General features: G+C 37.9%; 65 protein-coding genes (1 of these 65 cut by a window edge). 61 read left to right on the top strand and 4 right to left on the bottom strand.

The genetic code is table 11. The features are described from left to right. Positions 1-438, bottom strand: a 438-nt coding sequence (locus ACLBXA_RS09710) for a DUF2529 family protein (protein ID WP_447617189.1), incomplete at its 3' end; no start/stop codon positions are given. 201 nt (positions 439-639) lie between these two features. Between ACLBXA_RS09710 and spo0F the strand changes: the two genes are divergently transcribed. The 15 genes from spo0F (at position 640) to ACLBXA_RS09785 (ending at position 13,907) form a co-directional block, all read left to right on the top strand. Beyond that, entirely contained in the window at positions 640-1,008 is a 369-nt protein-coding gene (gene spo0F / locus ACLBXA_RS09715; protein ID WP_000398594.1) for a sporulation initiation phosphotransferase Spo0F, read from the top strand. 210 nt (positions 1,009-1,218) lie between these two features. Next, positions 1,219-2,076: a class II fructose-bisphosphate aldolase gene (locus tag ACLBXA_RS09720; RefSeq protein ID WP_001131856.1), complete on the top strand. Its 858-nt coding sequence runs from the start codon at positions 1,219-1,221 to the stop codon at positions 2,074-2,076. 481 nt (positions 2,077-2,557) lie between these two features. Continuing rightward, positions 2,558-3,847: a UDP-N-acetylglucosamine 1-carboxyvinyltransferase gene (gene murA, locus ACLBXA_RS09725; protein ID WP_000413248.1), complete on the top strand. Its 1,290-nt coding sequence runs from the start codon at positions 2,558-2,560 to the stop codon at positions 3,845-3,847. A 116-nt stretch (positions 3,848-3,963) separates the two neighbouring features. Next, entirely contained in the window at positions 3,964-4,929 is a 966-nt protein-coding gene (gene glpX, locus ACLBXA_RS09730; protein WP_000442340.1) for a class II fructose-bisphosphatase, read from the top strand. 532 nt (positions 4,930-5,461) lie between these two features. Further along, entirely contained in the window at positions 5,462-6,733 is a 1,272-nt protein-coding gene (rho, locus tag ACLBXA_RS09735) for a transcription termination factor Rho (RefSeq protein WP_001053903.1), read from the top strand. A 277-nt stretch (positions 6,734-7,010) separates the two neighbouring features. Continuing rightward, on the top strand, positions 7,011-7,256 hold the full coding sequence (locus ACLBXA_RS09740; protein ID WP_000643435.1) for a type B 50S ribosomal protein L31: 246 nt from the start codon (positions 7,011-7,013) through the stop codon (positions 7,254-7,256). A gap of 108 nt (positions 7,257-7,364) precedes the next feature. Continuing rightward, the gene (locus tag ACLBXA_RS09745) at positions 7,365-7,952 is read left to right on the top strand and encodes a thymidine kinase (protein WP_000280851.1); all 588 of its coding nucleotides are present in this window, start codon (positions 7,365-7,367) and stop codon (positions 7,950-7,952) included. A 266-nt stretch (positions 7,953-8,218) separates the two neighbouring features. After that, the gene (prfA, locus tag ACLBXA_RS09750) at positions 8,219-9,286 is read left to right on the top strand and encodes a peptide chain release factor 1 (protein WP_000887066.1); all 1,068 of its coding nucleotides are present in this window, start codon (positions 8,219-8,221) and stop codon (positions 9,284-9,286) included. Beyond that, on the top strand, positions 9,286-10,137 hold the full coding sequence (prmC, locus tag ACLBXA_RS09755) for a peptide chain release factor N(5)-glutamine methyltransferase (RefSeq protein WP_001267022.1): 852 nt from the start codon (positions 9,286-9,288) through the stop codon (positions 10,135-10,137). The genes prfA and prmC overlap by 1 nt, the downstream gene beginning before the upstream one ends. A 112-nt stretch (positions 10,138-10,249) precedes the next feature. Further along, complete coding sequence (gene spoIIR, locus ACLBXA_RS09760; RefSeq protein WP_447617190.1) at positions 10,250-11,113, top strand: stage II sporulation protein R; 864 nt, start codon at positions 10,250-10,252, stop codon at positions 11,111-11,113. A 49-nt stretch (positions 11,114-11,162) separates the two neighbouring features. After that, positions 11,163-11,621, top strand: a complete 459-nt coding sequence (locus ACLBXA_RS09765; RefSeq protein WP_000758437.1) for a mechanosensitive ion channel protein — start codon at positions 11,163-11,165, stop codon at positions 11,619-11,621. 108 nt (positions 11,622-11,729) lie between these two features. Continuing rightward, positions 11,730-12,770: an L-threonylcarbamoyladenylate synthase gene (locus ACLBXA_RS09770; RefSeq protein WP_000557357.1), complete on the top strand. Its 1,041-nt coding sequence runs from the start codon at positions 11,730-11,732 to the stop codon at positions 12,768-12,770. Positions 12,771-12,847: 77 nt separating this feature from the next. After that, positions 12,848-13,396 carry a manganese efflux pump MntP gene (locus ACLBXA_RS09775; protein WP_000142476.1) on the top strand — a complete coding sequence of 183 codons (549 nt, stop codon included), beginning with the start codon at positions 12,848-12,850 and terminating at the stop codon, positions 13,394-13,396. A gap of 19 nt (positions 13,397-13,415) precedes the next feature. After that, positions 13,416-13,544 (top strand): hypothetical protein, encoded by a 129-nt coding sequence (locus ACLBXA_RS09780; RefSeq protein WP_001037632.1) that lies wholly within the window; start codon positions 13,416-13,418, stop codon positions 13,542-13,544. 84 nt (positions 13,545-13,628) lie between these two features. Beyond that, positions 13,629-13,907, top strand: a complete 279-nt coding sequence (locus ACLBXA_RS09785; protein WP_000197471.1) for a DUF3935 domain-containing protein — start codon at positions 13,629-13,631, stop codon at positions 13,905-13,907. A 205-nt stretch (positions 13,908-14,112) separates the two neighbouring features. Here the strand turns inward: ACLBXA_RS09785 and ACLBXA_RS09790 are convergent, their stop codons facing one another. Together ACLBXA_RS09790 and ACLBXA_RS09795 are read right to left on the bottom strand one after the other, a co-directional pair. After that, a complete protein-coding gene (locus ACLBXA_RS09790) occupies positions 14,113-14,724 on the bottom strand; it encodes a flavin reductase family protein (protein WP_000949048.1) in 612 nt (203 codons plus the stop codon). Positions 14,725-14,882: 158 nt separating this feature from the next. Continuing rightward, positions 14,883-15,269 (bottom strand): DoxX family protein, encoded by a 387-nt coding sequence (locus ACLBXA_RS09795; protein WP_000968613.1) that lies wholly within the window; start codon positions 15,267-15,269, stop codon positions 14,883-14,885. Between the two features lie 387 nt (positions 15,270-15,656). On the opposite strand from ACLBXA_RS09795, the gene ACLBXA_RS09800 reads away from it, so the two are divergent. From ACLBXA_RS09800 to ACLBXA_RS09890, 19 genes are all read left to right on the top strand, one after another. Further along, positions 15,657-16,154, top strand: coding sequence for a PTS sugar transporter subunit IIA (locus ACLBXA_RS09800; RefSeq protein WP_000473666.1), 498 nt, complete (start codon positions 15,657-15,659; stop codon positions 16,152-16,154). 242 nt (positions 16,155-16,396) lie between these two features. Continuing rightward, on the top strand, positions 16,397-16,837 hold the full coding sequence (locus ACLBXA_RS09805; protein ID WP_000832377.1) for a low molecular weight protein arginine phosphatase: 441 nt from the start codon (positions 16,397-16,399) through the stop codon (positions 16,835-16,837). A gap of 86 nt (positions 16,838-16,923) precedes the next feature. Further along, positions 16,924-17,367, top strand: coding sequence for a ribose 5-phosphate isomerase B (gene rpiB, locus ACLBXA_RS09810; RefSeq protein WP_000869542.1), 444 nt, complete (start codon positions 16,924-16,926; stop codon positions 17,365-17,367). A 66-nt stretch (positions 17,368-17,433) separates the two neighbouring features. Continuing rightward, on the top strand, positions 17,434-18,006 hold the full coding sequence (locus tag ACLBXA_RS09815; protein ID WP_000136383.1) for a TIGR01440 family protein: 573 nt from the start codon (positions 17,434-17,436) through the stop codon (positions 18,004-18,006). 253 nt (positions 18,007-18,259) lie between these two features. Further along, the gene (gene glyA, locus ACLBXA_RS09820; protein WP_000349800.1) at positions 18,260-19,501 is read left to right on the top strand and encodes a serine hydroxymethyltransferase; all 1,242 of its coding nucleotides are present in this window, start codon (positions 18,260-18,262) and stop codon (positions 19,499-19,501) included. Positions 19,502-19,773: 272 nt separating this feature from the next. After that, the gene (upp, locus tag ACLBXA_RS09825; RefSeq protein WP_000517539.1) at positions 19,774-20,403 is read left to right on the top strand and encodes a uracil phosphoribosyltransferase; all 630 of its coding nucleotides are present in this window, start codon (positions 19,774-19,776) and stop codon (positions 20,401-20,403) included. Between the two features lie 379 nt (positions 20,404-20,782). Further along, on the top strand, positions 20,783-20,896 hold the full coding sequence (locus ACLBXA_RS09830; RefSeq protein ID WP_000232961.1) for a DUF4024 domain-containing protein: 114 nt from the start codon (positions 20,783-20,785) through the stop codon (positions 20,894-20,896). A gap of 26 nt (positions 20,897-20,922) precedes the next feature. Continuing rightward, positions 20,923-21,147, top strand: coding sequence for an AtpZ/AtpI family protein (locus ACLBXA_RS09835; RefSeq protein ID WP_001171223.1), 225 nt, complete (start codon positions 20,923-20,925; stop codon positions 21,145-21,147). Continuing rightward, complete coding sequence (locus tag ACLBXA_RS09840; protein ID WP_000567600.1) at positions 21,147-21,539, top strand: ATP synthase subunit I; 393 nt, start codon at positions 21,147-21,149, stop codon at positions 21,537-21,539. The genes ACLBXA_RS09835 and ACLBXA_RS09840 overlap by 1 nt, the downstream gene beginning before the upstream one ends. A gap of 7 nt (positions 21,540-21,546) precedes the next feature. After that, positions 21,547-22,266 (top strand): F0F1 ATP synthase subunit A, encoded by a 720-nt coding sequence (gene atpB, locus ACLBXA_RS09845; protein WP_000399870.1) that lies wholly within the window; start codon positions 21,547-21,549, stop codon positions 22,264-22,266. Positions 22,267-22,322: 56 nt separating this feature from the next. Continuing rightward, positions 22,323-22,541 carry a F0F1 ATP synthase subunit C gene (gene atpE / locus ACLBXA_RS09850; protein WP_000052064.1) on the top strand — a complete coding sequence of 73 codons (219 nt, stop codon included), beginning with the start codon at positions 22,323-22,325 and terminating at the stop codon, positions 22,539-22,541. Positions 22,542-22,670: 129 nt separating this feature from the next. Then, on the top strand, positions 22,671-23,177 hold the full coding sequence (gene atpF / locus ACLBXA_RS09855) for a F0F1 ATP synthase subunit B (RefSeq protein ID WP_001142615.1): 507 nt from the start codon (positions 22,671-22,673) through the stop codon (positions 23,175-23,177). Next, a complete protein-coding gene (gene atpH / locus ACLBXA_RS09860; RefSeq protein WP_000064682.1) occupies positions 23,174-23,716 on the top strand; it encodes a F0F1 ATP synthase subunit delta in 543 nt (180 codons plus the stop codon). Before atpF ends, atpH begins: the two co-directional genes overlap by 4 nt. Positions 23,717-23,727: 11 nt before the next feature. Further along, a complete protein-coding gene (atpA, locus tag ACLBXA_RS09865) occupies positions 23,728-25,236 on the top strand; it encodes a F0F1 ATP synthase subunit alpha (protein ID WP_000027521.1) in 1,509 nt (502 codons plus the stop codon). A 251-nt stretch (positions 25,237-25,487) separates the two neighbouring features. Then, a complete protein-coding gene (gene atpG / locus ACLBXA_RS09870) occupies positions 25,488-26,348 on the top strand; it encodes a F0F1 ATP synthase subunit gamma (RefSeq protein WP_000157703.1) in 861 nt (286 codons plus the stop codon). A gap of 361 nt (positions 26,349-26,709) precedes the next feature. Further along, positions 26,710-28,116 (top strand): F0F1 ATP synthase subunit beta, encoded by a 1,407-nt coding sequence (gene atpD / locus ACLBXA_RS09875; RefSeq protein WP_001032597.1) that lies wholly within the window; start codon positions 26,710-26,712, stop codon positions 28,114-28,116. Positions 28,117-28,136: 20 nt separating this feature from the next. Then, positions 28,137-28,538 (top strand): F0F1 ATP synthase subunit epsilon, encoded by a 402-nt coding sequence (gene atpC / locus ACLBXA_RS09880; protein WP_000847214.1) that lies wholly within the window; start codon positions 28,137-28,139, stop codon positions 28,536-28,538. A 137-nt stretch (positions 28,539-28,675) separates the two neighbouring features. Next, on the top strand, positions 28,676-29,461 hold the full coding sequence (locus ACLBXA_RS09885; protein WP_000578833.1) for a DUF975 family protein: 786 nt from the start codon (positions 28,676-28,678) through the stop codon (positions 29,459-29,461). A 44-nt stretch (positions 29,462-29,505) separates the two neighbouring features. Continuing rightward, positions 29,506-30,150 (top strand): DUF975 family protein, encoded by a 645-nt coding sequence (locus ACLBXA_RS09890; protein ID WP_447617191.1) that lies wholly within the window; start codon positions 29,506-29,508, stop codon positions 30,148-30,150. Positions 30,151-30,173: 23 nt separating this feature from the next. Here the strand turns inward: ACLBXA_RS09890 and ACLBXA_RS09895 are convergent, their stop codons facing one another. After that, positions 30,174-32,903, bottom strand: a complete 2,730-nt coding sequence (locus ACLBXA_RS09895; RefSeq protein WP_000744996.1) for a putative bifunctional diguanylate cyclase/phosphodiesterase — start codon at positions 32,901-32,903, stop codon at positions 30,174-30,176. 254 nt (positions 32,904-33,157) lie between these two features. Here ACLBXA_RS09895 and nuoA point away from each other — a divergent pair, with 254 nt between their 5' ends. The 27 genes from nuoA to ACLBXA_RS10030 all read left to right on the top strand — a co-directional run. After that, positions 33,158-33,526 carry an NADH-quinone oxidoreductase subunit NuoA gene (gene nuoA, locus ACLBXA_RS09900; RefSeq protein ID WP_000179273.1) on the top strand — a complete coding sequence of 123 codons (369 nt, stop codon included), beginning with the start codon at positions 33,158-33,160 and terminating at the stop codon, positions 33,524-33,526. Beyond that, positions 33,517-34,035, top strand: coding sequence for an NADH-quinone oxidoreductase subunit NuoB (gene nuoB, locus ACLBXA_RS09905; RefSeq protein ID WP_000236331.1), 519 nt, complete (start codon positions 33,517-33,519; stop codon positions 34,033-34,035). The genes nuoA and nuoB overlap by 10 nt, the downstream gene beginning before the upstream one ends. Further along, positions 34,032-35,288 carry an NADH-quinone oxidoreductase subunit C gene (locus ACLBXA_RS09910; RefSeq protein WP_447617192.1) on the top strand — a complete coding sequence of 419 codons (1,257 nt, stop codon included), beginning with the start codon at positions 34,032-34,034 and terminating at the stop codon, positions 35,286-35,288. The genes nuoB and ACLBXA_RS09910 overlap by 4 nt, the downstream gene beginning before the upstream one ends. A 2-nt stretch (positions 35,289-35,290) precedes the next feature. Next, positions 35,291-36,391: an NADH-quinone oxidoreductase subunit NuoD gene (gene nuoD / locus ACLBXA_RS09915; RefSeq protein ID WP_000621463.1), complete on the top strand. Its 1,101-nt coding sequence runs from the start codon at positions 35,291-35,293 to the stop codon at positions 36,389-36,391. Beyond that, positions 36,391-37,392: an NADH-quinone oxidoreductase subunit NuoH gene (nuoH, locus tag ACLBXA_RS09920; RefSeq protein WP_000573426.1), complete on the top strand. Its 1,002-nt coding sequence runs from the start codon at positions 36,391-36,393 to the stop codon at positions 37,390-37,392. Before nuoD ends, nuoH begins: the two co-directional genes overlap by 1 nt. A 25-nt stretch (positions 37,393-37,417) precedes the next feature. Further along, entirely contained in the window at positions 37,418-37,837 is a 420-nt protein-coding gene (nuoI, locus tag ACLBXA_RS09925) for an NADH-quinone oxidoreductase subunit NuoI (protein ID WP_000677191.1), read from the top strand. Continuing rightward, the gene (locus tag ACLBXA_RS09930; RefSeq protein ID WP_001012810.1) at positions 37,834-38,358 is read left to right on the top strand and encodes an NADH-quinone oxidoreductase subunit J; all 525 of its coding nucleotides are present in this window, start codon (positions 37,834-37,836) and stop codon (positions 38,356-38,358) included. Before nuoI ends, ACLBXA_RS09930 begins: the two co-directional genes overlap by 4 nt. Next, positions 38,351-38,665 carry an NADH-quinone oxidoreductase subunit NuoK gene (gene nuoK, locus ACLBXA_RS09935; RefSeq protein ID WP_000100079.1) on the top strand — a complete coding sequence of 105 codons (315 nt, stop codon included), beginning with the start codon at positions 38,351-38,353 and terminating at the stop codon, positions 38,663-38,665. Before ACLBXA_RS09930 ends, nuoK begins: the two co-directional genes overlap by 8 nt. 30 nt (positions 38,666-38,695) lie before the next feature. Continuing rightward, a complete protein-coding gene (nuoL, locus tag ACLBXA_RS09940) occupies positions 38,696-40,558 on the top strand; it encodes an NADH-quinone oxidoreductase subunit L (RefSeq protein WP_016078205.1) in 1,863 nt (620 codons plus the stop codon). Then, the gene (locus ACLBXA_RS09945; RefSeq protein WP_016078204.1) at positions 40,555-42,057 is read left to right on the top strand and encodes an NADH-quinone oxidoreductase subunit M; all 1,503 of its coding nucleotides are present in this window, start codon (positions 40,555-40,557) and stop codon (positions 42,055-42,057) included. Before nuoL ends, ACLBXA_RS09945 begins: the two co-directional genes overlap by 4 nt. A gap of 7 nt (positions 42,058-42,064) precedes the next feature. Further along, positions 42,065-43,579: an NADH-quinone oxidoreductase subunit NuoN gene (gene nuoN / locus ACLBXA_RS09950; protein ID WP_016078203.1), complete on the top strand. Its 1,515-nt coding sequence runs from the start codon at positions 42,065-42,067 to the stop codon at positions 43,577-43,579. Positions 43,580-43,781: 202 nt separating this feature from the next. Beyond that, positions 43,782-44,018 carry a DUF1146 family protein gene (locus tag ACLBXA_RS09955; RefSeq protein ID WP_000057889.1) on the top strand — a complete coding sequence of 79 codons (237 nt, stop codon included), beginning with the start codon at positions 43,782-43,784 and terminating at the stop codon, positions 44,016-44,018. Between the two features lie 51 nt (positions 44,019-44,069). Next, on the top strand, positions 44,070-44,774 hold the full coding sequence (locus ACLBXA_RS09960; RefSeq protein ID WP_000767913.1) for a YwmB family TATA-box binding protein: 705 nt from the start codon (positions 44,070-44,072) through the stop codon (positions 44,772-44,774). A 39-nt stretch (positions 44,775-44,813) separates the two neighbouring features. Then, positions 44,814-46,118: a UDP-N-acetylglucosamine 1-carboxyvinyltransferase gene (murA, locus tag ACLBXA_RS09965; RefSeq protein WP_000411275.1), complete on the top strand. Its 1,305-nt coding sequence runs from the start codon at positions 44,814-44,816 to the stop codon at positions 46,116-46,118. 210 nt (positions 46,119-46,328) lie between these two features. Further along, positions 46,329-47,348, top strand: a complete 1,020-nt coding sequence (spoIID, locus tag ACLBXA_RS09970; protein WP_000672656.1) for a stage II sporulation protein D — start codon at positions 46,329-46,331, stop codon at positions 47,346-47,348. Positions 47,349-47,446: 98 nt separating this feature from the next. After that, positions 47,447-48,454: a LytTR family transcriptional regulator DNA-binding domain-containing protein gene (locus ACLBXA_RS09975; RefSeq protein WP_081143265.1), complete on the top strand. Its 1,008-nt coding sequence runs from the start codon at positions 47,447-47,449 to the stop codon at positions 48,452-48,454. A gap of 181 nt (positions 48,455-48,635) precedes the next feature. Continuing rightward, a complete protein-coding gene (locus ACLBXA_RS09980; protein WP_447617193.1) occupies positions 48,636-49,478 on the top strand; it encodes an ATP-binding cassette domain-containing protein in 843 nt (280 codons plus the stop codon). Then, a complete protein-coding gene (locus ACLBXA_RS09985) occupies positions 49,478-50,182 on the top strand; it encodes an ABC transporter permease (RefSeq protein WP_016078200.1) in 705 nt (234 codons plus the stop codon). The genes ACLBXA_RS09980 and ACLBXA_RS09985 overlap by 1 nt, the downstream gene beginning before the upstream one ends. Positions 50,183-50,343: 161 nt before the next feature. Further along, complete coding sequence (locus tag ACLBXA_RS09990; RefSeq protein ID WP_001214922.1) at positions 50,344-51,249, top strand: M23 family metallopeptidase; 906 nt, start codon at positions 50,344-50,346, stop codon at positions 51,247-51,249. A gap of 141 nt (positions 51,250-51,390) precedes the next feature. Next, the gene (locus ACLBXA_RS09995) at positions 51,391-51,525 is read left to right on the top strand and encodes a hypothetical protein (protein ID WP_000008903.1); all 135 of its coding nucleotides are present in this window, start codon (positions 51,391-51,393) and stop codon (positions 51,523-51,525) included. A gap of 308 nt (positions 51,526-51,833) precedes the next feature. Continuing rightward, on the top strand, positions 51,834-52,106 hold the full coding sequence (gene spoIIID / locus ACLBXA_RS10000) for a sporulation transcriptional regulator SpoIIID (protein WP_000544012.1): 273 nt from the start codon (positions 51,834-51,836) through the stop codon (positions 52,104-52,106). Positions 52,107-52,266: 160 nt separating this feature from the next. After that, a complete protein-coding gene (gene mreB / locus ACLBXA_RS10005; protein WP_000457978.1) occupies positions 52,267-53,268 on the top strand; it encodes a rod shape-determining protein in 1,002 nt (333 codons plus the stop codon). A gap of 428 nt (positions 53,269-53,696) precedes the next feature. Beyond that, complete coding sequence (fabZ, locus tag ACLBXA_RS10010) at positions 53,697-54,131, top strand: 3-hydroxyacyl-ACP dehydratase FabZ (protein WP_000931959.1); 435 nt, start codon at positions 53,697-53,699, stop codon at positions 54,129-54,131. Between the two features lie 341 nt (positions 54,132-54,472). After that, the gene (locus ACLBXA_RS10015) at positions 54,473-55,150 is read left to right on the top strand and encodes a CpsD/CapB family tyrosine-protein kinase (protein ID WP_000467944.1); all 678 of its coding nucleotides are present in this window, start codon (positions 54,473-54,475) and stop codon (positions 55,148-55,150) included. 262 nt (positions 55,151-55,412) lie between these two features. Next, positions 55,413-56,156 (top strand): YveK family protein, encoded by a 744-nt coding sequence (locus tag ACLBXA_RS10020; protein ID WP_242298863.1) that lies wholly within the window; start codon positions 55,413-55,415, stop codon positions 56,154-56,156. After that, a complete protein-coding gene (locus tag ACLBXA_RS10025; protein ID WP_001207164.1) occupies positions 56,146-56,847 on the top strand; it encodes a CpsD/CapB family tyrosine-protein kinase in 702 nt (233 codons plus the stop codon). Before ACLBXA_RS10020 ends, ACLBXA_RS10025 begins: the two co-directional genes overlap by 11 nt. A gap of 111 nt (positions 56,848-56,958) precedes the next feature. Then, positions 56,959-57,297 carry the beginning of a tyrosine-protein phosphatase gene (locus tag ACLBXA_RS10030; RefSeq protein ID WP_199664160.1) on the top strand. 429 nt of this gene lie beyond the right edge of the window, so 339 of the gene's 768 nt are visible here — the first part of the coding sequence; its start codon is at positions 56,959-56,961; the stop codon falls past the right edge of the window.

Below are 57,297 nucleotides of genomic sequence, written 5' to 3' on the forward strand. Positions count from 1 at the left end.
ATTACCTTCATCGTCTGGAATAAGGCCTTTTAACAGTTTTGTATCAATATGTACGTCTGTATATTGTTCCAGTGATTTCGTACCTTCTTGAAGAGCAGAAATGCCGACAATAGAGTGTCCCTCTTCTTGTAGTTTTTTTGCAATTTCTACAACTGCTTCATCTGTTGAAAAACGGCTAATAAGAAGTACACGATCCGCAGAGGTTACTTCTGCTTCTTTACCATTTTCAAATAAGCGTTTTGCTTGCTTCATTGGTTCAGCACCGAATAGTGCTTCGGTAACAACACCATCCATTTCATTTGTACCATATAAATAAATGAAACCATCGCCAATTAGTGCTTGAGCAAGTAAACGAGCGCTATCTTCTATATTCATTTCTTCTTTTTGAGAAACTCTGGAGAAATAACCACTTAATTGAGTTGAAAAAATTTTTAACATAATGTTACTCCCTTCGTACGTGTTTGCCGGCTTTCATTATAGTTTATTTTTTTAGAAAGGTGAAATCGTAGGGTAGCATAACAAAATAGGAAACGGTAAAATAAGAAAGAATAGGAAGGAATTTGCCAAAGAATAGCGAAAATAAATCGTTAAGATATAAGAAGCTTTAAATCTTGTACTTACACAGAAAGGTTGGGAATTATGGAAGGTAAAATTTTAATCGTTGATGATCAATATGGGATTCGTGTGTTATTACATGAAGTGTTCCAAAAAGAAGGTTATCAGACATTCCAAGCAGCGAATGGATTTCAAGCTTTAGATATCGTGAAAAAAGATAATCCGGATTTAGTAGTATTAGATATGAAAATTCCAGGCATGGATGGTATAGAGATTTTAAAGCATGTAAAAGAAATTGATGAGAGTATTAAAGTCATTTTAATGACTGCTTATGGAGAGCTTGATATGATCCAAGAAGCAAAAGATTTAGGTGCTTTAATGCATTTTGCTAAACCATTTGATATTGATGAAATTCGTCAAGCTGTGAGAAATGAGCTCGCTGTAGAGGCGTAAAAATGAATTTTTTATAAAAAATATGGAAAAAAGCGTTTACATGGACTATTGTGCAGGTGAATACGGTTGAGTTTTTGAGTACAAGTTGTTATCCTATTGAGTGTAGAAAAAAGTCCGGTATGTAGATATACATATTTTACCTTATTCTGGTCATACTACCAGCGATAAGAACTTATCGGATACAAAAAACGTTTTTTAGGAGGATTCACCATGCCTTTAGTTTCTATGAAAGAAATGCTAAACAAAGCACTAGAAGGAAAATACGCAGTTGGTCAATTCAACATGAACAACTTAGAGTGGACTCAAGCTATCTTAGCTGCTGCGGAAGAAGAAAAATCTCCTGTAATCCTAGGTGTATCTGAGGGTGCAGCTCGTCATATGACTGGTTTCAAAACAGTTGTAGCTATGGTTAAAGCTTTAATCGAAGAAATGAACATCACTGTTCCTGTAGCGATTCACCTTGACCATGGTTCAAGCTTCGAAAAATGTAAAGAAGCAATTGATGCAGGTTTCACATCTGTAATGATCGACGCTTCTCACCACCCATTCGAAGAAAACGTTGAAACTACTAAACAAGTAGTAGAATACGCACACGCTCGTAACGTATCTGTTGAAGCTGAGCTTGGAACAGTTGGCGGACAAGAAGACGACGTAATCGCTGAAGGCGTAATTTACGCTGATCCAGCAGAGTGTAAGCACCTTGTTGAAGCAACAGGTATCGATTGCCTAGCTCCAGCTTTAGGTTCTGTACACGGTCCTTACAAAGGTGAGCCTAACTTAGGATTCGCTGAAATGGAACAAGTTCGTGACTTCACTGGCGTACCTTTAGTATTACACGGTGGTACTGGTATCCCAACTGCTGATATCGTAAAAGCTATCTCTTTAGGTACTTCAAAAATCAACGTAAACACTGAGAACCAAATCGAGTTTACAAAAGCTGTTCGTGAAGTATTAAACAAAGACCAAGAAGTTTACGATCCTCGTAAATTTATCGGACCTGGCCGCGACGCTATTAAAGCAACTGTTGCTGGTAAAATGCGTGAGTTCGGTTCTAACGGTAAAGCGTAAGAATAAAATTCCGTTTTGGAAACCGTCTAGTCTTTTAGACGGTTTCCTTTCGTTGTATAATGAAAGCGTGAACAAGTCGAAAGATTTTATCATTTTTGGTTTTTAAATAGAAAATAATGTGCATAGTCCTATTAATAAATGTGATAACGTATCTAAATTGATAAAGTGAATTCGATGAATAGTTGATCTTTATCTATTCGTGCTACAGGAGAAATGAAGATAATGGTTTCCTATTTATCCCGCATTAAAGGGCAGTAAGACCCCCACCTCAAAATTTAGTGGAAGCAAAAAAGTTAGGTGGGGGTCAACTGCCCGTAAAAGCCCGATTGGTTCAACTAATAACCAGTGGGGGATAAACACCCCCGACTAATTAAAGTTTCACTTTATTGAGTTTTGGGATGGAAAGAGTAATTGAGATTCTTAAGGGGAGCTTTCTATAAAAATATAGAAAGTAAATACATTCACAAGAAGGGAGCTCAATATGGAAAAATTGCTAATTGAAGGCGGAAGAGCTTTAAATGGAACAATTCGAGTAAGCGGTGCAAAGAACAGTGCCGTTGCATTAATTCCAGCGACAATTTTAGCAGATACTCCAGTAACTATTGGTGGTGTCCCTAATATTTCGGACGTGAAAATGTTAGGAGACTTACTAGAGGAAATTGGAGGGAAAGTAACTTATGGACAGGAGGAAGAGATGGTAGTCGATCCTTCTAACATGGTTGCAATGCCTTTGCCAAATGGAAAAGTGAAAAAGTTGCGCGCTTCTTATTATTTAATGGGTGCGATGCTTGGCCGTTTTAAAAAAGCTGTTATTGGGCTTCCGGGTGGATGTCATTTAGGACCGAGGCCAATTGATCAGCATATTAAAGGGTTTGAAGCGCTGGGTGCACATGTTACAAATGAACAAGGTGCCATCTATTTAAGGGCAGATGAACTACATGGAGCACGTATTTATTTAGATGTTGTTAGTGTGGGAGCTACGATTAATATTATGCTAGCAGCTGTACGAGCGAAAGGTAGAACTGTTATTGAAAATGCAGCGAAAGAGCCCGAGATTATTGATGTAGCTACATTGTTAACAAGCATGGGAGCACGTATTAAAGGTGCTGGTACAGATGTAATCCGAATAGATGGTGTGGACTCTTTACATGGTTGTCACCATACTATCATCCCAGATCGTATCGAAGCTGGTACGTATATGATTCTAGGAGCTGCATCAGGAGGAGAAGTAACGGTTGATAACGTTATTCCTCAGCACTTAGAATCAGTTACTGCAAAGCTAAGAGAAGCTGGTGTTCAAGTTGAAACGAACGATGATCAAATTACGGTGAACGGTAATAGAAAGTTAAAAGTAGTTGATATCAAAACGCTTGTATATCCAGGTTTTCCAACAGATTTACAACAGCCGTTTACGACGCTTTTAACAAAAGCGCACGGGACGGGAGTTGTAACAGATACAATTTACGGTGCCCGTTTCAAACACATTGATGAATTACGTCGTATGAATGCTCAAATTAAAGTAGAAGGTCGTTCGGCAATTGTAACTGGTCCTGTGTTACTGCAAGGTGCAAAAGTGAAGGCGAGTGATTTACGAGCGGGAGCGGCACTTGTTATTGCAGGGTTAATGGCAGATGGAATTACAGAAGTAACAGGACTTGAGCATATTGATCGAGGTTATGAGAATATAGTGGACAAGCTTAAAGGGCTTGGAGCAAACATTTGGCGAGAACAAATGACAAAACAAGAAATTGAAGAGATGAAGAACGCATAAGTGATACTTCCGCAAGGGGGAAGCGAAGCATCACTACTTGCGGAAGTACACTTTATAGAAAAACACGGTTCACAAAATACGGCAGAAATATAAAGACTTAAAGGAGAGGGATTATTGTGGAAAGAAGTTTATCTATGGAGTTAGTACGTGTAACAGAGGCTGCAGCATTATCATCAGCGCGTTGGATGGGGCGCGGGAAAAAAGATGAAGCAGACGGTGCAGCAACATCAGCTATGCGTGATGTATTTGATACAATTCCGATGAAAGGTACAGTTGTAATTGGTGAAGGTGAGATGGATGAAGCACCAATGCTATATATCGGAGAGAAATTAGGTACAGGATATGGACCACGTGTAGACGTTGCAGTTGATCCTTTAGAAGGGACAAACATCGTAGCAGCTGGTGGCTGGAATGCTCTTGCTGTTATTGCAATTGCAGACCATGGTAATTTGTTACATGCTCCTGACATGTACATGGATAAAATCGCGGTTGGCCCAGAAGCAGTTGGGGCGGTCGACATTGATGCGCCTATTATTGATAACTTACGTGCAGTTGCGAAAGCGAAAAATAAAGATATTGAAGATGTTGTAGCGACAGTTTTAAATCGCCCACGTCATCAAGAAATTATCGAAGAAATTCGTAAAGCTGGTGCTCGTATTAAATTAATTAATGATGGAGATGTAGCTGGAGCGATTAATACAGCGTTTGATCGTACAGGTGTAGATATTTTATTTGGATCTGGTGGAGCACCTGAAGGTGTATTAGCAGCAGTTGCTTTAAAATGTTTAGGTGGAGAAATTCACGGAAAACTATTGCCACAAAACGAAGCTGAATTAGCGCGTTGTAAAAAAATGGGCATAGAAGACATTAATCGTATCCTTCGTATGGAGGACTTAGTAAAAGGTGACGATGCAATCTTTGCAGCAACAGGTGTAACAGATGGAGAACTATTACGCGGTGTTCAATTTAAAGGTAGCGTAGGAACAACGCAATCTCTTGTTATGCGTGCGAAATCAGGCACAGTTCGCTTCGTAGATGGTCGTCATAGCTTAAATAAAAAACCGAACTTGGTTATTAAGTAAAAGGTGGAAGCGGCTCGCTCAGAATCGCAGGACATTGGAACTCTCGACCTTGAAGCGCTCTTTGCTTCGAGTGAGAGAGTGAAATGACCGGAGATTCTAGCCGCTGGAACTGGATTTAAGTAAAAAGCGTAAGCAGCTTGCTCAGAAGGGGAAGGCATTGGAACTCCTGACGAAGAGGCGTTTTGTGCCTCGCAGGAAGGGGTGAAATGACTGATCCTTCTAGCCACCGACCATTCTAGCTGCTGAAGCTGGATTAAATAAAAAGCGTAAGCGGCTCGTTCAGAAAGGTTAAAATGGTCGACCTTTTTAACTATCGGAGCTGGAACTAAACTAAATAAGAAGCGAAGACAAATTTTCTTGTCTTCGCTTCTTGTATTTGTGTTCCAACGTATTGATTAAAACTAGATAAAAGGGTTACAATAGTGAATATTACCCTACTTGAACTTATTGCCTTTCATTATTAATTATTTGCCTTCCGTATTTTTCCCTTTACCCATGAAAAAAGAGAATAACGTTAAAGTGTGGTGTCTGAATGAATTTGTCAATTGCAGCATTAGAAAACATGAAATTAAAAGAGTTATACGAGCTTGCGAAAGAATTTAAGATTTCGTATTATAGCAAGTTAACGAAAAAAGAGTTAATCTTTTCTATTTTGAAAGCTCGAGCAGAAAAAGAAGGTTTCTTTTTCATGGAAGGCGTATTAGAAATTATTCAATCAGAAGGATTTGGATTCCTACGTCCTATCAACTATTCTCCAAGCTCAGAAGATATTTATATCTCAGCTTCGCAAATTCGTCGTTTCGATTTACGTAATGGAGACAAAGTTTCTGGTAAAGTACGACCTCCGAAAGAAAATGAACGCTATTTTGGGTTATTACAAGTTGAAGCTGTAAACGGAGATGATCCAGATTCAGCAAAAGAGCGTGTGCATTTCCCTGCATTAACACCATTATACCCAGATCGCCAAATGAAATTGGAAACGGAACCGAAAAAGTTACCGACACGTATCATGGATTTAATCGCACCAGTTGGATTTGGACAACGTGGTTTAATTGTTGCGCCTCCAAAGGCTGGTAAAACAAGTCTATTAAAAGAAATTGCACACAGTGTTACAACAAATCATCCAGAAGCAGAATTAATTGTGCTTTTAATTGATGAGCGTCCAGAGGAAGTAACAGACATTGAACGTTCTGTTAAGGGCGACGTTGTAAGTTCTACTTTTGATGAAGTACCAGAAAATCATATTAAAGTAGCTGAACTTGTGTTAGAACGTGCAATGCGTCTTGTAGAGCACAAAAAAGACGTTATCATTTTAATGGATAGTATTACCCGTTTAGCGCGAGCTTACAACCTTGTTATTCCGCCAAGTGGTAGAACATTATCGGGTGGTATCGACCCAGCGGCTTTCCATAGACCGAAGCGTTTCTTTGGAGCTGCACGTAATATTGAAGAGGGCGGTAGCTTAACGATTTTAGCAACAGCCCTTGTTGATACAGGATCTCGTATGGACGATGTTATTTACGAGGAATTTAAAGGAACTGGAAATATGGAACTTCACTTAGATCGTTCGTTAGCTGAACGTCGTATCTTCCCAGCGATTGATATTCGTCGTTCTGGTACACGTAAAGAAGATCTATTAATTCCAAAAGAGCATTTAGACAAGTTATGGGGCATTCGTAAAACAATGCGTGATACACCAGACTTTGTTGAAAGTTTCTTACGTAAGCTTCGTCAAACGAAGACAAACGAAGAATTTTTACAAAACATTGTTGCAGACTCTAAAAGGTATGTAACAACTAAGTAAAGGGAAAAGATTGGGACTCGCTTATTTTATAGTAAGCGAGTTTTCTTATGCCTTTTAGGTGATATTAAAGAGAGAAATAAGTGGGAGAACCTTAGCTGGTCAGAGCTGATCGAGCCCAAGCCACTTTAAATTTCAAAAGACAAAAACAGGTAGTTGCAAAATGAAGTTAGCCTTGTTATAATTTCATCATATGTGTTTCATCAATATAGTTGTGTATGCAGCTGAAGATGAAAAACTCTGTTTCGAAAATGATTCAGGGCGGAAGGAGATGAAAAGAATGAAAGCAGGAATTCACCCAGATTACAAGAAAGTTGTATTCATGGACACAAACACAGGCTTCAAATTCTTAAGCGGGTCTACTAAAGGCTCTAGCGAAACTGTTGAGTGGGAAGATGGTAACACTTATCCATTACTAAAAGTTGAGATCAGTTCTGATTCTCACCCATTCTACACTGGACGTCAGAAGTTTGCTACTGCAGACGGACGCGTTGATCGCTTCAATAAGAAATACGGTATCAAGTAATAAAAACATAAAACAGGCAAGTGTATGTATTCGCTTGTCTGTTTTTTTTGTGAAAATATTATACCTTTACCCTACTTTTAACTAAAAAGTAGATGAAAGGAGAGCTTCATGTACTTAATAAATCAAAATGGCTGGATTGAAGTGATTTGCGGTAGTATGTTTTCTGGTAAATCAGAAGAGTTAATCCGCCGTGTGCGCCGTACGCAATTTGCAAAACAACATGCAATTGTATTTAAACCATGTATTGATAATCGCTATAGTGAAGAAGACGTTGTATCACATAACGGATTAAAGGTAAAAGCAGTTCCTGTTTCAGCTTCAAAAGATATATTTGAACATATCACTGAAGATATGGATGTAATTGCAATCGATGAGGTACAATTCTTTGATGGGGACATTGTGGAAGTGGTGCAAGTATTGGCAAATCGTGGCTATCGTGTCATTGTAGCTGGTTTAGACCAAGATTTCCGTGGTCTACCATTTGGACAAGTTCCTCAGCTGATGGCAATTGCTGAACATGTAACAAAGCTACAAGCAGTATGTTCTGCATGTGGATCTCCGGCAAGTCGTACACAACGATTAATTGATGGGGAACCAGCGGCATTTGATGATCCGATTATTTTAGTTGGGGCTTCAGAATCGTATGAACCACGATGTCGTCATTGTCATGCAGTTCCTACAAACAAAGACAAGTAAAACTCGCTGCGCAAGGCGGGTTTTTTTCAGAATGGAGAGTGTGGGTGGTGTGAGCCACTTATGCTTTTAAATATTATCTAGCTCCAGCGGCTAGAATCTCCGGCCATTTCACTCTCTCGCTTGAAGCAAAAAGCGCTTCAAGGTCGAGAGCTCCAATGGCCTGCGATTCTGAGCAAGCCGCTTACGCTTTTAAATATAATTTGCGTTTTTTTGAGTAAGTACCATATACTATTTGTATTAGATACTAGGATGTAGAGGTGAATGATGTGTTAGATCGTTTGCAAGCTGTAGAAAATCGTTATGAGAAGTTAAATGAATTGTTAAGTGACCCAGAGGTTATTAGCGATACAAATAAGCTTCGTGAATATTCAAAGGAACAGTCTGATATACAGGAAACGGTAGAGGTGTATCGTGAGTATAAGGATGTTCGTGAGCAATTAAAAGATGCGAAAGCAATGTTAGAAGAGAAGTTAGACGCAGAAATGCGTGACATGGTAAAAGAAGAGGTTTCTGAGTTAGAATCACAAGAAAAAACGTTATCAGAACGTCTGAAAATTTTACTAGTTCCAAAGGACCCTAATGATGATAAGAACGTTATCGTTGAGGTTCGTGGGGCTGCTGGTGGCGACGAGGCCGCTTTATTTGCTGGTGACTTATACCGCATGTATAGCCGTTATGCTGAGGTTCAAGGTTGGAAAACAGAAATTATCGAGGCTAGCTATACAGAGTTAGGTGGATATAAAGAGATTATCTTTATGATTAACGGTAAAGGTGCTTTCGCGAAGCTGAAATTCGAGAATGGTGCTCACCGTGTACAACGTGTTCCTGAAACGGAATCTGGTGGACGTATTCATACATCTACAGCAACTGTAGCTGTATTACCAGAGGCAGAAGAAGTAGAAATCGACATTCACGAGAAAGATGTTCGTGTTGATACATTCGCTTCTAGTGGTCCTGGTGGACAAAGTGTTAATACAACGATGTCAGCGGTACGTTTAACACATTTACCGACTGGTGTAGTTGTATCTTGTCAGGATGAGAAATCACAAATTAAGAATAAAGAAAAAGCGATGAAAGTATTACGCGCACGTGTTTATGATAAGTTTAGACAAGAAGCACAAGCTGAATATGATCAAAACCGTAAACAAGCTGTTGGTACGGGCGATCGTTCAGAGCGTATTCGTACGTATAACTTCCCGCAAAACCGTGTTACAGACCATCGAATCGGTTTAACGATTCAAAAGCTAGATCAAATCTTACAAGGTAAGTTAGATGATTTCATCAATGCCTTAGTGATGGAAGATCAGGCTCAAAGGATGGAGGCAGCTGAGTAATGCGTGTCTATGAAGCCCTGAAATGGGCTTCTTCTTTTTTACAGGAAAATGGACGAGATGAAAATGCGGGAGAAATTGTCCTTTGTCATGTATTAAAGATGAACAGAACAGGATTACTTATGAATATGCGTGAAGAAATAAATGAGGAACAAGAGGCAAGCTTTACGGAGTTTATCCACAAGCACGTAGAAGGTATTCCTATTCAATATATGATTGGTTATGAAATGTTTTATGGCCGGTCGTTCTTTGTGAATGAAGAAGTATTAATACCAAGACCGGAAACAGAAGAACTTATAGTAGGAGTATTAGAAAGAATTGAGCGCCATTTTGGTGACAAGGAACTACATGTAGCAGATATAGGAACAGGTAGTGGAGCGATTTCTATTACGCTTGCTTTAGAAAATAAAAATCTCCACGTGTATACAGTAGATATTGCACAAGAGTCGATTGAAGTTGCAAAAGAAAATGCAAAAGCTTTAGGTGCAGAAGTAACGTTCTATCACGGTGATTTATTGTCACCATTTGATAAAACGGGTCAAAAGCTAGATGTTGTTGTTTCAAATCCTCCATATATACCGGAAGAGGATTGGCGTGGTCTTTCTCCTGTTGTGAAAGAGCATGAGCCGAAGAGAGCACTTGTTGGTGGAGAAGACGGATTAGATTTTTATCGCCGTTTTATGGAAGAATTGCCGAATGTGTTGCAGGAGAAAGCAATTGTAGCGTTTGAAATTGGAGTAGGACAAGGTGAGGATGTAAAAAGATTGTTACAACAAGCTTTTCCACATGCCCATGTTGAGGTTGTTTTTGATATTAACGGAAAAGACCGTATGGTATTTGCAGAGATGGAGTAAGGTTTACACCTTACTCCATTTTTTTGTGGGAAAATTCATATAGATTTTGAATTTAATAGTTTAGAAATATGAAAGTCTGTCCACACTGTTTGTAGAGGGGACGGTGGAGGAAATGAAAAAACAAGTTATTGCTTATCTTCTTATATTATTAATTGGTGCACAGTTACTTGTGCAGTTTGGATATATGAAAGCTGATGCAAAAGGGCCTTCAGTTATTCCGAAAGAGGCCGTTCGATTACGAATTTTAGCAAATAGCGATTCAGATAAAGACCAGGCATTAAAGCGTAAAGTGCGTGATGAAGTAAAAGCGCAAATTGATGGATGGGTAGCGGATTTAACTTCATTTGAAGAGGCACGCAAAGTAATTCAAAGTCATATTCCAGAAATCGAGAAAACGGTGGAAAATACGTTAAAAAGGGAAGGAAGTAAAGAATCATTTCAAGTGAAATTTAGTAAGAATGTTAAGTTTCCTACAAAGGTATATGGGAATTTTATTTATCCAGCAGGAGAATATGAAGCAGTATTGATCACAATTGGAGAAGGTGAAGGGGCGAACTGGTGGTGTGTATTATTTCCACCAATGTGTTTCTTAGATTTTTCGAGTGGGACAGCTGTAAGAAAAGAAGAGCACGTTGTGAAGGCGGAATCTCCTGAAGAGGAACAGGTGAAACAACTAGATGAAGAAGTAGTAGATACAGAAGAGAAGAAAGTGGATAAGGTTAAAGAAACGAAAGCTGTAAAACAGGAAGTAGTAAAAGAAGTAACAGCTTCTGAAAAGAAAGTAGTAAAAAATGAAACAAAAGTCGAAGAGCAGCCTGTAAGTAAAGAAGAAACAAAAACGGTGGAAAAAGTGGAGAAACCTGTGGAGAAAAAACAAGAAAAGCAAAATGAGTATGTAAAAGTAGAAGAGGAAGAAAAAAAGCCAGAAGTTAAATTGTTTATTGTAGAAGCTTTTACATCTTTATTCTCTAAATAGTACTATTAATAAATCCCTCCTCATATATAAAAATGAGGAGGGATTTATTATGAAGAAAGTGTATTTTGCTACGAAAGCAGATGTGGAAAGATTACATTCTTTTTTCGGACAAGCTAATAAAAAAGATGATAAAATAAATGAGTTGTACGCACAATTTATGATTTTGGAAGAGGCGGAAGAAATAAGAGCTGTAATTGGTTATGAACAAAGTGGGGAAGATGTACTTATTCGTTCTTGTTTATTCACACCTCATGTGGATAAACAGACTTTCTTATATTTTTTTGAAATGTTTTTGCAGTATATGAAAGAAAAAAGTGTTCAACAATTGTACTTACTAACAAACCATCCACAATCTGTACCGATCTTTCAGTTCTTTGACTTTTTTACTATAGAAAAGGATGAGGTTCCAGAGGGTATTCAACAGTTAGAACATTTTTGTAAAAATATAAAAGAGCAGAATGCAATAATACTAAATTGTCAGCTATTCACAAAGTTATCCACGGATTAATTGGGTTTATCCACATTTTGTGGATAAACCTTGTTTGTCTTTTGGATAAATCTCATAGTAAACTAAAAATAGACAAGTATTTAAGGGTAGAAAAGGACGTGGAAAAAAATGCATACAAATATGTGGGTTGTGGATAATGTTGTGGAAAGAAAAAAATATTATCCACAGTTACAAGAAGCAGCAAAATTATTAAGAGAAAATGAGGCGGTTGCTTTCCCTACGGAAACAGTATATGGGTTAGGTGCAAACGCGATGGATGATGAAGCAATCGCGAAAATTTTCGAAGCGAAAGGAAGACCGAGTGATAATCCACTCATTGTCCACATAGGTACAAAATCTCAGTTAGATGGGATTGTGAAAGAAATTCCACCAGTTGCAGAGAAGTTAATGGCGCATTTTTGGCCAGGACCATTAACAATTATTTTGCCGAGAAAAGAAGGGATTTCAGAGAGGGTGACGGCGGGACTTAATACGGTTGGGGTAAGAATGCCTGATCATCCAGTTGCACTTGCTCTTATTGAAGAGGCGAATGTACCTGTTGCGGCACCAAGTGCGAATCGTTCAGGGCGTCCAAGTCCAACACTAGCTTCTCACGTATATGAAGATTTGAATGGGAAGATTGCAGGTATTGTTGATGGTGGTGCAACTGGAGTAGGCGTTGAATCAACTGTAATTGATTGTACAAGCACGGTTCCAACAATATTACGTCCAGGTGGGATTACGAAAGAACAATTAGAAGCGGTGATAGGTACCGTTTCTTTAGATCCAGCTTTAAAGGATGAGAAGGAAAAACCGAAATCACCTGGAATGAAATACACACATTATGCGCCGAAAGCACCACTTAGTATTGTTGAGGGCTCACGTGAGTTTATTCAGCAACTTGTGGATGAGAAAAAGGAAGAAGGATTTAAAGTAGGCGTATTAACGACGGAAGAGTATCAGCATGTATATAACGCAGATGTTATATTGTCTTGTGGTGTTAGAAGTGACTTAGCTAGCGTTGCGACTAAATTATATGATGTACTTAGAACATTTGATGCAAGTGAAGTGGATGTTATTTTTAGTGAGTCGTTCCCTAATGAAGGAATAGGAAATGCTATTATGAATCGTTTAACAAAAGCGGCAGGACATCATATTATTATTGAATGATAAGGTAAGGTTAGCAAACAGAATATTTCTCCTTGGATAAGCATATTGTGAAGTAGCACGTCCAAGGAGGGGCATGAATGACGTTTGAACAGCTAATACCTTTAATAATTATGGCATTCGCCTTAGGGATGGATGCGTTCTCGGTGAGTCTTGGTATGGGGATGATGCCCCTAAAGTTAAGACAAATCCTGTATATTGGTATGACGATAGGGATATTTCATATTATTATGCCATTTATAGGGATGGTACTAGGTCGTTTTTTATCAGAGAAGTATGGAGATATTGCACATTTTGCGGGTGCTATTTTATTAATCGGACTAGGTTTTTATATCGTATATTCGACCATTTTACAAAATGGAGAGACTAGAACTGTCCCTATTGGAATTAGCTTATTCGTATTTGCATTTGGCGTTAGTATAGATAGTTTCTCAGTAGGGCTTAGTCTTGGTATTTATGGGGCACAAACAATCATTACGATATTACTTTTTGGATTTGTTAGCATGTTGTTAGCGTGGATTGGTTTATTAATTGGTAGACATGCGAAAGATATGCTCGGTACATATGGCGAGATAGTAGGTGGCATCATTCTAGTTGGATTTGGATTATATATCCTTTTTCCTATATAATTTTATGTAGGAGGGAATTATGAACAAGCTATTGGAATGGTATGTTAAGTTTTTAACCTTCTTTCCTCGATGGCTAAGAAGGCTTATAATTTGGGGTATTATTTTGCAAATTGCAATTTTAGGTTGGATTAAGTTAATTCGCGAATAGTAAGATAGCTCCTTTCTGTGCATAGTTTTGTTTGTACTATATTGATTGCGCTAAAAAATTACACATATAGAAAGGATGAGATGAATGACAAGATTGAAGCAAGTTTTTGGTATTATTATTAGTTTTTTTGTTTTTTGGTTTAGTATGCTCGGTGTACAAATGTTTGCTGAGTTTTTAGATATTGAGTCATTGAAATTTGTTGCGGGAAAGACTGAGGCGGCGCGTGCTTTTTACTCTCCGTACCCGTTTTTAATTGTTTTTCTTATTACACTGCTTTCCCTATACTTCTTCGTAATTAAGCTAGGGAAACCGAAAAAAGAAAAACTCCCTACTTTAGAGGAAAAGAAGGAAGAATTACAATGATAAAAATCCCCTGCTAAAAAGCAGGGGATTTTTATGTTTGAGTGATGGCAGGAATCGATTCTGAGCGAGCCGCTTCCGCTTTTAGATATATATCCAGCTCCAGTGGCTAGAATGGTCGGTGGCTTCGCGTCTTCCTGTGAGGTAAAAAGCGCCTCTACGTCAGAAGCTCCATCCCCCTCTCATTCTGAACGAGCCGCTTCCGCTTTTAAACTGGCCTAACCAGTTCAAATTGTTCTCCTAATTTTGCATAGTTGTGTCCTGCTAGGCGGCTTATTGGTTTGAGTCCTTCTGCGTGAATGCGCCCTTTTTCATATAGATGCTCGGCAACGTGGAAACGAACGACGCGTCCAATTAGTAGATCACAAGCTGGTGAGTCTTCTGTTCCACCAAGTGGAATTGCACGTTCTAATATACATTCCATTCGAATATTTGCTTCTTTTACACCTGGAACAGAGATGACTTCACTTTCAATTGGTGTTAGTTTTGCTAGTTCAATTTCACTTTCATTTGGCGGGAGATTAGCTGCTGTTTCGTTAATTGCTGCTACATATGATTCGTCAGAAATATGTACGACAAATTCACCTTTTTCAATTGCGTTTCGGGAAGTGTCCTTTCTTTCTCCGGCTTTTCGTTGTACAGAAACAGAGATAAGTGGTGGATTAGCAGCGACAATATTGAAATAACTATATGGTGCGCCGTTTAATACACCGTCTTTTGTTACAGAAGTAACGAATGCGACAGGGCGAGGGATGATACTTCCAGTAAGTAATTTGTAATTATCTTTTTCAGTTTGTTCATTTGGATTAATGGATAACATGCTTGTAATCCCCTTTCTAAATATGAATACTTATTGTTTGTTTACAAGATATCGGTGAGAAAATCCTGCTGGAAATAATATTTTGTTTCATAAAAAGAACTTACTTCAATTGTAATGAAGTAAGTTCTTTTTCAAGAATCTCAAGATTGAGATGAAAATTAAAGTAAAACGTATGCGCCAGGTCCGATTAAAGCTACACCAACAGCAACAGCGATTAACATTAAATTATATTCATATCCGTTTTGTGTCACCCAGTAACCATTTTTCCCGTGAACAGTGAAGATAGCCATTAACATTGTTCCAACGATAAATAATGAGCCAACTATAATGAAAATACCTGATGCGAATAAGAAACCACCTAGTAATTCAGTTGCACCAGCCATAAATGCCATAAATACACCAGGACGTAAACCGATTGATTCCATCCAGCCACCTGTTCCTTTTAAACCGTAACCGCCGAACCAACCAAATAATTTCTGAGCACCATGACCCATGAATGTAATTCCTATAATAAGACGAATAATAAGAAGACCGAAATCCATCATTTTTAAAAACCTCCTAAAAGTTATTAACTTACCTTATGTAAGTAATGATAAAATAGTTACTTACTTTAGTCAAGCGGATTTTGAAAAAAGTTTGAATTAAATTTTACAAATTAACAACAAAAAACAAAATGTAGTAAAGACCTCTAGACAAGTTGGGCAAAAAAAGAGAAAATATAAATAGAAGTTAACTTCTTATTGTTATTCAGACAATCAGAATTGACTGGAATTTTGTGAAGCGCTACAATAAGAGTCTATTAGTAATGACGTAATTTATTTCGAAAGCGTTTTTACAGTATAATATTCGAAGTATGAAGTCTTACATGTATCCCGAGCTTTACTAGGGATTGCCCTATAAACTTTTAGGTAAATTATAAGGAGGACTATCCTATGTTTAAAAAATTATTTGGTCTTGGTTCAAAAACAAATGAAGAAACAATCGTAGCTCCATTAACTGGAGCAGTGAAAAATATTGAAGAAGTACCAGATCCAGTATTCGCTGGTCGTATGATGGGTGACGGTGTTGCAATCGATCCTACTGAAGGTGTAGTTGTATCTCCAGTTGATGGTGAAATCGTACAATTATTCCACACAAAACATGCTATCGGAATTAAAGCGAAAAACGGCACAGAAATTTTAATCCACGTTGGATTAGAAACTGTAAAAATGGAAGGCGAAGGTTTCGAAGCTCACGTTTCTGAAGGCCAAGCTGTAAAAGCTGGAGATAAATTAATCTCATTCGACTTAGAATTAATCCGTGAAAAAGCGAAAAGCACAATTACTCCAATCGTTATTACAAACACAGATGCAGCTGAGTCTATTAAGACAACTGTAGGCGTAACAGCTACAAAAGGTTCAACAGAAGTAATGAAAGTTACAATGAAATAATTGCTGTATAAGAGGAATCCGTTTCGTATGAAATGGATTCCTTATTTTTGTTGCATATTCAGTAGGTATGTTAAAATACTCTGGGCACTTGGAAATAGGGTTTCACATATATGTGGATAAGGCGCATTTTTCTTAGAAAAAATATAAGAGAACTGCGCTTTTTGTATATTCACATTTCTTTTGTTCTATTCTAATGTAAGTTATGATGAGTGGTAAGAAATCGAATATAGGGGTGGGGTTGGATGAAACGAGTGTTATTTGTTTGTACTGGCAATACATGTCGTAGTCCGATGGCTGAGGCGTTGCTTCGTCATCACGGAGGAGATAGGTTTGAAGTGCAATCTGCCGGTGTTTTCGCCTATCCTGGGAGCGATGCATCGGTATATGCGAAGGAAGCTTTAGCTGAAAAAGGGATTTCAATTAATCATGCCGCGCAGCAAGTAAACGAAACTTTGCTTGATTGGGCTGATATTGTCGTAACGATGACAGAAAATCATAAACACATTGTACTTGGGCATTATCCGAGTGTTGAAAAGAAATTGAATACGTTATATGGATTAACTGAAGGTATAGGTAAGGACATTTCAGATCCATTTGGAGGCTCGCTTTCTATTTATAAAGAAACGTTAGATGAGATGGAAAAACTTGTACAAACTTTACTGAAAAAACATTCAGTAGGTTGATGTTTCGTGTATAATACGATATTGGAGATCACTTCGTCCTATTGAGGTAGCGAGTGTGAAATGAAGATAACTTTGGAGGGGTAAAAATGAAAGTAGTAATAGCATCTGATCACGGCGGTATGAATATCCGCAAAGAACTTGTAAGTTTATTAGAAGAGTTAAATATTGAATATATTGATTTAGGTTGTGAATGTGAAGCTGGTTCTGTTGATTACCCTGACTTTGCGTTTCCGGCAGCTGAAATGGTAGCGAATGGTGAAGTAGATCGTGGTATTTTAGTTTGTGGGACAGGCATTGGTATGTCAATCGCAGCAAACAAAGTAAATGGTATCCGTTGTGCGTTAGTTCATGATACTTTCAGTGCGAAAGCAACGAGAGAGCATAATGACACTAACATGCTAGCAATGGGCGAGCGTGTAATTGGTGCTGGTCTAGCGCGTGATATCGCAAAAATCTGGTTAACAACTGACTATGAAGGTGGTCGTCACGAAAACCGCGTAGGAAAAATTAAAACATACGAAACAAAGTAATAGATTCTAACTATTAGTAGTGTGAAATATAATTTGGTGAACCAACCTGTGAAAGGAAGAGGCGTAATGACAGAAATCGTAAAAGTAAGAGAACAGCTACAAATGTCGCTTTCTGATTTCCAAGAACAAGCTTCATTACAAAGCGGTCAAATTTTTGTAGTGGGTTGTAGCACGAGCGAAGTGCTAGGCGAAAGAATTGGAACATCAGGAACGATGGAAGTAGCAGAGGCGATTTTTTCTGAGTTAAAACAATTTCAAGAGCGAACAGGTATTGAATTAGCGTTTCAATGTTGTGAGCATTTAAACCGTGCTTTAGTAGTTGAGAGAGAAGTAGCGATAAAATATCAATTTGAAATTGTAACAGTTACGCCTGTTAGATCAGCAGGTGGTGCATTGGGGACGTATGCGTATCACAATTTGAAAGATCCGGTAGTAGTTGAGTTTATTAAAGCAGATGCAGGAATGGATATTGGTGATACATTTATTGGTATGCATTTAAAACATGTAGCTGTTCCGGTTCGTACAAGTGTGAAGGCAATTGGAAGTGCGCATGTAACGATGGCCAAAACACGTGGAAAACTAATTGGCGGAGCACGTGCTGTTTACGCGGTGACGGAAGAGACTACCACTTGCCGTTAAATATGAGAAATTAGGAAGTCATATAGTAGCTGTTTATCATAAGATAAAAGGTATGTTGTCTGACTTTATAGTAGAAGAAAGAAAAGACCGATTTTCGGTCTTTTTTTTCTTTTATGATATAGAAAGTCATGTTAGAATGTAGTTGAAAACATGAAGGTTCGAAAGAATTACAACCTGAATTTTCGTTTTTTCTGAATAAATGAGAAAAAACTGTTGGGAATCGATGTAATTCGTTCAGAAAAGGGGGATTTTGGTGGATCATTTAAAACGTCAAGATGAAAAGGTATTTGCTGCAATTGAGGCAGAACTAGGAAGACAGCGTTCAAAGATTGAGTTAATTGCTTCGGAAAACTTTGTAAGTGAAGCGGTAATGGAGGCGCAAGGTTCTGTTTTAACAAATAAGTATGCTGAAGGATATCCTGGAAAACGTTACTATGGTGGCTGTGAACACGTAGACGTAGTAGAAGATATCGCACGTGATCGCGTAAAAGAAATTTTTGGCGCAGAGCACGTAAACGTTCAACCACACTCTGGTGCACAAGCGAACATGGCAGTATACTTCACAATTTTAGAGCAAGGCGATACAGTACTTGGTATGAATTTATCTCATGGTGGTCACTTAACACACGGAAGCCCTGTTAACTTCAGTGGAGTACAATATAATTTCGTAGAATATGGCGTGGATGCTGACTCTCACCGTATTAATTACGATGATGTATTAGCAAAAGCGAAAGAACATAAACCAAAATTAATCGTTGCAGGTGCAAGTGCATACCCTCGTGTTATCGATTTCAAACGATTCCGTGAGATTGCAGATGAAGTGGGTGCATACTTAATGGTGGATATGGCACATATCGCTGGTTTAGTAGCTGCTGGCTTACATCCAAATCCAGTACCACATGCACATTTCGTTACAACGACAACACATAAAACGTTACGTGGTCCGCGCGGTGGTATGATTTTATGTGAAGAGAAGTTTGCAAAACAAATTGATAAATCAATCTTCCCTGGTATTCAAGGTGGTCCACTTATGCACGTAATCGCTGCAAAAGCTGTTGCGTTTGGTGAGACACTTCAAGAGGATTTCAAAACGTATGCACAAAATATCATTAACAATGCGAACCGCTTAGCTGAAGGTCTTCAAAAAGAAGGACTTACACTTGTTTCTGGCGGAACAGACAATCACTTAATCTTGATTGATGTTCGTAACCTAGAAATCACAGGTAAAGTAGCAGAGCACGTATTAGATGAAGTTGGTATTACAGTGAACAAAAATACAATTCCATTTGAAACAGCAAGCCCATTTGTAACAAGTGGTGTACGTATCGGTACAGCAGCTGTAACATCTCGTGGTTTCGGTTTAGAAGAAATGGATGAAATTGCGTCACTTATTGCTTATACATTAAAAAATCATGAAAATGAAGCTGCATTAGAAGAAGCACGTAAGCGTGTAGAAGCGTTAACGAGCAAATTCTCAATGTATCCAAATCTATAATAGATTGAAGAAGACTGCTGAAACGTAATTGTTTTGGCAGTCTTTTTTGTGGACATATATTATTTTTAAAGTATGTATACAAATGATGAATAAATTTTGGCGATATAATGAAGGATACAGCTCCCATAATTGGTAAAGATACTAGATAGATTCATCGTAAAATCATGATTTTGCCAAATTTGCCCTTGAATATTAGTAGCGTTTTCTTTACAATCGTAAATAGTGTAAAAAAGCGTGCAAACGCATGAATATCATCTAAAGGAGAGATTCACATGGGAAAACTGTATGTATTTGATCACCCGTTAATTCAACATAAGATTACATATATTCGCGATAAGAATACAGGTACGAAAGATTTTCGTGAATTAGTGGACGAAGTAGCAAGCTTAATGGCTTTCGAAATTACTCGCGACCTTCCGCTTAAGGATATTGAAATTGAAACGCCTGTAAGCAAAGCGACAACAAAAGTGATCGCTGGTAAAAAACTTGGTTTAATTCCGATTTTACGTGCAGGTTTAGGAATGGTTGATGGAATTCTGAAATTAATTCCAGCAGCAAAAGTAGGACACGTTGGTTTATACCGTGACCCTAAAACATTGCAACCGGTAGAATACTATGTGAAACTTCCAACGGATGTAGAAGAGCGTGACTTTATCGTACTAGATCCGATGCTAGCAACAGGTGGTTCTGCGGCTGAAGCAATTAACTCTCTGAAAAAGCGCGGTGCGAAACAAATTAAATTAATGTGTATCGTTGCAGCTCCAGAAGGGGTAAAAGTAGTACAAGAAGAACATCCCGATGTTGATATTTATGTAGCAGCATTAGATGAGAAATTAAATGACCACGGATATGTAGTACCAGGTCTTGGTGATGCTGGTGACCGTTTATTCGGAACGAAGTAAGACAACTGACGAGCAGGGGAGATTCCCCTGCTCGTTTTTTTTTGCTGTAAGCAAGTAGGGGAGAGGAGAGGATAAATATACATCGTATATACAACATAAGTTGCATACACATCACATATAATATAGAAGTCTTACGTCTGAGGAACACTATATTATGGAAGAAAAGCGTTATATCTCGAAAATATAATAGTGACAAACTTGTGAACATTTCCTTCTATTATAAAGAGAAAACTGTTAGAAATTGCATATATGTAACCAGTATTTAGAAGGGGAACGTTTTCATTTTTGGGAGGAAATGCCTAATACTCAAATTTTTAGATTTTTTACGATTTCTCGTTGACACTGTTAATACCCTATTGTATGCTAACAACGGGGATAGATGGTAGGGCTTTCAGTGACAAAAATACATCTATTCCGTGACGAAAATGTAAACTTTTTGTTTTGTATAGGATTTATGCAAAAAAATGAGTTATTATTAACACATCGTGAATGAGGGTTACATATTGGAGGGATGAATCCTTGCAAAAAAACGATCGCAGCCATATAAAAGCATATGCTTTAATGTCAGGAATTCTTGCTCAATTAGTCGGTTCTATACTTGTTGGAATCTTTGGTGGGCAGTGGATTGATAATAAGGTTGGAACGTTTCCATTGTTTCTTATTATAGGGTTATTACTCGGGTTAGGAACAGGGGTATACGCAATGATTCGACTCATTCGACATTACTATTCGGGAGAGCAATGATGATAGACGTACATGGACTTGTCCAAAGACAAAAGAAATATATGTACTACTTGCTTGCGCTTCTAGTGCTAGGATGGGGATTTACCTCTTACAAGGATGTATTTCTTGGGCTGATTATCGGAACGATTTTCAGTTTTCTTAGTTTGCGCATCATTGCACGTAGAACAGACAAGCTGTTAGATCGCGTAACAAATGGAGAAAACGTGAAGTTTAAGGCGACAGCTGTAAGTACATATTCAAGATTCGCCACGATTGGGTTATTAATTTTATTTGCAGCCAAATATCAAGAGTTAATTGCGATGTGGGGCTTAGGTGTAGGATTGCTGACAGGATACCTTGTCATGATCATAGATTTTCTTTATTTAGAGTATAAGAGCAGGGAAGAGAGGTGAATTACTAGTGGAACACGGTAAATTAGTTGAATTTCTAGGTTTAACGTTCGATTTGTCATCAGTTATGATGGTTACTGTAGCAGCAGTTATTGTTTTCTTAATCGCTGTTATCGGAACTCGCAGCTTAGCCCTTCGCCCAACCGGGATGCAAAACTTCATGGAATGGGTGTTTGACTTCGTGAAAGGGATTATCAATAGTACGATGGACTGGAAAACAGGTGGACGTTTCTTAACGCTTGGCGTTACGCTTATCATGTTTATCATCGTATCGAACTTCCTTGGTTTACCATTCATGTATTCAGCAACTGAAGCTGGCGAACATATTGCATGGTGGAGGTCACCAACGTCTGATCCAGCAGTTACATTAACATTAGCCGTGATGGTAGTTACCCTCACCCATTATTATGGAATTAAGATGAAGGGTACGAAAGAGTATGTTAAAGGTTATTTCCAACCTATGAAATTCTTATTCCCATTAAAGGTTATTGAGGAGTTTGCTAACACATTAACGTTAGGTCTTCGTTTATTCGGTAACATTTATGCAGGTGAGATCTTATTAGGATTACTTGCTAAGTTAGGCGGGGCATCATTCCTTGGAGCATTAGGTGCGCTTGTACCGATGTTAGCATGGATGGGATTCAGTGTATTCGTTGGATCAATCCAAGCATTTATTTTCGTTATGTTAACGATGGTTTATATGGCTCATAAAGTAAGTCATGACCATTAATATAATTTAAGTAAGAAAAAATTTATTTTTTTATAATACAAAGGAGGACAAATTAAATGAGTTTAGGTGTAATCGCAGCTGCAATTGCAATTGGTTTATCAGCATTAGGTGCAGGTATTGGTAACGGTCTTATCGTATCACGTACAATCGAAGGTGTTGCTCGTCAACCAGAATTAAAAGGCGCACTTCAAACAATTATGTTCATCGGGGTTGCTTTAGTTGAGGCACTTCCAATCATCGGTGTAGTTATTGCATTCATCGTAATGAACAAATAAGGGAGACTCCCCTTACATAGATGGCGAAGAGTGTTTTTCCGAACTTTCTTCGCCATTGCTTTATGAACGAAACGTATGTCTTTTTTTTTCATATGATCAATTTAGATATTTTGAAGGGAGTGAATCCTTGTGCCAACTTTATTATTAGGAGCTGCCATTCCATTTGGAACGATTGCTTATACATTGTTCATTTTCTTAATTCTATTAGTAATGCTACGCAAATTTGCGTGGGGTCCTTTAATGGGAATTATGAAAGAACGTGAAGAGCATGTTACTAATGAAATCGACGCTGCAGAAAGAAGTAACGCTGAAGCGAAGAAGTTAGTAGAAGAACAACGTGAAATGTTAAAACAATCGCGTGTTGAAGCACAAGAGTTAATCGAAAGAGCGAAAAAACAAGCTGTAGATCAAAAAGATGTGATTGTTGCTGCTGCGAAAGAAGAAGCAGAATCAATTAAAGCATCTGCTGTACAAGAAATTCAACGCGAAAAAGAGCAAGCAATTGCTGCTTTACAAGAACAAGTCGCTTCTTTATCTGTTCAAATTGCTTCTAAAGTAATTGAAAAAGAATTAAAAGAAGAAGATCAAGTTAAGTTAATTCGCGATTATATTAAAGAAGTAGGAGAAGCGCGATGAGCAATGGGATTGTAGCAAAACGTTATGCTGTCGCTCTTTTTAAAATTGCAAAAGAAAAACACGTATTAGAAATGTTTGAAGAAGAATTACGCCTTGTACAAAACGTTTATGTAAAGAACGGGGAACTACATAGCTTTTTAACGCAACCAAACATTTCAAAAGAGCAGAAGAAAACGTTTCTTGCAAACGTATTCGGATCTGTTTCTGAATCAATTTTAAATACGTTATATATTTTAATTGATAACAAGCGTATTGATATCTTACCTGAAATTGCAGATGAATATGTTGTTCTTGCTAATGAAGAACGTAACGTAGCGGATGCAACTGTATATTCTATTCGTCTTCTATCTGAAGAAGAGAAGCTTAACATTGCAGAAGCATTTGCAAAGAGAACGGGAAAAGATGCAATTCGCGTGAAAAATGTTGTAGATGAAGATTTACTAGGCGGAATTAAAGTACGTATTGGAAATCGCATTTATGACGGAAGTTTACAAGGAAAATTAGCACGTATTCAGCGTGAATTAATGAAGAATAGATAGGGGTGAAGCACATGAGCATCAGAGCTGAAGAAATTAGCGCACTGATAAAGCAACAAATTGAGAACTATCAGTCTGAAATCGAAGTTAGTGATGTTGGTACAGTTATCCAAGTTGGTGACGGTATTGCGCGTGCTCATGGTCTTGATAACGTTATGGCTGGTGAACTTGTAGAGTTCTCTAACGGCGTTATGGGACTAGCACAAAACTTAGAGGAAAACAACGTAGGTATTATCATTTTAGGACCTTACACAGAAATCCGTGAAGGTGACGAAGTTCGTCGTACTGGTCGCATCATGCAAGTACCAGTAGGAAAAGAACTAATTGGTCGTGTTGTAAACCCATTAGGTCAACCAGTTGATGGTTTAGGCCCAATCAATACAACAAACACTCGTCCAATCGAAAGTCCAGCACCAGGTGTAATGGATCGTAAATCTGTTCATGAGCCACTTCAAACAGGTATTAAAGCGATCGATGCTCTTGTACCAATTGGCCGTGGTCAACGTGAGTTAATCATCGGTGACCGTCAAACTGGTAAAACAGCAGTTGCACTTGATACAATCATTAACCAAAAAGATGAAGATATGATTTGTATCTATGTAGCTATCGGACAAAAAGAATCAACTGTACGTAACGTAGTAGAAACACTACGTAAGCACGGTGCATTAGAGTACACAATCGTTGTAACTGCATCTGCTTCTCAACCAGCTCCATTATTATACTTAGCTCCTTATGCTGGTGTAACAATGGGTGAAGAGTTCATGTACAATGGTAAACACGTATTAGTAGTATATGATGACTTATCAAAACAAGCAGCGGCTTACCGTGAGCTGTCATTACTATTACGTCGTCCTCCAGGTCGTGAAGCTTATCCAGGGGATGTATTCTACTTACATTCTCGCTTATTAGAGCGTGCAGCAAAATTAAGTGATGCAAGAGGCGGCGGTTCTTTAACTGCACTACCTTTCATCGAAACACAAGCAGGGGACGTATCAGCTTACATCCCAACAAACGTAATTTCTATTACGGATGGACAAATCTTCTTACAATCTGACCTATTCTTCTCTGGCGTACGTCCAGCGATCGATGCGGGTACTTCTGTATCTCGTGTTGGTGGATCTGCTCAGATTAAAGCAATGAGTAAAGTATCAGGTACACTTCGTCTTGACCTTGCATCTTACCGTGAGTTAGAAGCGTTCGCTCAGTTCGGCTCTGACCTTGATAAAGCAACTCAAGCGAAACTAAACCGTGGTGCTCGTACTGTTGAGGTATTAAAACAAGGATTACACAAACCGTTACGTGTAGAGAAACAAGTTATCATTCTTTACGCTTTAACACGTGGATTCCTAGATGATATCCCAGTAGTAGATATCACTCGTTTCGAAGAAGAATTCCATGCTTGGTTAGATTCTAATGCGACTGACTTATTAGAAGAAATCCGCACAACTAAGAAACTTGCGGATGACGACAAATTTGCAGCAGCAATTAACGGATTTAAAAAAGTATTCGTAGCTTCTGAGTAATAAAAGCGGAAGCGGCTCGTCCTGAATGTGAGGGGGAAGAAGTGAAGCCACCGAACATTCAAGCCGCTGGAGCTAGATAATAATATATATAGGCATCTCAATCTTTGAGATTGCTGACGGTTATGTAAAGGAAAAGAGTAGGTGCACCTATTCTTTTCCTTCAATCATGAGCAAGAATATCTTGCAACGTAGATTAGGAAGAGGATTCTTACTAATCGTGCCAACTTCCGGAAAAAAGGTGGTGAAAACCTGTGGCATCTTTACGCGATATAAAAGCGAAGATTACCTCGACAAAGAAAACGAGTCAAATTACGAAAGCGATGGAGATGGTATCTGCATCTAAGTTAAACCGTGCAGAACAAAATGCTAAATCTTTCGTTCCGTATATGGAAAAGATTCAAGAAGTAGTAGCGAGCATTGCGCAAGGAAGTAAAGGAATTAATCATCCGATGCTAAATGCGCGTCCTGTAAAGCGTACAGGATATATCGTTATTACATCTGATCGCGGACTAGCAGGTGGTTATAACAGTAACGTATTACGTACAGTGAGTAACGTAATTCGTGAACGTCATAATATGGATTCAAACCAATATTCAATTATTGTGCTTGGACGACTAGGACGTGATTATTTAAAACGTCGCGGCTTTAACATCATTGATGAAGTAGTTGGATTATCTGACCACCCATCATTTACTGATATTAAAGATCTTGCTTCTCGAGCAATTGCGATGTTTGCAGATGGTGCTTATGATGAGCTGTATATTTACTACAACCATTACGTAAGTAAAATTTCACAAGAAGTAACGGAAAATAAAATTTTACCGCTTACTGATGTGGCGTCTGATAAACCGACGACAGCTTATGAATTCGAACCTTCTGAAGAAGAGATTTTAAAAGTACTATTGCCACAATACGCAGAAAGCTTAGTGTACGGTGCATTACTAGATGGTAAAGCAAGTGAGCACGCAGCGCGTATGACAGCAATGAAGAGTGCTACAGACAACGCAATGGAAGTTATCGATTCACTTACACTTTCATTCAACCGTGCGCGTCAGGCAGCGATTACGCAAGAAATTACGGAAATCGTTGGTGGAGCAGCAGCGTTAGAATAGTATTAAAAAGCGTAGGCGGTTCGTTCAGAATGAGAGGGAGATGGAGCTTTTGACGTAGAGGCGATTTGTGCCTCGTAGGAAAAAGCGAAGCCACCGAACATTCTAACCGCCGGAGCTAGATTCAATAAAAAGCGTAGGTGACTTGCTCAGAAGGGAAGGGCATTGGAACTCCTGACAAAGAGGCGTTCTTTGCCTCGTAGGAAGGGGTGAAATGACCGACCCTTCTAGCCACCGGAGCTAGATTCAATAAAAAGCGGAAGCGGCTCTTTCAAAAGAGTCGCGTAAGCTAAACTAATAAAAAATTAAAAGCCAACTTCTCTTAGAAAGCTGGCTAATTAAAAGAAAGCTAGGAGGGAACCCGATGAATAAAGGGCGCGTTACGCAAATCATGGGTCCGGTTGTAGACGTTAAGTTTGATGGCGGAAAGCTACCAGAAATCTACAACGCCCTTACGGTAAAACAAAGCAACGAAAACGGAAGCATGAACTTAACATTTGAAGTTGCACTTCATTTAGGTGATGATACAGTTCGTACAGTTGCGATGTCTTCCACAGATGGACTTGTTCGTGGCACAGAAGTAGAAGATACTGGTAAAGCAATTTCTGTACCAGTTGGTGATGTAACACTTGGACGTGTATTCAACGTATTAGGTGATGCAATTGACTTAGATGGTGAACTTCCTGCGGATGTACACCGTGATCCAATTCACCGTCAAGCACCTGCATTCGAAGAATTATCTACTAAAGTAGAAATTCTTGAAACTGGTATTAAAGTAGTAGACTTACTTGCTCCTTACATTAAGGGTGGTAAGATCGGCCTATTCGGTGGTGCCGGTGTAGGTAAAACAGTATTAATTCAGGAATTAATTAACAACATCGCACAAGAGCACGGTGGTATCTCTGTATTCGCTGGTGTAGGTGAGCGTACTCGTGAGGGTAATGACTTATACCACGAAATGAGCGATTCTGGCGTAATCAAGAAAACTGCGATGGTATTCGGACAAATGAACGAGCCACCTGGAGCACGTCAACGTGTTGCATTAACAGGTTTAACAATGGCTGAGCATTTCCGTGATGAGCAAGGACAAGACGTACTTCTGTTCATCGATAACATCTTCCGTTTCACGCAAGCGGGTTCTGAAGTATCTGCCCTTCTTGGTCGTATGCCATCTGCGGTAGGTTACCAACCAACACTTGCAACAGAAATGGGTCAATTACAAGAGCGTATTACATCTACAAATAAAGGGTCTATCACGTCTATCCAAGCGGTATATGTACCAGCCGATGACTATACTGACCCAGCACCAGCTACAACGTTCGCTCACTTAGATGCAACAACAAACTTAGAGCGTCGTTTAACACAAATGGGTATTTACCCAGCCGTAGATCCATTAGCATCTACATCTCGTGCACTGTCTCCAGAAATCGTAGGAGAAGAACATTATGAAGTAGCTCGTCAAGTACAACAAACTTTACAACGTTATAAAGAACTTCAAGATATCATCGCTATCTTAGGTATGGATGAGTTATCTGAAGAAGATAAGTTAGTTGTACATCGTGCTCGTCGTATTCAATTCTTCTTATCTCAAAACTTCCACGTAGCTGAGCAGTTTACAGGTCAAAAAGGTTCTTACGTACCTGTAAAAAATACAGTTAGTGGTTTCAAAGAAATTCTAGAAGGAAAATATGATGACCTTCCAGAAGATGCATTCCGCTTAGTAGGTGGCATTGAAGAAGTTATTGAAAACGCGAAGAAAATGATGGCGTAAGGCCTTAGGAGGGACGAAGTATGAAGACATTTCCAGTCAGTATTGTAACTCCTGATGGACCGGTTTACGAAAAAGAAGTAGAAATGGTAAGTGTAAAAGCAGAGAGTGGGGAAATGGGGATCTTACCAGGTCACATTCCAACTGTTGCACCATTAAAAATTAGTGCAGTTCGTCTGAAAAATGGTGGACACACTGATTATGTAGCAGTAAGCGGTGGCTTTATCGAAGTTCGTCCAGATAAAGTGACTGTATTATCATCATCTGCTGAAGAAGCAAACCATATCGATATCCATCGTGCAAATGAAGCGAAGCGTCGCGCTGAGCAACGTATGCAAGATAAACAAGCACATGTTGACTTTAAACGTGCAGAAATGGCCTTGCAACGTGCCGTGAACCGTTTAAACGTTTCTGATATGAAGTAAAAAAATCCGTAAGGGCCCTTGCCTTTACGGATTTTTTGTCTATTTTATAGAGAATTTTACAAAACTGGTATAATTATATTGATGCTTGTATAAGTAGAAGTGTACAACAATTTATATTTTATGAAGGGGATGAATCAATGATTGGTGAAATGAAACGAGAAGCATTGTACTCTTTAAAGGGAAAATGGGGACTAGGTGTTGGGTCAACAATTTTATATTTTATTTTAAGTTATGTCGTTTCGATGGCTGCAATGCTTATACTATTAATTCCAGGAATTATTATATTTCTCTCAGTTGTAAGTTTAACTGGATCATTTGAAGAGGAAACGATGTCAATTGGAGCAGGTATTACCTTTGGGATTTTTTATTGCATTATGATAATTTTGAGTAACGCATCGTATGGGATTACATCATATGGTTATACAAATGTATTTTTACAGATTAGTAAACGAGAAGATGCTAAAGTAGATCACTTATTTGAAGGATTTCGCGGTTTTAAAAGAATGATGAAAACAATGTGGGCAATGCTTGCAATTTTGTTATATACAGGTACATGGATTCCGATGCTGTTAATAGGCTTATTTGCATTGTTAGGTGAAGAAGGGAATACGTCATTTGCAATAGCTTTCTTCGTGCTATTAGCGATTTCAATTGTTGGTATGATTGTGATGTATTTTTCTTATGCGCTGACGTACTATGTAATGATTGAAAATCCAGAATATAGTGTTTCGCAGGCGATGAAGGAATGTAAGAATCTTATGAAGGGGCATAAGTTAGATTTGTTTCTTTTATGGCTGAGCTTCATAGGATGGGCTATTTTAGCGCTTCTTACTTTTGGAATAGGCTTTCTTTGGCTTAGTCCGTATATGAGTACAACGACAGCACACTTTTATCGCTACATCTCAAAAGGTGAATTGCAATAGAAACATGCTATACTAATAGAATTATTGTGTATAGGAGGCTAAATATGATTAGTGATCTAAAAGGAGAAGCACTAGATTCATTAGAAGGGAAATGGGGATTAGCAGTCGGAGCCACATTACTTATTTCTGTTATAATGATCACTTTTAACTTTATTGTTGATTTTTCGTTTACACAAATTTTGGGTTGGGAAGATATGAAAAACTCCATGATAGTAGATATTATTACAACTTTTATGGTAGGTCCATTAACGTTAGGTGGCTATTATTTAGCGCTACATATAATTCGAGAAAAAGACGCGCGTATTGGGCATATATTTAGATGGTTTACAGCAGGAAGTAAGTTTATAAAGTCATTTTTATTATATATAGTAGTGAACATTTATATTTTCTTATGGTTTTTACTATTTATTATTCCAGGCATCATTAAATCATTCTCTTATGCGCTGACGTACTTTATAATAAATGATCATCCTGAGTATTCCATAAATCAAGCTATTACAGAAAGCCGTCGTATGATGGATGGGCATAAGATGGAGTATTTCATTTTATGTTTAAGTTTTATCGGTTGGTTTATATTGAGTTGTATTACGTTAGGGATTGGATTCTTATGGTTAATTCCATATTTCTACACAACATCTGCGGCTTTTTACGAAGAAATCGCAGAAGAATATTATGAGAAAAAAATTTAGCACTATAAAAACTCCAGTATGAATTATTTGTTCATACTGGGGGTTTTTTGTAGAAACTTTATAAATTGATTACTAGTAAGTGGTTTACTGAAATAGTAACCTTGCATATATTTACAGTTATGTTTTTGCAGAAACTTAAGCTGTTTTTCGGTTTCAATTCCTTCGGCAACGACTGAAAGATTTAAAGTATTTGCGAGAGAAAGGATTGTAGAAACGATGGCTCGTTCTTCAGGACGATGATCGGCTAATTGTGTGAATTCTCTCGGTACTTTTAATGTGTCGATTGGAAAAATTGATAAATAAGCAAGAGAAGAATACCCAGTACCGAAGTCATCAATGGAAGTTTGGATACCGTATTCTTTTAATTGCTTCAGTCTTAATAACGTTTCTTTCTCGTCAATCATTGCAATTCTTTCTGTTAACTCAAGTGTGACATATTTTGGGTCGACGCTTACGTTGTTTAATATTTGTGAAATGTTTTCGATTAATTGATCTTGCCGGAACTCTTTTGCGGATAAATTAACACTTATTTTTAAATTTTGGTAGCCAAGGATATGCCATATTTTTAATTGGAGACAAGCTTCTTGTAATACCCAATGTCCAAGTGGGACTACTTGTGGCGTCTCTTCTACAATTGGAATAAACTCACATGGTGAAATATCACCTAATAGTGGGTGTTTCCAACGTATTAAAGCTTCAGCGCCGATGATTTTATTTGTTGTCGTATCAATTTGTGGTTGATAGACGAGATGAAATTCTTTGTTTACTAAAGCAATTGGCAGATCTTTTTCAATTCGAGCTTTTCGTTCCATTTTTTTATATAGTTCTTTCGTGTAAAGAGAGCTACCGTTTTTTCCTTTATTTTTTGCTTCGTACATGGCCATATCAGCATGCTGCAAAATGGATAGCGGATCTTCACCTGCTTCAGGATATATTGCAATTCCGATACTCGGTGAGATTTGTAAATGTTGATTTTCGATTTCAAATGGCTCATTCATGGCCGCTACAATTATATCAGCCATTTTTTGGACATCTGGCTTTTTTTTGTAATTTTCGATAAGGATTGTGAACTCATCTCCAGCTAGCCGCGCGAGTTTCATATTTGATGTTGATATTCTTTCGAGCCTTTTTGCTACTGCGATGAGCAATAGGTCTCCTACTCGATGACCGAGGGTATCATTAATAACTTTAAAACGGTCTAGGTCGAGAAACATAACAGCAAAAGGCTTTTTCGATATTTTTGCTCGTGCAATTGCCTGTTCCAAATGTTGATGAAATGCACGACGATTTGCAAGCTCTGTTAAAGTATCATGGTATGCTAGAAAATTAATCTGTTCTTGCTGTTGTTTGCTTTCCGTAATATCTTTAATCATTAAATAAACCCCAGAAATTTTCTCTTTTAAAAAGATCGGTACGGCGGTAACGTGCAAGTAGTAAATATCTCTGTTTTTATGATACGCCCGTATTTCTAAAGAGATAGAATGTCCCTTTTTTACACGATGAAAGGAATTAATCATTTCTTCTAAATCTTCTTCGTATATGAGTGAATAGTAAGGCTGGTTTAATAATTCATTCGTTTGATAACCGAGTAAAGTAGTACCAGCGTTATTTACTTTGAGAAAATTGCCGTATAAATCTAATGTGAAGATTGGATCTGGATGATGCTCGTATAAAGATTTAAACATTTGTTGATTATGATAGAGTTCATTTTTCTGTTCTACTAAATCTTCTGTACGTAGTTTAATTTGTTTCTCGAGTTCTGAGTTGAATTGCATTTGAGCTAGCAATAATATTTTATTTTGTTTTCGAACTAAACTATGACGTATGAGAACGAAAGAGAAAGTTATTATAAGACCAATTACTATAATAGGCCCAAAGACGTATTCAACTAATATAAAAAGAATAAGTGTTATTACTGAAATATAAGGCAATGATAATCGGATTGATTCACCAATTTTAGGTGTTAGTAGTACTTGCTCTTGTTTTTCAGGTTCTTTTGTATGGAGAATACAGGCGATTGCTACTAGTACTAAGGTTACTTGATAGAAAGGAGTAACTGTAAACATAGAATACTCTGGTATGAAGTATTTTATATAAGCATAAATCGCATCTGTAGTAGCATATAAAATTAAAGCACTGCTAAGAAGCGCACCAACCTTTTTAGGTAATAAGGATAGTGGTTTGAATAAAAGATTGATTCCTATTAAGAGAAAGAGTAAATCAACCATTGGATAGGTAAGTTGAACAAATATGTCGATATAGGATGTTGTAAAAACGTGAATGGTTCGTTCAATAAGTAAGTAGTAACTTAAAGTAAATTGGGCTGTAACGATAATACAAATATCACATAGCATAAAAAGTTTTTCTAATAAATCTCGGTTATAAATGATTTCGTATAGAAAGGCAAATGCAAAAGTAACTAAAAAAAGTAAGTAAAAAAGGTCAGATGGATCAACGAACGTATAGAAGTCCTTTACAATTAAACGCTGATAGGCAACGACTATATCACCGATAAAATAAGAGAGAGCTCCAACGGATAATATAATCCAAAATAAACGAGATAGCCCTTCTTTCATGTTTGAAAAGTAAAGTATATAACTACAAGCGATAATATCAATTAATAGGGTACTCATTCCGATTAATAGCTGAAAAGGAAATGAATATTCATATAGAAAAGGCATCGCTACGTAGTGAATCGTTATAGACAGCAATACAATGCTTATAAGAATACTTACATGTGTTTGTTTTTTCATTTATATCACCTACGGTTTCTTGAAAAGCGTATATAAGTTTTATATTTATTTTGCACAGTTATAGCGAGTTGTAAAAATAGATTTTAATAATTCTTGTTTCTGTCTCCCAACATATCGACATAGGAATTTGAAGTTTGTTATAATGATTAGAATAGTTGCATTATTTAGAAAAATTTAAAAATAATAATTACTGCAACTAGGACATATTGTTTACTATGTGAACTTGTTCTTAATTTAGGGGGGAGGGTTTCACAATGGCAAGTGTATATGAAAATAGTTATATGATCGTTTTGATTTTCTTGCTATTAGGTATATTGCTGCCGGTAGTGGCTCTTACATTAGGAAGGATGCTGCGCCCAAATAAGCCAAGTGCAGCAAAGGCGACGACGTATGAGAGTGGAATTGAGCCGTTTCATGATGCAAATATTCGGTTTCATGCTCGTTATTATATTTTCGCTTTATTGTTTGTGATCTTTGATGTAGAAACTTTATTTTTATATCCTTGGGCTGTTGCGTATGACAAGCTAGGTTTATTTGCATTAATTGAAATGCTCATCTTTGTTGTAATGTTGCTAGTTGGATTAGCGTATGCTTGGAAAAAGAAGGTGTTACAATGGTTATAAATTTTGAGGAATTACATCCAAATGAGCGAGCAGAATTAGAACGAAATATCTTTTTTTCTACATTGGAGCAGTTGAAAGGATGGGCGAGGAGCAATTCTTTATGGCCAATGACATTCGGACTGGCGTGCTGTGCAATTGAAATGATGGGAGTAGGCTCATCACATTACGATTTAGATCGATTTGGGTCATTTTTTCGGACTTCACCAAGACAATCGGACGTCATGATTGTATCGGGAACAGTAACGAAGAAGATGGCTCCTATTGTTCGGCGCTTATATGATCAAATGCCCGAACCGAAATGGGTTATTGCGATGGGATCTTGTGCGACAGCAGGTGGTCCGTATGTAAATTCATATGCTGTTGTGAAAGGTGTAGACCAAATCGTACCAGTTGATGTGTATATTCCTGGTTGTCCCCCAAATCCGGCTGCATTAATTTATGGAATTAATAAATTAAAAGAAAAAATTCGTTACGAAGCAAAGACCGGGAAGCAGGTGACGAATAAATGAGTAATCCAAACAAAGACTTAGAGGATCTGAAAAAAGAAGCAGCTAGGCGTGCAAAAGAAGAAGCGAGAAAACGCCTTGTAGCGAAACAAGAGGCGGAAATAAGTGAGCTTGAGGCAGAAAATCAAGAAAAAGAGAAAGCGCTACCAAAAAATAATGATATTACTATAGAAGAAGCAAAACGACGTGCAGCAGCGGCTGCAAAAGCAAAAGCGGCGGTGTTAGCGAAGCAGAAAAGAGAAGGAACAGAAGAAGTAACGGAAGAAGAAAAAGCGAAAGCGAAGGCGAAGGCAGCAGCGGCTGCAAAAGCAAAAGCGGCGGCGTTAGCGAAGCAGAAAAGAGAAGGAACAGAAGAGGTAACGGAAGAAGAAAAAGCGAAAGCCAAGGCGAAGGCAGCAGCAGCAAAAGCAAAAGCGGCGGCGTTAGCGAAGCAAAAAAGAGAAGGAACAGAAGAAGTAATGGAAGAAGAAAAAGCGAAAGCCAAGGCGAAGGCGGCAGCAGCAGCAAAAGCAAAAGCGGCGGCGTTAGCGAAGCAGAAAAGAGAAGGAACAGAAGAAGTAACGGAAGAAGAAAAAGCGAAGGCAAAGGCGGTGGCAGCAGCCGAGGCAAAAGCGGCAGCATTAGCGAAGCAGAAAGCTTCGCAAGGTGATGGGGATTCGGGAGATGAAAAGGCAAAGGCAATTGCAGCAGCAAAAGCGAAAGCAGCAGCGGCTGCAAGAGCGAAGACAAAGGGAGCTGAAGGTAAGAAAGAGGATGAGCCGAAGCGGGAAGAAACGTCCGTAAATCAGCCGTATTTAAATCAGTATGTTGAGGCTATTAGGGAGAAGGTAGGAGAGGGTGCATTAGTAGATTCCTACATTAATAAACTGTCAAAGGATGTGCCGACTCTTGTGGTGGATCCCGAAAAATATTATGAAGTGATGGAGTCACTGCGATTCCATGAAGGACTTGCTTTTGATTATATGTCAGAGCTACATGCGACGGATTTTGTGACACATATGGAAGTATATGTTCATTTGTTTTCATATGGTAAGAAACAATCGGTAGCGGTGAAGGTAAAGCTAGACCGGGAAGAACCGCAAGTTGAATCTGTGACAGCGCTTTGGAAAGGGGCTGACTGGCCGGAGCGAGAAGCATACGATTTGCTCGGCATTGTATTTAAAGGGCATCCGAATTTAACGCGTATTTTAATGCCAGATGATTGGGTAGGACATCCGCTTAGAAAAGACTATGAACCGTATGATGTGGAGGTGTAGCTATGATCCGTACGGAAGAGATGCTTTTGAATGTAGGACCTCAGCATCCGAGTACACATGGTGTGTTCAGGCTCGTAATTAAGATTGACGGGGAAATTATTAGAGAAGCTACACCGGTTATTGGGTATTTGCATCGCGGGACAGAAAAAATCGCTGAGAGCTTACAGTATACGCAAATTATCCCTTATACAGATCGAATGGACTATTTATCAGCCATGACGAATAATTACGTCATTTGCCATGCTGTAGAGACGATGATGGGGCTTGAAATTCCGGAGCGTGCCGAATACTTGCGAGTACTTGCGATGGAGCTAGGGAGAATTGCAAGCCATCTCGTTTGGTGGGGGACGAATCTTCTTGATATAGGAGCGGTCAGCCCGTTTTTGTACGCGTTTCGTGAACGAGAGATGATTATAAATTTATTAAATGAATTATGCGGGGCACGGCTTACTTTTAACTATATGAGAGTTGGCGGTGTGAAGTGGGATGCGCCAGATGGTTGGATTGAAAAGGTGGAAGAGTTTGTTCCGTATATGAGAGAGCAATTGGCAGGTTATCATGATCTTGTTAGCGGTAATGAGATTTTCTTAAATCGTGTGAAAGGCGTTGGTATATATAGCGCGGAAGAAGCGATCTCGTATTCTTTAAGCGGAGCAAATTTGCGGTGCACTGGAGTAAACTGGGATCTTCGCAAAGACGAGCCGTATTCGATTTATGATCGTTTTGATTTTGATATTCCTGTTGGAAGCGTGGGAGATGCTTGGGATCGCTACGTTTGCCGAATGCAAGAAATCGAGGAGTCTTTAAAGATTGTTGAGCAAGCAGTTCAGCAGTTCCCAAAAGATGGAGCAGTGCTGGCAAAAGTACCGAAAATTATTAAGGCACCTAAGGGAGAAGCGTTTGTACGTATTGAATCGCCGCGCGGAGAGATTGGTTGTTACATCGCTAGTGACGGAAAGAAAGAGCCGTACCGTTTGAAGTTTCGTAGGCCATCTTTTTATAACTTGCAAATCTTACCGAAGTTATTGAAAGGTGAAAACATCGCTAATTTAATTACGATTTTAGGTGGAGTTGATATTGTACTTGGGGAGGTTGATGGCTAATGATTGAGACGCTCTTACAATCACCTTCAAGCTGGACGAATTTCTTCATTTTTTTCGGATTAGCGGTGCTTCTACTATTTGCAGTCCTTGGCTTCGTTACATATGGAATTTTGGCAGAACGGAAAGTGATGGGATTTATGCAAGGGCGGATTGGACCAAACCAGGTTGGAGGCCGATTCGGTTTACTGCAAACGGTAGCTGATGTTCTAAAACTATTATTGAAAGAAGATAGTATTCCGAAAGCAGCAGATAAACCACTGTTTATATTAGCACCTGTCATTGCATTTGCGCCAGCATTTATGGTGCTGGCAGTTATACCGTTCACTGATAAATTTCAATTTGCCGATATTGGAGTCGGGCTACTTTATTATATCGCTGTTTCCGGTATTACGACGATAGGTGTTGTAACTGGGGGATGGGCATCGAATAATAAATATTCCCTTTTAGGAGGGATGCGTGCGGCGGCGCAAATGATTTCTTATGAGATTCCGCTCGTAATGAGTGTAATTGGTATCGTGTTGTTGGCTGGTAGCCTGAATTTAAATGAGATTGTAGCGGCGCAGGAGAAGGTTTGGTACATTTTCGTGCAGCCAATTGGCTTCGTCGTTTTCTTAATTGCAGCAGTTGCAGAGTTAAATCGGACGCCATTCGATTTGCCAGAAGCGGAGTCAGAACTTGTTTCTGGATATCATACGGAATACTCAGGTTTTCGCTGGGCGTTTTTCATGCTTTCAGAGTACGTATATTTCTTCGGGATGGCATCGTTAATTACAGTGCTCTTTTTAGGCGGATGGAATCCAGTCATGTTTCTTGGATTTATCCCAGGTGCCGTATGGTTTGCTTTGAAATTTAGCAGTGTAGTCTTTCTATTAATTTGGTTCCGCGTTACGTTCCCGCGTATAAGAGGTGACCAGTTAATGGAGTTTGGATGGAAAGTATTATTGCCGATTGCACTTGCAAATATTTTCTTAACGGCATTGATTAAGGAGTTATTCTTCTAATCTATGAGGGGGGTGCCAGTAAGAGATGAAGGGACTATTTAAAGGATTAAAATATACACTAAGTAATTTGAGCAAGAAGAAGGTAACGTATGATTATCCAAATCAACCGTTGCCGTTGCCAGACCGTTTTCGGGGGATTCAAAAATTCTATCCGGAGAAATGTATTGTTTGTAATCAATGCTCTAACATTTGTCCGACAGACTGTATTCAGTTAACAGGAAAGAAACATCCGGATCCTACGAAAAAAGGAAAAATTATCGACACGTATGATATTAATTTTGAAATTTGTATTCTTTGTGATTTATGTACAGAAGTTTGTCCGACAGAGGCGATTGTCATGACAAATAACTTTGAGCTCGCGGAATATTCACGTGATGACTTATTTAAAAATTTGCAGTGGCTTGACGAAAACGACGAAAACGTCAGGAAGGAGAATAAGGCATGAATGGCGAGTTTGTAGCATTCTTTATACTATCCTTGTCTGCAATTATCGGCGGTGTTCTTATGTTGAACTTAACGAAAGTTATGCACATGATGCTAGCTCTCGTTCTAACATTTCTCAGCATTGCAGGTTTGTATTTTCTTTTATCAGCCGAATTTATAGGCGTTGCACAAATTTTACTTTACTCTGGTGCAATCACAATTATTATGATTTTCGGCATTATGTTAACGAAACATAACGCGGAAAATGAATCGCGTCTTACTCTTCGAAAATGGATTATCTTCTTTGCGGTTGTAGCATTTGGAGCGGTTATGTATTTCGCTGTTAATAATATTGATTTTGCAAATGAGAGCACACAAGGAAGTTTACCTCTCCATGAAAACAACACACTTCAAATCGGTACGCTTCTCTATTCAAAATATATTATCCCATTTGAACTAACTTCAGTTATTTTACTTGTAGCACTCGTTGGCGCGATTATACTTGCGAAAAAGGACGAGAAAGAGGAGGATTCCAATGAGTAGCGTTCCGGCTTCTGCATATTTAACACTTGCGATTATTTTGTTTTGCATCGGCCTATTTGGAGCTTTAACAAAGCGGAATACAGTAATCGTATTAGTTTGTATCGAATTAATGCTAAATGCTGCCAATTTAAACTTAGTGGCGTTTAGTAAATTAGGCTTATTTCCGAATTTAACAGGTCAAATTTTCTCACTGTTTACGATGGCTGTAGCGGCAGCGGAAGCGGCGGTAGGACTCGCTATTTTAATTGCTTTATATCGTAATCGTACGACAGTTCAGGTGGATGAAATGGATACGCTCAAAGGATAGCATTGTGACCGAAAAAGGGGGAAGGAAACAATGATCGATTATGCATGGCTCATACCGCTTTTCCCACTCGTTTCGTTTTTGTTACTTATTATATTCGGGAAGAAAATTAGAGAAGGAAGCAGTGTACTTAGTATTTTTTTCGTCTTTCTCTCCTTTATACTTGCGGTACTTGTGTTAATAGAAAGATTTTCAGAAGCAAGCGTGAAGCATAAGTGGGTGTGGCTTAGAGCTGGAGATGTGGATATATCATTTGGCTTTGAAGTGACTGCATTAGGAGCTTTAATGTTGTTTATCGTTACGCTTGTGAGTCTGCTTGTACATGTGTATTCGAAAGGTTATATGAAAGGTGATGAACGATTACCAACCTTTTACGCATATTTAGGACTCTTTACATTTGCGATGTTAGGGCTTGTTATATCAACGAATTTATTACAGCTTTATATATTTTGGGAATTAGTTGGCCTTGGCTCATTTTTACTTATCGGTTTTTATTTCTTTAAAGAAGAAGCGAAGGCTGCTGCAAAAAAGGCTTTTATTATGACCCGTATTGGGGATGTTGGTTTATTTATCGGGATGATTTTAATTTTTTGGTACGCAGGTAGTTTTGAATATGACGCAATATTTAGGGCGATTTATACAGGGGATCTACCTCCTTACATGATTACAATAACGGCGATATTAATTTTTATCGGGGCGATGGGGAAATCAGGTCAGTTCCCGCTTCACACGTGGTTGCCAGATGCAATGGAGGGGCCAACGCCCGTGTCGGCACTTATTCACGCGGCGACGATGGTTGCAGCGGGCGTATATTTAGTAGCGACGATGTTTCCATTATTTTCGGCAAGTGCGGTAGCGATGCAGACAGTGGCAATTGTCGGAGCTTTCACTGCAATCTTTGCGGCCTCTATCGGCCTTGTACAAACAGATATAAAGAGAGTACTTGCTTATTCTACAGTTAGCCAGCTCGGGTATATGATGCTCGCGTTAGGTTCTGCTGGTTATGTAGCTGGTATATTCCATTTGACGACACATGCTTTTTTTAAAGCACTACTATTTTTGGCAGCAGGAAGTGTAATTCATGCCGTGCATACGCAAAACATTAACAAAATGGGCGGTTTACAGAAGAAGATGAAAGTAACTGGTACGCTATTTTTGATAGGTACACTTGCAATTAGTGGGGTTCCACTCCTTTCTGGGTTCTTTAGTAAAGATGAAATTTTGGCTGCGACTTGGATGAATGGTAATTACTTTTTATTCGTATTAGCAGTAATTGCGGCATTCTTAACGGCATTTTACATGTTTCGTCTATACTTCCTTGTCTTTACTGGGGAAGCGAAGACGAAGGAAGATGTGCATGAGTCGCCCCGCGTTATGACGTATCCAATGATTGTTCTCGGCGTTCTCGCAGTAGTGGCAGGATATATAAATACACCATGGTTTGGGACGTTTCTCGGAGATTGGTTGACGAAAGATGTAGGGTTTAAGGTTGAAGAAGCGCATGGACCAGTTTGGATTATGATTGTTGCGACGCTCGTTTCATTTGCGGGAATCGCTCTTGCATATTTCATATATGGCAAGAAATCAATTTCTAGAGAGTGGGCTGGGGGTACGGGAACCTCGCTTTATAATCTTTTGAAAGAAAAATATTATGTGGATGAACTATACAACATGACGGTGATCCCTATTACGAAAGGAATCGCTCGTGTGCTTCGCTTATTTGAAGTGTATGTAGTCGAAGGAATTGCAGTTTTAATTGGAAGTGTAGTTAAAGGAACAAGTAATCTTGGATCGAAGCTTCAAAACGGGAATGTACAAGTGTACGGTACTGTAACGGCTGTTTCGCTCGCTGTACTCGTCATTATTTTGCTCTATACGGGAGGGGATTTACGATGAATGATTTGTTGTTAACGTTCTTCATTTTTTCCCCGCTTTTAGGAATTTTATTGCTTGTATTAACACCGAAAAAGGAATTGCGTACAGTGCGGGCGCTTGGCTTATTTGGGACGGCACTTCCATTTGGAATCGCCATCGTCCTCGCTTGTACATATGCTTCTGGAAAGAGCTTGTCACTATTTGATGAAAAGGTGAAATGGATTAAGTTCGGAGATTTTACAGCGGTGGATAAAAGGTGGTTTTCTATTTATTACGAGCTCGGTATTGATGGTTTGTCGCTTATCATGATGGTACTGACGGCTCTTCTAGCGATGCTTGCAGCAATTGCAGCCTTTTCTATTAAAAGCAATTTAAAAGCATTTTATATGCTGTTACTCATGCTAGAAATAGGGATGCTCGGCGTCTTTGCTGCTCAAAATTTAATGTTGTTTTTTATCTTCTTTGAAATTACGTTGCCACCAATGTTTTTATTAATTGGGAAGTGGGGAAAATTGTCGAGTGAAAAGGCTGCTTATAGTTATTTAATATATAACGGCATTGGCTCAGCTATTTTGCTCATTGTTTTCTCAATTTTGTTCGCGAAAACAGGTACAACAAATATTGTGGAGCTGAAAGAGATATTAAGAAGCGTAAGCGCAGGGGGAGAACTCGTCATCCCAAGTAGCTTGCAGCTTGGTGTATTTATTGCCATAATGATTGCCTTTGCAATTAAACTACCTGTTTTTCCGTTGCACCGCTGGATGGTCAATGTACACATAGAAGCGCATCCAGCTGTAGTTATGCTTCATGCGGGTGTTTTGTTAAAGATTGGAGCGTACGGTATTATTCGCTTCGGGAAAGGGTTATTCCCGGAATATTTTCACGATGTTGCAACGCTAATTGCGATATTAGGCGTAATTAATTTATTATACGGTGCCTTTTTAGCGCTCATCCAAACGGACTTTAGGAAAGTACTCGCTTACTCTAGTATTTCGCATATGGGAATTGTATTAATGGGACTTGCGTCACTTAATGCACCTGGTACACAAGGAGCGCTATTCCAAGTTGTATCACATGGTTTAATTGCAGCCTTGCTCTTCTTCTTACTAGGTGTTATAGAACAACGATTTGGAACTTCGGATATTACGGTGCTAGGCGGACTTGCGAAAAGTGTACCGATACTTAGCGGATTCTTTTTAGCAGGAGGAATGGCATCACTTGGATTACCAGGGATGTCTGGGTTTGTTAGTGAATTTCTTGCCTTTCTCGGTTTATTTCAAGGAGAGCCCGTCATTGCTGCAGTCGGTGTGATTGGCATCATTTTAACCGCTGTATACGTATTAAGAGCGACACTTCAAGTGACATTTGGAAAGAAAGAATGGGAAGCAAAATCTGATATACACGGATGGGAGTACGTCCCTGTTTTACTACTTATCTTTTGTATTATTGCAATTGGAGTTATGCCAGAGATACTAGGGGATCCGCTTCAAAATACATTGAAAACATTGGGGGTGAAGTAGGATGGATATGAATACGTTACTTAGCTTATCGTGGCATCTAATGGTGCCAGAATTTATTATTCTCGGGGCCGCCATCCTTCTTTCCATATGTGATTTGTTTTTTAAGCTGAACCATAGATATGTAGCTCTTGGTGCGATCGCTGCCATCGTATTAGCAATTGTTTCATTAATTACGCTATATAGCGAACCAGCTGGAGATATTTTAAATGGATCGTTTGTGTTAGATGGATTTTCAAAAGGGTTTAAAACGTTGTTATTAGGCGCCTCAGCTCTCATTTTATGCATCGCAATGAGCGATGATAAGAAGAATCCAATTGAAGATAAGGGCGAATATTATTACTTATTTTTAATGGCACTTCTTGGCGCGATGTTCATGGCTTCTAGTGTTGACTTTATCACCCTTTTCGTTGGTTTAGAGTTACTTTCACTTTCTTCTTATATTTTAGTCGGAATACGAAAAAAGAACCGTGCATCAAATGAAGCGGCAATGAAATATGTCATTAGCGGAGGAATTGGAACGGCGATCACGCTCTTCGGAATGAGTTATTTATACGGTATTACAGGTTCAACTAACATTGTAGATATGCAAAAGGTACTCACTGGGGAGCTCGCTAGTGGTATTCAGTTATTGTTAGCTCTTGCATTTCTTTTATTGCTAGTTGGTCTCTCATTTAAAATTGCCACAGTGCCGTTTCATATGTGGGCACCTGATGTGTATGAAGGAGCGACTACACCTGTTACCGCTTTTCTTGGAACGATTTCTAAAATTGCTGGGTTCCTACTCATTATTCGTTTGTTCCTTATGGTTTTTGCAAGTGTATTAATACAAGGAGATATGCAATCTTTATATGGGCATATGAGTATATATATTGCGGTGCTAGCAAGTATAACGATGATTGTTGGGAATGTAGTCGCGTTAAAACAATACAACATAAAACGTTTATTTGCTTATTCAGGTATTGCGCATGCTGGGTATTTACTCGTTCCACTTGTGGCATTATCACCATTTACGCTGGATAGCATGTGGTTTTATATGCTGGCATACATGCTTATGAATATAGGCGCGTTTGCCATTATCCACGGCTTAATCTTACAAAACGATAAGGAAAACATAACGATTTTCACCGGATTATATAAGAAATCACCATTTGCAGCGATCATGATGACAATCTTTATTTTATCGCTGGCCGGGATACCAGGGACGGCTGGCTTCATTGGAAAGATTAACATCTTTTTAGGCGCGCTTCATGTAGAGCCAGCACATTACGTACTAGCTTCGATTATGATGGGTACGACAGTTGTTTCATTCGTATATTATTTCCGTATTTTACAACAAATGTTTTTCCGCACCAGAGAGACAGAAGAGAGGATACGGTTACCGTTAAATATAAAGGTTGTTATGAGTCTTTGTGCAATTTCGATTGTAATACTAGGGATTATGCCGATGATTGGGTACAATTTCTTTTATGAATATTTTCCATTAATGAAAGATTTCTTCTTCTTAGGGAACGTGGTACAATAGTGAAAATAAAAGGTGTGGAGTCAGTACTCTGCGCTTTTTATTTTGTGTTAACTTGTAATGTAGATATACGTTTTTTGAAAGAAAATCACGATGTAAAATGTAAGATGTCTATTTGCATTTGAAAAAGTGTGGCTCCTACTTATTATGGTATCGTTTTTATATTCTTTCATAAGTAGTAGCTGAGTAAAAAGGGGTCGATTTTTTGGCACAACTTTTAGGGCAACAAGCACTGATTGCCATTGTTTCGCATTTATTGTTTATTACCATTACGTGGTGGGCTTTGCAAGGCATTCACATTGAGCGTTTAATGAAGTCCGGAAAAGTGCTGCAGACGCGAGTATTACTCATCTTAATTACAATTGCAATTGGGACATCTGTAAGTAACTTTTTCCTTGATTATTTAGGCTATTCGAAGAGTTTAACGTATTTAGTAAAGTAAGTGTATAGAACCTCAAATCTCCGTTAACAATGGGGATAGGAGGGGATGAAATTGAAGCTTAAAGCCATTCTTATTGTTGCACTTAGTGTTGTTTTATTTTTGGTTGGATATAGAGAGATGAAACCGATAAGCGATGAACAGAAAATGGAGAGCATGATTAAGGCTTTAGAGAAAAATGATGCTAAAGTAGAAAAATGGTCATGGTTAGCTAGAGAAACAAAAACAATTTCTAATATACATACGTTTCAAAAGTTGTTAAACGATGTGAAGGACAAGGCAAATATTCAAAAGTGGGAAGTAGAGCAATCTCCAGATGGATATAAAGCTACATCCTATAAAAAGTTTGCTTCTCATGAAGAACGAGTAGTAGTAACTTGGAGTAAAGAAAATACTAAAGAAAACACTTTCATTATCTTTGAAGTAAGTGGGGCGAAATGGGACCCGAAGTATGTTCAAAAAGTGAATAAAATTTTTAGTGAAAAACCTATAATTTACACTTGTGTTCAAGGTGTACTGAATGATAAGATTGAAGGTGTTTTGCAAAATAAAACCAATCAGGTTTTGAAAGATCTTTCAGCAAGAGCGATCGAACAAGTAGAAGAAAGAGCATTTGTGTCAGTCTCCGCATACAATAAAAAGTGGGATGACGCTCTTTCAACAAATAGAGAGAAAATAAATGTGCAAATAGCAATACGTTCTACAGACAACAAAGATACAATTGTGGTTGGCACACCGATCATAACTTCTGAGTATTGAGTGAATAGATACTGAAAAAAGGACACGGAGGGGAATAATTTGGAAAAGATCATCGTCCGTGGCGGAAAGCGGTTAAACGGCACAGTGCGTGTTGAGGGCGCAAAAAATGCTGTATTACCTATAATCGCTGCAGCCCTATTAGCGAGTGATGGAAAGAATGTACTATCTGAAGTACCAGTTTTGTCTGATGTATACACAATTAATGAGGTATTACGTCATTTAAATGCTGAAGTCGTATTTGAAAATAATCAAGTAACAATCGATTCTTCTAAAGAACTAAACATTGAAGCACCATTTGAATATGTACGTAAAATGCGTGCATCTGTTCAAGTAATGGGACCATTATTAGCACGTAATGGTCGTGCTCGTATTGCACTTCCTGGTGGATGTGCAATCGGTTCACGTCCAATTGACCAACATTTAAAAGGCTTCGAAGCAATGGGAGCAAAAGTACAGGTTGGTAACGGTTTTGTTGAGGCATATGTTGAGGGAGAACTAAAAGGAGCTAAAATCTACTTAGACTTCCCAAGCGTAGGCGCGACAGAAAACATTATGTCTGCAGCTACATTAGCAAAAGGGACAACAATTCTTGAAAACGCAGCGAAAGAACCAGAAATCGTTGACTTAGCTAACTTCTTAAATGCAATGGGAGCGAAAGTACGCGGAGCTGGAACTGGAACGATTCGTATCGAAGGCGTTGATAAATTATATGGTGCAAACCACTCTATTATTCCTGACCGTATTGAAGCGGGAACATTCATGGTTGCAGCAGCAATTACTGGTGGAGACATCTTAATTGAAAATGCTGTACCTGAACATTTACGCTCAATTACAGCGAAAATGGAAGAAATGGGTGTTAAAATTATTGAGGAAAACGAAGGTGTACGTGTTATCGGCCCAGATAAGTTAAAAGCGGTTGATATTAAAACTATGCCTCACCCAGGTTTCCCAACAGACATGCAATCACAAATGATGGCATTATTACTACAAGCTGATGGAACAAGCATGATTACAGAAACGGTATTCGAAAACCGCTTTATGCACGTTGAAGAATTCCGTCGTATGAATGCTGATATTAAAATTGAAGGTCGTTCTGTTATTATGAACGGTCCAAACAGCTTACAAGGTGCTGAAGTAGGCGCAACTGATTTACGTGCTGCAGCTGCATTAATCTTAGCTGGTTTAGTATCAGAAGGTTATACTCGTGTAACTGAGTTAAAACATCTTGACCGTGGTTATGTAGATTTCCATAAGAAATTAGCTGCATTAGGTGCAACTATTGAACGTGTAAACGAAAAAGTAGAAGAAGTGAAAGAACAAGAAGTTTCTGATCTTCACGCTTAATTGAAATAGTCTCTATGTCTTTTGACATAGGGGCTATTTTTTTTTTGGGTTATTACTGTTATAGTCAATAAATTCTATACTTATGCACGTACCAGTAAAAATATTTAGAAAATTTCCGTTTTATGCTCTTCCTCCTTAAGTATGTTCTAAAAGAAAGAGTTGTTCCATAAGAATGAATGGAGTAAAGCTTTTATATTGGGGGAAAATAGGATGAAATTTTCAAAGCCACTTTTTATTACAGTAGCGCTCTTAATAGCGCTCGTTATCATTGTACCTGCAGCCCTTGTTATCCCATTTGCGAAAGCAAAAGTAGGGGAAGAAACGGCCTCTAAAACTCCTCCAGCGATAGAAAGTATACCAGCTCCAGGAAAAGTAGATACAGCGGTTCAAGTTGCTGTATATCGTGAGAAACAGAAGAAGGTAGAATCATTGCCTATGGAGGAGTATGTGACCGGTGTAGTAGCTTCTGAGATGAATGCCAGTTTTGAAATAGAGGCACTAAAGGCACAGGCATTAGCAGCGAGAACATTTGTAGTACAACGTATGCTAAGCGGAGGAAAGAAAAATAATGCGGACGTGACAGATACGGTGAAAGATCAAGTGTACAAAAGTAAAGAAGAATTGAAGAAACAATGGGGTAATAACTACGAAAATAATTTGAAGAAAATCGAAGAAGCCGTTTCGAAAACAGCAGGACAAGTTTTAACATATGATGGAAAACCAATTTCAGCATCCTTCTTCTCAACGAGTAATGGCCGGACAGAAAATGCAGCTGACTATTGGGGAAATGATTATCCGTACTTGAAAAGTGTAGATAGTCCGTGGGATCAAGCCTCTCCAAAGTTTACGAGCGAGCAAACATTTACAGTAGCTGATTTTCAAAAACGTCTCGGTGTGAAAGTACTAGCAGACGGGAAGGTTGGAAATATTAAAGACCTTACGGAAGGAAAGCGCGTAAAGGATGTAGCTTTTCAAGGAAAAACATTAACAGGAAAAGAAGTTCGTGAAAAGTTAGATTTACGTTCTTCTGATTTTACGTGGAAACAACAAGGAGATAAAATCATCGTTACGACGAAAGGCTTTGGTCACGGCGTTGGTATGAGTCAATACGGAGCGAACGGTATGGCAGCGGAAGGAAAGAAATATACAGATATCGTCGCTCATTACTATAAAGGCGTTGAAATAAAGACGATGAATGATTATGAAGGAAAATTGATGGTGAAGAAATAGGTGTCAGAACTCTGGCACTTATTTTTTTGTTTAAAATATCATAATTTTCCATTAACTGTTTGATATAATAGGATAAAAAGGCATTTGGGGGAGATGAAATGGTGCTACTGGAGTTGAAACAGTTAGGGAAAACGAACCAATTACCGGTAATTGACCTAAAAGTCGCGAAAGGACAATGTGTTGTTTTGCAATGCAATAATCATACAGCTAAAGTGTTGCACCGCATCATTATAGGCGAAGAAGAAGCGTCGACTGGCAATGTACTGTTTGAAGGGGGAGCAATTGGAAAGAAAAATTATCCACGCATCGGCTTTTGTTTTTTGAAAGATGAGGCATATGATCGTTTGAAGGTGAAGGAATACTTTAAGTTTTTAATAGGGCTTTATGAATCAAAGATAAGCATAGAAGAAGTTGTGCAGTCTGTTGGTCTCCTAGATAAACTAAACGTTAAAATAGAAAAACTATCGTTTTCAGAGAAGCGTCGTCTTCATATTGGACGAGTGATGATTCATAATCCGGATTTAGTTGTTTTGGAAGAACCGGAGCAAAATGTAGATATAGAGAGTACGATCATTATTCGAAAAGCAATCATGAAAATGAAAGAGCAAGGAAAGGCAATCTTTATTACGTCATCATTTCTATCAGATGCCCTCTCGTTAACAGAGGATGTATACATATTAAACAACGATGGTGTGAAAAAGATAGAAATTGAGCAAGAGGAAGTGGAAGAAGTCGATGAAGAAAAAGTCATTCAAATGATCCCGCAAATGAAATTAGAAAGAATACCAGCGAAAGTGAACGATAAAATCATTTTACTTGATCCGATGGAAATTCATTTCATTGAAACGCAAAACGGAGTAACACATATTCACGTTCGTGAAGGGGATTTCGTATGCGCTTTAACATTAGGTGAACTAGAAGCAAGGTTAACAGGTTTTGGTTTCTTTAGATGTCATCGCTCGTACCTTGTAAATTTACAAAGAGTACGAGAAGTGATTACTTGGACTCGTAATAGTTTTAGCTTAATTTTGGATGACGAAAGAAAAAGTTCAATTCCGCTTTCAAAAGGACGCATGGATGAATTAAAAGGCGTGATTGGGCTATAAAAAGTGCTCCAATAAGCTCAACATGCGATTCATTCACCGGTAAAAATACTCCTTTTACCGGTATTTTACTGTGTAAACCCTTTGTTTTTCATATGATTGAGTCAAGAAAAGCGAAACAAACGAACGAAAAGCGCTAAAGCGACTTTCATCTATAAAGAAGAAAAACAAAGGGGATGACGAAATGACATTGGCAATTGAAATGAAAGATGTAATGAAAAATTTCAGTGGAAAAACGGCACTTCGAAATGTAAATATTGAGGTGAAGCAAGGAGAGATATTCGGATTCCTCGGACCGAGTGGATCTGGTAAGACGACAACGGTAAAAATTTTAACTTCTCAATTGCTTCATAGTGTTGGAACGGTAAGAGTATTAGGGAAAGATATTACAGGACCAAGTAGCATCGATTACAAACAAATTGGTATTTTAACAGATAACAGCGGCTTATATGAAAGACTTAGCATTTATGATAACTTACTATTATTTTGTGACCTATACGATTGTAAAAAAGAACGAATCGATGAAGTACTAGCACAAGTAAATTTATTAGATGATAAAAAAACACCAGTAAAGAAACTATCAAAGGGAATGAAGCAACGCGTCACACTAGCAAGAGCAATCCTTCATAAACCAGATATCCTCTTCTTAGACGAACCAACATCTGCACTCGATCCAGTAAACGTTCAAAACATTCATAAAATCTTAAAAGACTTAAATAAAGAAGGAACGACCATTTTCTTAACGACTCACAACATGGATGAAGCAGAAACGCTTTGTAACCGTATTGCCTTCCTTTGTGGCGGAGAAATTGTAGCGCTTGATACGCCAGAGAACCTACGCTTACAATACGCTAAGGATCAAATAGAGGTCGTATTAAAAGATAAACAAAAAGAAGTAGTGCAAAAAGATGAATTAGGCGCAAAACGTATTTCAGAATGGATGAACAAAGGAGAATTAATATCCATTCATTCACACGAACCAACTTTAGGCGATATCTTTATTGAAGTTACTGGGAGGGGATTATAATGACATTTTCAATGAGAAGATTTTCAGCTATTTTTCGGAAAGAAGTCCAAGATTTTAAGACAAATTCACAAGTATTATTAATGGCATTTTTACCAATTATACTTTCATTTTTGTTTAGCAGATTTGGAGTGGGAAAGGAAATGTTAGGCACTACTACTATAATGGCCTTCCTATTTGTCGCAGGATTTGTTCAATCTATGGTAATTGCAGAAGAAAAAGAAAAACATACACTGCGTGTGTTAATGTTATCCCCAGCATCTTCTGTTGAAGTTCTTCTTGGAAAGAGTTTATTAACATCGGGTCTGACGATGGCCATTTGTATTGCAAATTTATTCATTTTAGATCAGTTAAATATTAATCTTCCATTGGTAGGATTGATATTCTTATGCGGAACTATTCTGTTTATCGTGCTTGGAACAATGATCGGATTACTTGCATCTTCTGTACCACAAACATCATTAATTGGTATGCCTATTTTAATGACGATGTATTTAGCTGTACAGTTTGAGCCAATGGTTGAAAATAAATTAATTAAGACGATGATTGGATATCTTCCAACATCCCATATTTCAAAAGCGATTAACAGCGTAGTAGGTGGAGCAGGATTTAGTAGTATTAGTGGGCATATATTAAATGTTGCAGTTTGGCTTATTATATCGCTCGTTGTATGTTTAATCGTATATAAAAAGAAACAATTAGACTAAAAACTGAGCCGAAACGCTCAGTTTTTTCTTTTTTCTATCATTTCCTCGGAAATTTTACAGTTCTTATACATATTTTTACAGATTTTGTCGAAAAGTAATTAGTTATACGTTGTATAGGATACGTGAATATTGTTCAAAATGATTGCTGAGGTGATGATGGAATGCGAGGAAGAAATAATAAAAAGTCGCAAAAGGTAGTACATTTATTTCAAAAAAGATGGGTGTTTCCGGCACTATACATTGCTTGTGCAGCGGTAATCTTAATGGTTGCGCTATGGTTCCAAGGAGCTAATCCGAAGAAGACTCCAAACCACGATCAAGCAACACCGTATACACAATCGGAAGATCCAGCAGTACCAGTAACGAAATCTTCAGAAGTAGTGAAAATGCCAGCTGCCGCGAATGCGGAAGTAGTCGTACAGAAGAAATTCTATGAAGATGCAGCAACTGAGGCGGAACAAGAAAAAGCACTTGTCTTTTATAACAACACATATTCCCCAAACAAAGGAATTGACATTGCTGCGAAGAATGGAAAAGAATTCAATGTTGCTGCTGCTTTAAGTGGTACAGTAACGAAAGCAGAAAAAGATTCACTTCTTGGTTATGTTGTAACAGTTGATAGTGGAAATGGTGTAGCGGTATCTTATCAAAGCTTAGGCAGTGTGAAAGTAGAAAAAGGTGCAAGAGTTGCACAAGGTGAAGTATTAGGAACATCCGGTCTAAGTGCAATGAATAAAGAGGCAGGCTCTCACGTTCACTTTGAAGTACGTAAAGACAATGTGGCTGTGAATCCTGAACGTTACTTAAATAAATCAGTAACAGAAATTAAAGCTGATGCAGGTGCTGCAAAAGCTACGAATGCTTCTGGTAAAAAAGCTGACGACAAATCTCAAAAAGAAGAGAAGTCAACGAGCACGAAACCAGAAAATAAAACAGAAGACAAGTCTCAAAAAGAAGAGAAATCAACAAGCGGTTCAACTAGTGACAAAAAAGAAGAACCGAAGAAAGAAGAAAAATCAACAAATGGTTCTACAGAATCATCTAACGATTCTTCTTCACAAGAATAAGAAAGTGAAAAAATCAGTTCTCATTAGGAGAGCTGATTTTTTTATTTCTATATAAAAATAATCAATTTCGAGAAAAAAGTTGCAAAAACAAGGAAAAATGACGAGATTCTCGAATATATATTACAAAAGGGAGGGGATACTGTGTCATTTTTATTTGTTCTGTCGACTGCTATTATTTTATTGTTTGTTTTATTCACTTTATATTATTATATTGCCGGTAAGAAAGAGGTTCCCCACCATCAGTTGTTAGAAGAAGAATTGGAACGAGAAGAATGACGCCTTTTATACAAGGTGTCATTTTTTTTGGCCATAATAGTCAGTTTTAACGTATTTCTCACAAAAAAATGTAATTTTTCTTAACTTAGTCCGCAAAAATAGTGAACATGTAGCATATATCAGTAGTGCGGGCAATACAATGGTATAAACCAAAGCAAAGAGAGTGTTTGAGGTGAGAAATCGTGAATCATTTCATTATAAATCCAAGAATGTTTAACGCTTACAAACAGCACTCACACTTACTTCTTAGTCGTATGCAGCGAGGCTCATTTCACCCTTCTCACATCCAAATTAGGGAGGCGAGTGGTGTGCACGATTACATCAAAGAGAGAACTATCAAGATTGGTAAGTATATCGTGGAGACAAGAAAGACAGTGCGTGTCATTGCAAAGGAATTTGGGGTATCAAAGAGTACAGTTCATAAAGATTTAACAGAACGTCTACCAGAGATTAATCCAGAGCTCGCAAATGAAGTAAAAGAAATTCTTGATTATCATAAGTCTATTCGTCATTTAAGAGGTGGAGAAGCAACAAAACAAAAGTATAGAAAAGAAGATGTAGAGAAGCCTGTACGTCAATAATGTTACAGTAGCAAACATTCCGTTCACATTCGGTAATATTTTTCAGAAGAATTCTTTTTGCGAATATTACGTTTCTGTTAAATTTATGATAAAATCAGAAATTAGGTGAAAAGAATTCGGGTGTAACCTGATTTTGAATATCGAGGAGGAAAAAACGGGAATGTTTGCGCGAGATATCGGAATTGACCTAGGTACGGCTAATGTATTAATTCATGTTAAAGGTAAGGGTATTGTATTAAACGAGCCATCTGTTGTGGCAATTGATCGTAATAGTGGTAAAGTATTAGCAGTCGGTGAAGAAGCGAGAAGTATGGTGGGACGTACGCCTGGTAATATTGTAGCAATTCGTCCGCTTAAAGATGGTGTAATAGCAGATTTCGAAATTACAGAAGCAATGTTAAAGTATTTCATTAACAAATTGGACGTAAAGAGCTTCTTTTCAAAACCTCGTATTTTAATTTGTTGTCCAACAAATATTACATCAGTAGAACAAAAAGCAATTCGTGAAGCTGCTGAACGTTCAGGTGGTAAAACAGTATTTTTAGAAGAAGAACCAAAAGTAGCCGCAGTTGGTGCTGGTATGGAAATCTTCCAACCAAGCGGTAACATGGTTGTTGATATTGGTGGAGGTACAACAGATATCGCTGTACTATCTATGGGTGATATTGTTACCTCTTCCTCTATCAAAATGGCTGGCGATAAGTTTGATATGGAGATCTTAAACTATATTAAACGTAAGTATAAGCTATTAATCGGGGAACGTACTTCAGAAGATATTAAAATTAAGGTTGGTACAGTATTCCCAGGTGCACGTAGCGAAGAACTTGAAATTCGCGGACGTGACATGGTAACAGGCTTACCACGTACAATTACAGTATGCTCTGAAGAAATTACAGAAGCATTAAAAGAAAATGCAGCTGTTATTGTACAAGCTGCAAAAGGCGTATTAGAGCGCACACCACCAGAATTATCTGCAGATATCATCGACCGCGGTGTTATTCTAACAGGCGGTGGAGCTTTACTACACGGTATTGACATGCTTCTAGCAGAAGAACTAAAAGTACCGGTATTAATTGCTGAAAACCCAATGCACTGCGTTGCGGTTGGTACAGGTATTATGTTAGAGAATATCGACAGATTACCAAAGCGTGCTTTGAGATAATTTGAAAGAACTAAGGCTGACGCTTTAGTTCTTTTTTCGTTTTTATATTTTTTTATTTTGATTTTTTGCGAAAATGGAAGGAAAATAGAGAAATATGAAGGAAACAGGTAAAATATTCATATATATGGTTAAATTTAATATTTCCTTATTTGAAAACGTTTATAATATAATGAGTCGAATACGACATTAAGGCAAATAATGTTTCAATACATATTGCCTTTCCCTAATTTGGGCATACACTCTTTTCTACCTCCGTGTCAGTTGCAAAAATGTGCAACTATTTTAATGGAATAGAGTGTGTGCATTTTTTTTTAGGAAGTTGTGCTAAATATAAAATGTTACTTTGTAATGACAAATAATAAACAAAATGGGATAATAGCAATATGTCCAAGTGGTAAGACCAATATTACAAAAGGGGCGATTGTTACATGCTAAATATAGAACAAATTAAAGAAATCATTCCTCACCGCTATCCATTTCTACTTGTTGATAAAATATTAGAAGTAGATGAAGGAAAAAGAGCGGTTGGGATTAAAAATGTATCCGCAAACGAAGAATTCTTTAACGGACACTTCCCTGACTATGCAGTTATGCCTGGTGTACTTATTGTAGAAGCATTAGCGCAAGTTGGAGCAGTTGCAGTATTAAAGAAAGAAGAAAACCGCGGAAGACTTGCTTTCTTTGCAGGTATCGACAATTGCCGTTTCAAAAAACAAGTACGACCAGGTGATCAGCTTCGTCTAGAAGTAGAAATGACACGCGTACGCGGCCCGATTGGAAAAGGAAAAGCAATCGCAACAGTAGATGGTGAAGTTGCATGTGAGGCAGAAATTACATTTGCGATTGGTGATAAAAAAGAATAGAAATTAAAAAATCTCCTTGTGAAAAGACAAGGAGATTTTTTAATTTCTGCTATATAACGATGAAGCGATAATTTACAAACTAATCAGAAAATAACTTGTAAATAGATGGCAATTACCATATACTTACTTTATTATTTATCTAGAAAACAGGATAAGTGATAAAGGTAATAAAGAAATAAGGGCATTGTCATATTGTTAAGGTACTTAAATAAGACAAAGTAGAATGTTATTGATTATGATGAAATGTGGGGAACTCAGCAAGAATATTAATTAGACGTATGAAATCGAGCATAAAAGAGAGAAAAGGGAAATGTCGCATTTCACAAAAGGAGATTATGAATATGTTCGGGAGAAAGAAAAGAAAACCATTACGACAATTAATTACACATAAAGAGCCTAAATCGCGTATTACAGAACAATACCGTAACATTCGTACAAACATTGAGTTTACATCTGTAGATAATCATGTTCGTTCTATCATTGTTACTTCAGCAGATCCAGGTGATGGGAAAACAACAACAATCGCAAACTTAGCAGTCGTTTTCGGACAACAAGGAAAGAAAGTTTTATTAATTGGAGCTGACTTGCGTAAGCCGACGATACAAAACTTATTTGCCATTCATAGTTCAAATGGGTTAACGAACTTATTATCAGGACAAGCAAAACTTATGCAATGCATTCAAAAAACAGATATAGAGAACGTATACTTAATGGCAGCAGGTCCAATCCCGCCAAACCCAGCAGAACTATTAGGGAGCCGGGCAATGGACGAGGCGTTGCTAGAAGCATATAACATGTTTGATATTATATTAATTGACACACCACCTGTCCTTGCGGTTACGGATGCACAAATACTTGCGAATAAATGTGATGGAATCGTACTCGTTGTACGCAGTGAAAAGACAGAAAAAGATAAAATCGTAAAAGCGAAACAAATATTAGATAAAGCATCAGGAAAAATACTTGGAGTCGTTTTAAACGATAAAAGAGAAGAAAAAGAGCAGTATGGTTATTACTAAAATAGAAAAAAGCCAATAAGGAATACTTGTTGGCTTTTTTCTCATTTTGAAATTTATTTCTCAAGTTACATAGTATAAAAAACGTGATATGATAAATATTTTGGAAAATCATTGGAATGTGTTGTCATATTTAAGATTATTTTGTAAGATTAAACTTGTTTCTTGTGAACAAATATAGAACTGAATTATTAAAAATAAAAAATGTAAGATTTATATGTTATAATTTTTCCTATGTGTAAATTTTAGAAAGTTGGAGGAACCTATGGAAGAAACAATTAGTCTAAAAGAGTTATTTCATATCTTAAAAAAACGTTTAGCAATGATCCTCGTAATCGCCTTTGGTGCAGCTATTGTAAGTGCTATCATTAGCTTTTTCTTTATGACACCAATCTATCAATCTTCGACGCAGATTCTTGTTAACCAGAAGAAGCAAGAAGGAGCAGCGATTCAATACAATGAGGTACAAACAAATATTCAATTAACAAATACATACAAGGTTATTATTAAAAGCCCTGTTATTTTGGATCAAGTGAAAGAAAAGCTAGGTTTAAATATGACAGTACAAGAGCTAAACAATAAAATTGAAGTAGCTAATGAGAAAGACTCACAAGTAGTGGCGGTAACTGCGCAAGATAAAGATCCAAAACTAGCTCGTGATATTGCTAATACAACTGCAGAAGTGTTTCAAGGTGAAGTTGCTAAAATTATGAGTGTTGATAACGTAACAGTATTATCAAAAGCAGAAGTTGCAGAAAATCTCTCTCCAATTAAACCACGTCCAATGTTAAATGTGGCAATTGCTTTCGTTGTTGGTTTAATGGCTTCAGTTGGTCTTGCATTCTTACTAGAATACTTAGATAACACAGTGAAGAAAGAAGAAGATGTAGAAAACTTACTTGGCTTACCAGTATTAGGAATTGTAGCTCGTATGGATGAAGAAACAATGAACGTGAAATCACACGCTCCAGCATCAAGAAAAGTGAGGGGACAAACAATTGGCTCTTAATTTATTTAAAAAGAAAAAGAATCATCGTCAACGTCGTCAATTAATTGCTCATCAACAACCGAAATCACCAATTTCAGAACAATATCGTAATATTCGAACGAATATTGAATTTGCAGCTGTTGACACGAATTTACATTCATTAATGGTAACATCTGCGAACCCAAGTGAAGGGAAAACGACAACGACAGCGAATATGGCAGTTGTGTTTGCTCAACAAGGAAAAAAAGTATTATTAATTGATGCAGATATGCGTAAACCAGCAATGCATCAAATGTTCCAAGTAGATAATATTTTTGGACTCACAAACGTATTAACACATAGTGAACGTTTAGAAAAATGTGTACAAACGACATCTGTAGACAATCTACACTTTTTAGCTTGTGGTCCAATCCCACCAAACCCGGCAGAATTGTTAGGTTCAAAATCAATGAAAGAACTTCTTGGACAAGCATACAGTATGTATGATTTAGTTATTTTTGATATGCCACCAATTTTAGCTGTAACCGATGCGCAAATTATGGCAAATGTATGCGATGCTTCTATTCTTGTTGTTCGTAGTGAATCAACAGAAAAGGAAACGGCAGTAAAAGCAAAAGGATTGTTAGAATCGGCTAAAGGTAAATTGTTAGGCGTTGTTCTAAACGATCGTGAACGTGAAGAAGGCTTATATTATTATTACGGTGCAAACTAATTAAAAGAGTGAGATATGGTTGAAACATATCTCCTTTTTTCCCTTGAATATGAGATATTTCTCATATTCAAGGGAAAAAAGATTTTTATATGAGAGAGGGAGATGAAACAAATGATAGATTTACATTGTCACATTTTACCTGGTATCGATGACGGTGCACAGACAGTAACAGATAGTTTAGCAATGGCACAACAAGCCGTTTCAGAAGGAATACATACAGTTGTTGCTACACCACATCATCAAAATGGAAAATATATAAATGAACATACCTCAATTATTCATCACGTAAAACAACTAAATGATGAACTACAACAACATAATATCCCGCTTACTATTTTACCGGGGCAAGAGGTCAGGTTATATGGTGATTTATTAGAAGACTATGAAGCTGGTAAAATCGTTACTTTAAATGAGACAAATAAATATATATTCATTGAATTTCCATCTAAT

The sequence above is a fragment of the Bacillus sp. D48C genome (assembly GCF_053345735.1).

Excerpts from the sequence above, each read along its gene's own strand:
- spo0F (WP_000398594.1), top strand. The coding sequence starts at position 640 with ATGGAAGGTAAAATTTTAATCGTTGATGATCAATATGGGATTCGTGTG.
- ACLBXA_RS09720 (WP_001131856.1), top strand. The coding sequence starts at position 1,219 with ATGCCTTTAGTTTCTATGAAAGAAATGCTAAACAAAGCACTAGAAGGA.
- murA (WP_000413248.1), top strand. The coding sequence starts at position 2,558 with ATGGAAAAATTGCTAATTGAAGGCGGAAGAGCTTTAAATGGAACAATT.
- rho (WP_001053903.1), top strand. The coding sequence starts at position 5,462 with ATGAATTTGTCAATTGCAGCATTAGAAAACATGAAATTAAAAGAGTTA.
- ACLBXA_RS09740 (WP_000643435.1), top strand. The coding sequence starts at position 7,011 with ATGAAAGCAGGAATTCACCCAGATTACAAGAAAGTTGTATTCATGGAC.
- ACLBXA_RS09745 (WP_000280851.1), top strand. The coding sequence starts at position 7,365 with ATGTACTTAATAAATCAAAATGGCTGGATTGAAGTGATTTGCGGTAGT.
- prmC (WP_001267022.1), top strand. The coding sequence starts at position 9,286 with ATGCGTGTCTATGAAGCCCTGAAATGGGCTTCTTCTTTTTTACAGGAA.
- spoIIR (WP_447617190.1), top strand. The coding sequence starts at position 10,250 with ATGAAAAAACAAGTTATTGCTTATCTTCTTATATTATTAATTGGTGCA.
- ACLBXA_RS09765 (WP_000758437.1), top strand. The coding sequence starts at position 11,163 with ATGAAGAAAGTGTATTTTGCTACGAAAGCAGATGTGGAAAGATTACAT.
- ACLBXA_RS09770 (WP_000557357.1), top strand. The coding sequence starts at position 11,730 with ATGCATACAAATATGTGGGTTGTGGATAATGTTGTGGAAAGAAAAAAA.
- ACLBXA_RS09775 (WP_000142476.1), top strand. The coding sequence starts at position 12,848 with ATGACGTTTGAACAGCTAATACCTTTAATAATTATGGCATTCGCCTTA.
- ACLBXA_RS09780 (WP_001037632.1), top strand. The coding sequence starts at position 13,416 with ATGAACAAGCTATTGGAATGGTATGTTAAGTTTTTAACCTTCTTTCCT.
- ACLBXA_RS09785 (WP_000197471.1), top strand. The coding sequence starts at position 13,629 with ATGACAAGATTGAAGCAAGTTTTTGGTATTATTATTAGTTTTTTTGTT.
- ACLBXA_RS09790 (WP_000949048.1), bottom strand. The coding sequence starts at position 14,724 with ATGTTATCCATTAATCCAAATGAACAAACTGAAAAAGATAATTACAAA.
- ACLBXA_RS09795 (WP_000968613.1), bottom strand. The coding sequence starts at position 15,269 with ATGATGGATTTCGGTCTTCTTATTATTCGTCTTATTATAGGAATTACA.
- ACLBXA_RS09800 (WP_000473666.1), top strand. The coding sequence starts at position 15,657 with ATGTTTAAAAAATTATTTGGTCTTGGTTCAAAAACAAATGAAGAAACA.
- ACLBXA_RS09805 (WP_000832377.1), top strand. The coding sequence starts at position 16,397 with ATGAAACGAGTGTTATTTGTTTGTACTGGCAATACATGTCGTAGTCCG.
- rpiB (WP_000869542.1), top strand. The coding sequence starts at position 16,924 with ATGAAAGTAGTAATAGCATCTGATCACGGCGGTATGAATATCCGCAAA.
- ACLBXA_RS09815 (WP_000136383.1), top strand. The coding sequence starts at position 17,434 with ATGACAGAAATCGTAAAAGTAAGAGAACAGCTACAAATGTCGCTTTCT.
- upp (WP_000517539.1), top strand. The coding sequence starts at position 19,774 with ATGGGAAAACTGTATGTATTTGATCACCCGTTAATTCAACATAAGATT.
- ACLBXA_RS09830 (WP_000232961.1), top strand. The coding sequence starts at position 20,783 with ATGGTAGGGCTTTCAGTGACAAAAATACATCTATTCCGTGACGAAAAT.
- ACLBXA_RS09840 (WP_000567600.1), top strand. The coding sequence starts at position 21,147 with ATGATAGACGTACATGGACTTGTCCAAAGACAAAAGAAATATATGTAC.
- atpE (WP_000052064.1), top strand. The coding sequence starts at position 22,323 with ATGAGTTTAGGTGTAATCGCAGCTGCAATTGCAATTGGTTTATCAGCA.
- atpH (WP_000064682.1), top strand. The coding sequence starts at position 23,174 with ATGAGCAATGGGATTGTAGCAAAACGTTATGCTGTCGCTCTTTTTAAA.
- atpA (WP_000027521.1), top strand. The coding sequence starts at position 23,728 with ATGAGCATCAGAGCTGAAGAAATTAGCGCACTGATAAAGCAACAAATT.
- atpD (WP_001032597.1), top strand. The coding sequence starts at position 26,710 with ATGAATAAAGGGCGCGTTACGCAAATCATGGGTCCGGTTGTAGACGTT.
- atpC (WP_000847214.1), top strand. The coding sequence starts at position 28,137 with ATGAAGACATTTCCAGTCAGTATTGTAACTCCTGATGGACCGGTTTAC.
- ACLBXA_RS09885 (WP_000578833.1), top strand. The coding sequence starts at position 28,676 with ATGATTGGTGAAATGAAACGAGAAGCATTGTACTCTTTAAAGGGAAAA.
- ACLBXA_RS09890 (WP_447617191.1), top strand. The coding sequence starts at position 29,506 with ATGATTAGTGATCTAAAAGGAGAAGCACTAGATTCATTAGAAGGGAAA.
- ACLBXA_RS09895 (WP_000744996.1), bottom strand. The coding sequence starts at position 32,903 with ATGAAAAAACAAACACATGTAAGTATTCTTATAAGCATTGTATTGCTG.
- nuoA (WP_000179273.1), top strand. The coding sequence starts at position 33,158 with ATGGCAAGTGTATATGAAAATAGTTATATGATCGTTTTGATTTTCTTG.
- nuoB (WP_000236331.1), top strand. The coding sequence starts at position 33,517 with ATGGTTATAAATTTTGAGGAATTACATCCAAATGAGCGAGCAGAATTA.
- ACLBXA_RS09910 (WP_447617192.1), top strand. The coding sequence starts at position 34,032 with ATGAGTAATCCAAACAAAGACTTAGAGGATCTGAAAAAAGAAGCAGCT.
- nuoD (WP_000621463.1), top strand. The coding sequence starts at position 35,291 with ATGATCCGTACGGAAGAGATGCTTTTGAATGTAGGACCTCAGCATCCG.
- nuoH (WP_000573426.1), top strand. The coding sequence starts at position 36,391 with ATGATTGAGACGCTCTTACAATCACCTTCAAGCTGGACGAATTTCTTC.
- nuoI (WP_000677191.1), top strand. The coding sequence starts at position 37,418 with ATGAAGGGACTATTTAAAGGATTAAAATATACACTAAGTAATTTGAGC.
- ACLBXA_RS09930 (WP_001012810.1), top strand. The coding sequence starts at position 37,834 with ATGAATGGCGAGTTTGTAGCATTCTTTATACTATCCTTGTCTGCAATT.
- nuoK (WP_000100079.1), top strand. The coding sequence starts at position 38,351 with ATGAGTAGCGTTCCGGCTTCTGCATATTTAACACTTGCGATTATTTTG.
- nuoL (WP_016078205.1), top strand. The coding sequence starts at position 38,696 with ATGATCGATTATGCATGGCTCATACCGCTTTTCCCACTCGTTTCGTTT.
- ACLBXA_RS09945 (WP_016078204.1), top strand. The coding sequence starts at position 40,555 with ATGAATGATTTGTTGTTAACGTTCTTCATTTTTTCCCCGCTTTTAGGA.
- nuoN (WP_016078203.1), top strand. The coding sequence starts at position 42,065 with ATGAATACGTTACTTAGCTTATCGTGGCATCTAATGGTGCCAGAATTT.
- spoIID (WP_000672656.1), top strand. The coding sequence starts at position 46,329 with ATGAAATTTTCAAAGCCACTTTTTATTACAGTAGCGCTCTTAATAGCG.
- ACLBXA_RS09975 (WP_081143265.1), top strand. The coding sequence starts at position 47,447 with ATGGTGCTACTGGAGTTGAAACAGTTAGGGAAAACGAACCAATTACCG.
- ACLBXA_RS09980 (WP_447617193.1), top strand. The coding sequence starts at position 48,636 with ATGACATTGGCAATTGAAATGAAAGATGTAATGAAAAATTTCAGTGGA.
- ACLBXA_RS09985 (WP_016078200.1), top strand. The coding sequence starts at position 49,478 with ATGACATTTTCAATGAGAAGATTTTCAGCTATTTTTCGGAAAGAAGTC.
- ACLBXA_RS09990 (WP_001214922.1), top strand. The coding sequence starts at position 50,344 with ATGCGAGGAAGAAATAATAAAAAGTCGCAAAAGGTAGTACATTTATTT.
- mreB (WP_000457978.1), top strand. The coding sequence starts at position 52,267 with ATGTTTGCGCGAGATATCGGAATTGACCTAGGTACGGCTAATGTATTA.
- fabZ (WP_000931959.1), top strand. The coding sequence starts at position 53,697 with ATGCTAAATATAGAACAAATTAAAGAAATCATTCCTCACCGCTATCCA.
- ACLBXA_RS10015 (WP_000467944.1), top strand. The coding sequence starts at position 54,473 with ATGTTCGGGAGAAAGAAAAGAAAACCATTACGACAATTAATTACACAT.
- ACLBXA_RS10020 (WP_242298863.1), top strand. The coding sequence starts at position 55,413 with ATGGAAGAAACAATTAGTCTAAAAGAGTTATTTCATATCTTAAAAAAA.